At 62.9% G+C, this 55,027-nt stretch carries 53 protein-coding genes and 2 pseudogenes (1 of these 55 running past the window's edge); 28 read left to right on the top strand and 27 right to left on the bottom strand.

What is annotated here, in order from left to right:
- Nucleotides 1–64, bottom strand: the beginning of a protein-coding gene (locus PSV26_RS20820) for an aminotransferase class III-fold pyridoxal phosphate-dependent enzyme (RefSeq protein WP_300517086.1). Its footprint begins 1,277 nt before the window's first position; the window shows 64 of its 1,341 coding nt (coding positions 1–64); it begins with the start codon at nt 62–64; its stop codon lies off the left edge, out of view.
- A 292-nt stretch (nt 65–356) separates the two neighbouring features.
- Here PSV26_RS20820 and purU point away from each other — a divergent pair, with 292 nt between their 5' ends.
- The 5 genes from purU to PSV26_RS20845 all read left to right on the top strand — a co-directional run bounded on the left by purU (nt 357) and on the right by PSV26_RS20845 (nt 5,099).
- Nucleotides 357–1,229: a formyltetrahydrofolate deformylase gene (purU, locus tag PSV26_RS20825; RefSeq protein WP_300517083.1), complete on the top strand. Its 873-nt coding sequence runs from the start codon at nt 357–359 to the stop codon at nt 1,227–1,229.
- Between the two features lie 145 nt (nt 1,230–1,374).
- A complete protein-coding gene (locus PSV26_RS20830) occupies nt 1,375–2,259 on the top strand; it encodes a LysR substrate-binding domain-containing protein (RefSeq protein ID WP_300517080.1) in 885 nt (294 codons plus the stop codon).
- Between the two features lie 189 nt (nt 2,260–2,448).
- On the top strand, nt 2,449–3,951 hold the full coding sequence (locus tag PSV26_RS20835) for an FAD-linked oxidase C-terminal domain-containing protein (protein ID WP_300573718.1): 1,503 nt from the start codon (nt 2,449–2,451) through the stop codon (nt 3,949–3,951).
- Between the two features lie 85 nt (nt 3,952–4,036).
- A complete protein-coding gene (locus PSV26_RS20840; RefSeq protein ID WP_300517076.1) occupies nt 4,037–4,381 on the top strand; it encodes a CidA/LrgA family protein in 345 nt (114 codons plus the stop codon).
- Nucleotides 4,374–5,099, top strand: a complete 726-nt coding sequence (locus PSV26_RS20845; protein ID WP_300573721.1) for an LrgB family protein — start codon at nt 4,374–4,376, stop codon at nt 5,097–5,099. The genes PSV26_RS20840 and PSV26_RS20845 overlap by 8 nt, the downstream gene beginning before the upstream one ends.
- A gap of 4 nt (nt 5,100–5,103) precedes the next feature.
- Here the strand turns inward: PSV26_RS20845 and PSV26_RS20850 are convergent.
- Both PSV26_RS20850 and PSV26_RS20855 read right to left on the bottom strand, forming a co-directional pair.
- A pseudogene (locus PSV26_RS20850) lies at nt 5,104–6,921 on the bottom strand (carboxyl transferase domain-containing protein); the annotation flags it as partial.
- A 334-nt stretch (nt 6,922–7,255) separates the two neighbouring features.
- Nucleotides 7,256–7,801, bottom strand: a complete 546-nt coding sequence (locus PSV26_RS20855) for a polymer-forming cytoskeletal protein (protein ID WP_300517072.1) — start codon at nt 7,799–7,801, stop codon at nt 7,256–7,258.
- 142 nt (nt 7,802–7,943) lie between these two features.
- Here PSV26_RS20855 and PSV26_RS20860 point away from each other — a divergent pair, with 142 nt between their 5' ends.
- Both PSV26_RS20860 and PSV26_RS20865 read left to right on the top strand, forming a co-directional pair.
- On the top strand, nt 7,944–8,255 hold the full coding sequence (locus tag PSV26_RS20860; RefSeq protein WP_300517069.1) for a hypothetical protein: 312 nt from the start codon (nt 7,944–7,946) through the stop codon (nt 8,253–8,255).
- 63 nt (nt 8,256–8,318) lie between these two features.
- Complete coding sequence (locus PSV26_RS20865) at nt 8,319–8,777, top strand: hypothetical protein (protein ID WP_300573724.1); 459 nt, start codon at nt 8,319–8,321, stop codon at nt 8,775–8,777.
- A 27-nt stretch (nt 8,778–8,804) separates the two neighbouring features.
- Here the strand turns inward: PSV26_RS20865 and PSV26_RS20870 are convergent, their stop codons facing one another.
- From PSV26_RS20870 to PSV26_RS20900, 7 genes are all read right to left on the bottom strand, one after another.
- Nucleotides 8,805–9,644, bottom strand: a complete 840-nt coding sequence (locus PSV26_RS20870) for a hypothetical protein (protein ID WP_300573727.1) — start codon at nt 9,642–9,644, stop codon at nt 8,805–8,807.
- Nucleotides 9,645–9,653: 9 nt separating this feature from the next.
- Nucleotides 9,654–10,499: a YaiO family outer membrane beta-barrel protein gene (locus PSV26_RS20875; RefSeq protein ID WP_300573730.1), complete on the bottom strand. Its 846-nt coding sequence runs from the start codon at nt 10,497–10,499 to the stop codon at nt 9,654–9,656.
- Between the two features lie 63 nt (nt 10,500–10,562).
- Nucleotides 10,563–11,549: a hypothetical protein gene (locus PSV26_RS20880; RefSeq protein ID WP_300573733.1), complete on the bottom strand. Its 987-nt coding sequence runs from the start codon at nt 11,547–11,549 to the stop codon at nt 10,563–10,565.
- Nucleotides 11,546–12,598: a polymer-forming cytoskeletal protein gene (locus PSV26_RS20885; RefSeq protein ID WP_300573736.1), complete on the bottom strand. Its 1,053-nt coding sequence runs from the start codon at nt 12,596–12,598 to the stop codon at nt 11,546–11,548. Before PSV26_RS20885 ends, PSV26_RS20880 begins: the two co-directional genes overlap by 4 nt.
- Nucleotides 12,595–14,031 carry a glycosyltransferase family 2 protein gene (locus tag PSV26_RS20890; RefSeq protein WP_300573739.1) on the bottom strand — a complete coding sequence of 479 codons (1,437 nt, stop codon included), beginning with the start codon at nt 14,029–14,031 and terminating at the stop codon, nt 12,595–12,597. The genes PSV26_RS20885 and PSV26_RS20890 overlap by 4 nt, the downstream gene beginning before the upstream one ends.
- 26 nt (nt 14,032–14,057) lie before the next feature.
- Complete coding sequence (gene wecB, locus PSV26_RS20895) at nt 14,058–15,173, bottom strand: non-hydrolyzing UDP-N-acetylglucosamine 2-epimerase (RefSeq protein ID WP_300573742.1); 1,116 nt, start codon at nt 15,171–15,173, stop codon at nt 14,058–14,060.
- Between the two features lie 65 nt (nt 15,174–15,238).
- Nucleotides 15,239–15,532 (bottom strand): hypothetical protein, encoded by a 294-nt coding sequence (locus PSV26_RS20900; protein ID WP_300573744.1) that lies wholly within the window; start codon nt 15,530–15,532, stop codon nt 15,239–15,241.
- A gap of 332 nt (nt 15,533–15,864) precedes the next feature.
- Here PSV26_RS20900 and PSV26_RS20905 point away from each other — a divergent pair, with 332 nt between their 5' ends.
- The 5 genes from PSV26_RS20905 (at nt 15,865) to PSV26_RS20925 (ending at nt 21,225) form a co-directional block, all read left to right on the top strand.
- Nucleotides 15,865–16,308 (top strand): response regulator, encoded by a 444-nt coding sequence (locus PSV26_RS20905; protein WP_300517063.1) that lies wholly within the window; start codon nt 15,865–15,867, stop codon nt 16,306–16,308.
- A gap of 154 nt (nt 16,309–16,462) precedes the next feature.
- Entirely contained in the window at nt 16,463–17,179 is a 717-nt protein-coding gene (locus tag PSV26_RS20910) for a Crp/Fnr family transcriptional regulator (protein ID WP_300517060.1), read from the top strand.
- 145 nt (nt 17,180–17,324) lie between these two features.
- On the top strand, nt 17,325–18,017 hold the full coding sequence (locus tag PSV26_RS20915) for a Crp/Fnr family transcriptional regulator (protein WP_300517058.1): 693 nt from the start codon (nt 17,325–17,327) through the stop codon (nt 18,015–18,017).
- 268 nt (nt 18,018–18,285) lie between these two features.
- Nucleotides 18,286–18,672: a hypothetical protein gene (locus PSV26_RS20920; protein WP_300573747.1), complete on the top strand. Its 387-nt coding sequence runs from the start codon at nt 18,286–18,288 to the stop codon at nt 18,670–18,672.
- Between the two features lie 51 nt (nt 18,673–18,723).
- Complete coding sequence (locus tag PSV26_RS20925) at nt 18,724–21,225, top strand: EAL domain-containing protein (protein WP_300573750.1); 2,502 nt, start codon at nt 18,724–18,726, stop codon at nt 21,223–21,225.
- 231 nt (nt 21,226–21,456) lie between these two features.
- Here PSV26_RS20925 and PSV26_RS20930 read toward each other — a convergent pair whose 3' ends face one another.
- Genes PSV26_RS20930 through PSV26_RS20955 form a run of 6 tightly spaced genes read right to left on the bottom strand, consistent with a single transcriptional unit; the run spans nt 21,457 to nt 26,193 of the window.
- On the bottom strand, nt 21,457–21,768 hold the full coding sequence (locus PSV26_RS20930; protein ID WP_300573753.1) for an addiction module antidote protein: 312 nt from the start codon (nt 21,766–21,768) through the stop codon (nt 21,457–21,459).
- 3 nt (nt 21,769–21,771) lie between these two features.
- Nucleotides 21,772–22,068, bottom strand: coding sequence for a type II toxin-antitoxin system RelE/ParE family toxin (locus tag PSV26_RS20935; protein ID WP_300573756.1), 297 nt, complete (start codon nt 22,066–22,068; stop codon nt 21,772–21,774).
- A gap of 50 nt (nt 22,069–22,118) precedes the next feature.
- A complete protein-coding gene (locus PSV26_RS20940) occupies nt 22,119–25,136 on the bottom strand; it encodes a DNA methyltransferase (protein WP_300573758.1) in 3,018 nt (1,005 codons plus the stop codon).
- A 3-nt stretch (nt 25,137–25,139) separates the two neighbouring features.
- Nucleotides 25,140–25,448 carry a CcdB family protein gene (locus PSV26_RS20945; protein WP_300573761.1) on the bottom strand — a complete coding sequence of 103 codons (309 nt, stop codon included), beginning with the start codon at nt 25,446–25,448 and terminating at the stop codon, nt 25,140–25,142.
- 1 nt (nt 25,449) lies between these two features.
- The gene (locus tag PSV26_RS20950) at nt 25,450–25,773 is read right to left on the bottom strand and encodes a hypothetical protein (RefSeq protein WP_300573764.1); all 324 of its coding nucleotides are present in this window, start codon (nt 25,771–25,773) and stop codon (nt 25,450–25,452) included.
- A 9-nt stretch (nt 25,774–25,782) separates the two neighbouring features.
- On the bottom strand, nt 25,783–26,193 hold the full coding sequence (locus tag PSV26_RS20955) for a hypothetical protein (protein WP_300573767.1): 411 nt from the start codon (nt 26,191–26,193) through the stop codon (nt 25,783–25,785).
- Between the two features lie 293 nt (nt 26,194–26,486).
- On the opposite strand from PSV26_RS20955, the gene PSV26_RS20960 reads away from it, so the two are divergent.
- On the top strand, nt 26,487–26,780 hold the full coding sequence (locus tag PSV26_RS20960; RefSeq protein WP_300568774.1) for a DUF4148 domain-containing protein: 294 nt from the start codon (nt 26,487–26,489) through the stop codon (nt 26,778–26,780).
- A 133-nt stretch (nt 26,781–26,913) separates the two neighbouring features.
- Here PSV26_RS20960 and PSV26_RS20965 read toward each other — a convergent pair whose 3' ends face one another.
- Entirely contained in the window at nt 26,914–30,000 is a 3,087-nt protein-coding gene (locus PSV26_RS20965; protein ID WP_300573770.1) for an L-glutamate gamma-semialdehyde dehydrogenase, read from the bottom strand.
- Between the two features lie 97 nt (nt 30,001–30,097).
- Between PSV26_RS20965 and PSV26_RS20970 the strand changes: the two genes are divergently transcribed.
- The 3 genes from PSV26_RS20970 (at nt 30,098) to PSV26_RS20980 (ending at nt 32,497) form a co-directional block, all read left to right on the top strand.
- The gene (locus PSV26_RS20970) at nt 30,098–30,577 is read left to right on the top strand and encodes an Lrp/AsnC ligand binding domain-containing protein (RefSeq protein WP_300517035.1); all 480 of its coding nucleotides are present in this window, start codon (nt 30,098–30,100) and stop codon (nt 30,575–30,577) included.
- A gap of 176 nt (nt 30,578–30,753) precedes the next feature.
- Nucleotides 30,754–31,893 (top strand): ABC transporter substrate-binding protein, encoded by a 1,140-nt coding sequence (locus PSV26_RS20975; RefSeq protein WP_300573772.1) that lies wholly within the window; start codon nt 30,754–30,756, stop codon nt 31,891–31,893.
- 22 nt (nt 31,894–31,915) lie between these two features.
- Complete coding sequence (locus tag PSV26_RS20980; protein WP_300573775.1) at nt 31,916–32,497, top strand: DUF3617 domain-containing protein; 582 nt, start codon at nt 31,916–31,918, stop codon at nt 32,495–32,497.
- Between the two features lie 136 nt (nt 32,498–32,633).
- Here PSV26_RS20980 and PSV26_RS20985 read toward each other — a convergent pair whose 3' ends face one another.
- Nucleotides 32,634–33,356 carry a YggS family pyridoxal phosphate-dependent enzyme gene (locus PSV26_RS20985; protein ID WP_300517026.1) on the bottom strand — a complete coding sequence of 241 codons (723 nt, stop codon included), beginning with the start codon at nt 33,354–33,356 and terminating at the stop codon, nt 32,634–32,636.
- Between the two features lie 34 nt (nt 33,357–33,390).
- Here PSV26_RS20985 and PSV26_RS20990 point away from each other — a divergent pair, with 34 nt between their 5' ends.
- The 3 genes from PSV26_RS20990 to PSV26_RS21000 all read left to right on the top strand — a co-directional run bounded on the left by PSV26_RS20990 (nt 33,391) and on the right by PSV26_RS21000 (nt 36,751).
- Nucleotides 33,391–34,434, top strand: a complete 1,044-nt coding sequence (locus PSV26_RS20990; protein ID WP_077592542.1) for a type IV pilus twitching motility protein PilT — start codon at nt 33,391–33,393, stop codon at nt 34,432–34,434.
- 125 nt (nt 34,435–34,559) lie between these two features.
- Nucleotides 34,560–35,696: a PilT/PilU family type 4a pilus ATPase gene (locus PSV26_RS20995; protein ID WP_300517023.1), complete on the top strand. Its 1,137-nt coding sequence runs from the start codon at nt 34,560–34,562 to the stop codon at nt 35,694–35,696.
- 140 nt (nt 35,697–35,836) lie between these two features.
- Nucleotides 35,837–36,751, top strand: coding sequence for an NAD(P)-dependent oxidoreductase (locus tag PSV26_RS21000; RefSeq protein ID WP_300573778.1), 915 nt, complete (start codon nt 35,837–35,839; stop codon nt 36,749–36,751).
- A gap of 79 nt (nt 36,752–36,830) precedes the next feature.
- On the opposite strand, the gene PSV26_RS21005 is transcribed toward PSV26_RS21000, so the two are convergent.
- The 3 genes from PSV26_RS21005 to PSV26_RS21015 all read right to left on the bottom strand — a co-directional run bounded on the left by PSV26_RS21005 (nt 36,831) and on the right by PSV26_RS21015 (nt 38,671).
- Entirely contained in the window at nt 36,831–37,481 is a 651-nt protein-coding gene (locus tag PSV26_RS21005) for a BON domain-containing protein (protein WP_300574305.1), read from the bottom strand.
- 27 nt (nt 37,482–37,508) lie between these two features.
- Nucleotides 37,509–38,105: a phosphoheptose isomerase gene (locus tag PSV26_RS21010; protein WP_300517017.1), complete on the bottom strand. Its 597-nt coding sequence runs from the start codon at nt 38,103–38,105 to the stop codon at nt 37,509–37,511.
- Nucleotides 38,106–38,215: 110 nt separating this feature from the next.
- Nucleotides 38,216–38,671, bottom strand: coding sequence for a YraN family protein (locus PSV26_RS21015; RefSeq protein WP_300517014.1), 456 nt, complete (start codon nt 38,669–38,671; stop codon nt 38,216–38,218).
- A gap of 50 nt (nt 38,672–38,721) precedes the next feature.
- Between PSV26_RS21015 and rsmI the strand changes: the two genes are divergently transcribed.
- Nucleotides 38,722–39,561 (top strand): 16S rRNA (cytidine(1402)-2'-O)-methyltransferase, encoded by an 840-nt coding sequence (gene rsmI / locus PSV26_RS21020; protein ID WP_300574307.1) that lies wholly within the window; start codon nt 38,722–38,724, stop codon nt 39,559–39,561.
- A gap of 22 nt (nt 39,562–39,583) precedes the next feature.
- On the opposite strand, the gene PSV26_RS21025 is transcribed toward rsmI, so the two are convergent.
- Complete coding sequence (locus PSV26_RS21025; RefSeq protein WP_300517011.1) at nt 39,584–40,075, bottom strand: hypothetical protein; 492 nt, start codon at nt 40,073–40,075, stop codon at nt 39,584–39,586.
- 110 nt (nt 40,076–40,185) lie between these two features.
- Between PSV26_RS21025 and PSV26_RS21030 the strand changes: the two genes are divergently transcribed.
- On the top strand, nt 40,186–40,809 hold the full coding sequence (locus PSV26_RS21030) for a DUF938 domain-containing protein (RefSeq protein WP_300517009.1): 624 nt from the start codon (nt 40,186–40,188) through the stop codon (nt 40,807–40,809).
- On the opposite strand, the gene PSV26_RS21035 is transcribed toward PSV26_RS21030, so the two are convergent.
- On the bottom strand, nt 40,795–41,841 hold the full coding sequence (locus PSV26_RS21035; RefSeq protein ID WP_300517006.1) for a 3'-5' exonuclease: 1,047 nt from the start codon (nt 41,839–41,841) through the stop codon (nt 40,795–40,797). The genes PSV26_RS21030 and PSV26_RS21035 overlap by 15 nt on opposite strands.
- Nucleotides 41,842–41,945: 104 nt before the next feature.
- Here PSV26_RS21035 and PSV26_RS21040 point away from each other — a divergent pair, with 104 nt between their 5' ends.
- Nucleotides 41,946–43,367 (top strand): integrase family protein, encoded by a 1,422-nt coding sequence (locus PSV26_RS21040; RefSeq protein ID WP_300573781.1) that lies wholly within the window; start codon nt 41,946–41,948, stop codon nt 43,365–43,367.
- Nucleotides 43,368–43,573: 206 nt separating this feature from the next.
- Here the strand turns inward: PSV26_RS21040 and PSV26_RS21045 are convergent, their stop codons facing one another.
- On the bottom strand, nt 43,574–44,023 hold the full coding sequence (locus PSV26_RS21045; protein WP_300573784.1) for a hypothetical protein: 450 nt from the start codon (nt 44,021–44,023) through the stop codon (nt 43,574–43,576).
- Between the two features lie 33 nt (nt 44,024–44,056).
- On the bottom strand, nt 44,057–45,679 hold the full coding sequence (locus PSV26_RS21050) for an NAD(P)/FAD-dependent oxidoreductase (RefSeq protein WP_300573786.1): 1,623 nt from the start codon (nt 45,677–45,679) through the stop codon (nt 44,057–44,059).
- Between the two features lie 272 nt (nt 45,680–45,951).
- Between PSV26_RS21050 and PSV26_RS21055 the strand changes: the two genes are divergently transcribed.
- The 6 genes and pseudogenes from PSV26_RS21055 to PSV26_RS21080 all read left to right on the top strand — a co-directional run.
- Complete coding sequence (locus PSV26_RS21055) at nt 45,952–47,220, top strand: ABC transporter substrate-binding protein (RefSeq protein WP_300573789.1); 1,269 nt, start codon at nt 45,952–45,954, stop codon at nt 47,218–47,220.
- Between the two features lie 12 nt (nt 47,221–47,232).
- On the top strand, nt 47,233–47,961 hold the full coding sequence (locus PSV26_RS21060; RefSeq protein WP_300573792.1) for an SDR family NAD(P)-dependent oxidoreductase: 729 nt from the start codon (nt 47,233–47,235) through the stop codon (nt 47,959–47,961).
- Nucleotides 47,962–48,044: 83 nt separating this feature from the next.
- Nucleotides 48,045–48,914: a branched-chain amino acid ABC transporter permease gene (locus tag PSV26_RS21065; protein WP_300573794.1), complete on the top strand. Its 870-nt coding sequence runs from the start codon at nt 48,045–48,047 to the stop codon at nt 48,912–48,914.
- On the top strand, nt 48,911–51,442 hold the full coding sequence (locus tag PSV26_RS21070) for a branched-chain amino acid ABC transporter ATP-binding protein/permease (protein ID WP_300573797.1): 2,532 nt from the start codon (nt 48,911–48,913) through the stop codon (nt 51,440–51,442). Before PSV26_RS21065 ends, PSV26_RS21070 begins: the two co-directional genes overlap by 4 nt.
- Before the next feature lie 29 nt (nt 51,443–51,471).
- Entirely contained in the window at nt 51,472–52,404 is a 933-nt protein-coding gene (locus PSV26_RS21075) for an alpha/beta hydrolase (protein WP_300573800.1), read from the top strand.
- 372 nt (nt 52,405–52,776) lie between these two features.
- Nucleotides 52,777–52,954, top strand: a pseudogene (locus tag PSV26_RS21080) (IS5/IS1182 family transposase); the annotation flags it as partial.
- A gap of 15 nt (nt 52,955–52,969) precedes the next feature.
- Here PSV26_RS21080 and PSV26_RS21085 read toward each other — a convergent pair.
- Nucleotides 52,970–53,767 carry a glucose 1-dehydrogenase gene (locus PSV26_RS21085; RefSeq protein WP_300573803.1) on the bottom strand — a complete coding sequence of 266 codons (798 nt, stop codon included), beginning with the start codon at nt 53,765–53,767 and terminating at the stop codon, nt 52,970–52,972.
- A 59-nt stretch (nt 53,768–53,826) separates the two neighbouring features.
- A complete protein-coding gene (locus PSV26_RS21090; RefSeq protein ID WP_300573806.1) occupies nt 53,827–55,017 on the bottom strand; it encodes an ABC transporter substrate-binding protein in 1,191 nt (396 codons plus the stop codon).
- Nucleotides 55,018–55,027 lie beyond the last annotated feature (10 nt).

Here is a 55,027-nt window from a genome sequence, read left to right on the forward strand (position 1 = left end):
TGAAGCTGCGGTTCGGCGTGAACGGCAACCACTGGTGGTCCATGTTGAAGTCCTGATAGGCCATGACGAAATCTCCTGCTAGAAAAAAGGGCTGCCGGGTTTTGGCGCTAGTACTGCAGCACGGAAGTAGCGAAACAAAATGAAAGTGATGGCTTCGTGTCCAGGGCAAGGCGCAAGCCGCAGCGAAGGCTGTACGCCTTCGCAAGGATTGCAACGCCGCCATGGGTACGAAGGCGCGCTTTCATGTTTCGATATTTTCGGGTTGCAGTACTAAGTCATGCATTCTGGCACTCCCGGCGACAATCTGCTTTCCGGCAAACACCTGGCGGCCGGCCACCTGCGACAATTCATCCCCCATGAGTCCTACTTATATCCTCACCCTGTCCTGCCCGGACCGTCCGGGCATTGTTCATGCGGTTTCCGGCTTTCTGTTCGAACGCGGCGGCAACATCCTGGAAGCGGCGCAGTTCAGCGACGACAAGCGCGACGACCCGGCGGCCGACGCCACCGGCCTGTTTTTCATGCGCGTCAGTTTCACCTGTGACCAGCTCTCCTTTGAAGAGCTCAAGGAACAGGTCGGCGTGCTGGGCGTGCTGTTCGACATGCGCTGGGGCCTGCACCAGACCACCGAACCCATGCGCACGGTGCTCATGGTCAGCAAGGAAGGGCATTGCCTGAACGACCTGCTGTTTCGCTGGAAGTCGGGGCTGCTGCCGCTGGACATTCGCGCCATCGTCTCCAACCACCGGGATTTTTACCAGCTGGCGGCCAGCTACAACGTGCCCTTTCACCACATTCCGGTCACGGCTGCGACCAAGGAGAAGGCCGAAAAGAAACAATACGACATCATCGAGGCCGAAGGCGCCGAACTGGTGGTGCTGGCGCGTTACATGCAGATCCTGAGCAACGACCTGTGCAAAAAGCTCGCCGGCCGTGCCATCAACATTCACCACTCCTTTCTGCCCAGCTTCAAGGGCGCCAAACCCTACTACCAGGCCCATGCCCGCGGCGTGAAGCTGATAGGTGCCACGGCGCATTACGTGACGGCCGACCTCGACGAGGGGCCCATCATCGAGCAGGACGTGGCCCGGGCCGACCACAGCAAGACCGTGCAGGCCCTGACCGCCATGGGCCGGGACACCGAAAGCCAGGTGCTGGCGCGCGCCGTGCTCTGGCACAGCGAACACCGGGTGCTGCTGAACGGCCACAAGACGGTGATATTCAAGTGACTGCCTCCATAAATCCGATCGCCGGGCGCGGGGCTGCGTTGCGCGGTGCTCGGAATCCTCATGCACCCAAGTGCATTCCGGTGTCCTGCGCTCCGTGCGCCTTGCCCTGCATCCCGGTGCTCGAATTTCTGGAAGCAGTCTAGGAATGGGGACAGCCAGCCGTATTCCGCCCATCCAGTGCCTGCTGACCTTCGAGACGCTGGCGCGGCTGCGCAGCGTCACGCAGGCGGCGGAAGAGCTCAATGTCACGCCCAGCGCGGTGAGCCACCGCGTCAAGCAGCTTGAGCAGATCATCGGCACCAAGCTGTTCGGCCGGGCCGATTTTTCACTGACCACCGAAGGCAGCGAATACCTGGCCCATGTGCGCGAGGGTCTGGCGACGCTGCAGAAGTTTCCCGGCACCGCCGGCCAGAGCGGCAGCCCCGGCAAACGCAAGCTGCGGCTGGCGGTCACGCCGACCTTTGCCCGCTCCATCCTGATCCCGCGCCTGCGCCAGTTCACCGATGCCTACCCCGAGATCGACCTGACGCTGCAGGTGTCGATTCCCCTGCTGGACGTGGTCGCCGAAGACGCCGACCTGATCGTGCGTTTCGGCACCGGGCGTTATGCCGACCTCGAACACGTCTGCCTGATGAAGGACGAAGTCACGCCGCTGGCCTCACCCGCCTACGTGCGCGAGCACGGGCCGTTCGACGCGGCGGAAGACCTCGAGGGGGAAGCGCTGCTGCGCTCGCCGCTGGAGCCCTGGCGCACCTGGTTTGCCGCGCATGGCCTGGACTGGGCCGAACCGGTCGATGGCTCGCAGTTCAACGATATCGGCCTGATGTGCGACGCCGCCGCCGCCGGCATGGGGGTGGCGCTGGTCCGTCTCAAGCTGGGCGCGCCGTGGCTGGAACACGGCTCCCTGGTGCGTCTGTACGAACGCAATGTAGCCAGCCCGCACGCCCACTACCTGTGCTGGCGCACCGGCATGATGGACCGCTGGGAATGTGCCGCCTTTGCCGAATGGCTGAAAAAGTCGGTTACATAGGCCCTGCCACCCTGTACCTTCAAGTCTTTTATGCCTCCAGCCCTTGTCGGCTTTGCGCAAGCAGCTATCAAATAAATAGCGTTCCGGTTTTCACAAAAGCCCGCCATTTTCTTCACGCCGCGCGCAGGCACTTTGCATTAAAGTGCATTCATCCCGGCGCCAAGCCGTGTTTCACCCTGAAGGCCGCCCATGAACGCTCCTCTCGCCCCCCGGCAGCAGCACCTGCTGGAACGCTCCGAACGCCAGGCCCAGGTCGTCGCCGCGTTGCAGGCAGTGCTGCCGGCGCACGCGCTGCTCTGGAACAACGAAGACACCACGCCTTACGAATGCGACGGCCTGACCGCCTACCGCCAGCGACCGCTGGTGGTCGCCCTGCCCGAAACCTATGAGCAGGTGCAGGCCGTGCTGAAAACCTGCCATGCGCTGGAAGTCCCGGTGGTGGCACGCGGCGCCGGCACCGGCCTGTCCGGCGGCGCCATGCCGCACAAGCTGGGCGTCACCCTGTCGCTGGCCAAGTTCAACAAAATTTTGAAGCTCGACGCGGCCAGCCGCACGGCCCTGGTCCAGGGCGGTGTGCGCAACCTCGCCATCAGCGAAGCCGCCGCACCGCTGGGCCTGTATTACGCGCCCGATCCGTCCAGCCAGATCGCCTGCACCATAGGCGGCAACGTGGCTGAAAACTCGGGCGGCGTGCATTGCCTCAAGTACGGCCTGACCCTGCACAACGTGCTCAAGGTCCGGGGCTTCACGATTGAAGGCGAGGAAGTCGAGTTCGGCAGCGACGCGCTGGACTGCGCCGGCTACGACCTGCTGTCGGTGGTCATCGGCAGTGAGGGCATGCTGGCCGTCACCACCGAAGTCACCGTGAAACTGGTGCCCAGGCCGGTGCTGGCGCGCTGCATCATGGCCAGCTTTGACGACCTGCGCAAGGCGGGCGATGCGGTGGCGGCCGTGATTGCCGCCGGCATCATTCCGGCCGGTCTCGAGATGATGGACAAGCCCATGACTGCGGCGGTCGAGGACTTCGTGCACGCCGGTTACGACCTGACGGCCGAGGCGATTCTGCTGTGCGAAAGCGACGGTACGCCGGAAGAAGTCGAGGAAGAAATCGGCCGCATGAGCGCCGTGTTGCGCAACCACGGCGCCACGGCGATTGCGGTCAGCCAGAACGAGGCCGAACGCCTGCGCTTCTGGAGCGGCCGCAAGAATGCCTTCCCCGCCTCCGGCCGCATCAGCCCCGACTACATGTGCATGGACTCGACCATTCCGCGCAAACGCCTGGCCGACATCCTGCTGGCCATCCAGCAGATGGAACTCAAGTACGGCCTGCGCTGCGCCAATGTGTTCCATGCCGGAGACGGCAACCTGCACCCCTTGATCCTGTTCGATGCCAACGACGCCGACCAGCTGCACCGCTGCGAGCTGTTCGGCGCCGAGATCCTGGAAACCAGCGTGGCCATGGGCGGCACGGTCACCGGCGAACACGGCGTGGGCGTGGAAAAACTCAACTCCATGTGTGTGCAGTTCTCGGCCAGCGAGAACGAGCAGATGTTCGGCGTCAAGCGCGCCTTTGACCCGCAAGGCCTGCTCAATCCCGGCAAGGTGATCCCGACGCTGCAGCGCTGCGCCGAGTACGGGAAGATGCTGGTGCGCGGTGGGAAAATCGCGCATCCTGACCTGCCGCGATACTGATGCCCCCACGCTTTTCACTGCGTGTAATACGCTGCCCCCCAGAGGGGGATGACCTTGCTTGGGGCGGCCCGGCGCTGCGGTCGCCATGATGGGTCTGCGCGGCCTCGCCTGGCTGCTGCTGTTGCAGTCCATCGGCGAACTGCTCTCGCGCGGCCTCTCGCTTCCGTTTCCCGGTCCGGTCATCGGCATGATGCTGCTGCTCGTCGCGCTGCGCTGGCCGCTGGTGCGCGAACCCGTGGCGGCCTGCGCCGACTTCCTGCTGGCGCACCTCTCGCTGCTGTTTGTACCAGTGGGTGTCGGCGTCATGACCCACCTGAGCCTGGTCAGCCAGTACGGCGGCCGCATGTTGCTGGTGATTGTTCTGTCCACCCTGATCGGACTGGTCGTGACGGTGCTGACCTTGCACCTGTTGTGGCGCAAACATGCCTAAATTTGTCGAGCTTTGGGTTTACCTGTCCGCCACGCCGCTGTTCGGCCTGACGGCGACGCTGGTGGTTTACGTCGTGGCCCAGGCCATCTACGCGCGCCTGCAGCAGGCGCCCTGGGCCAACCCCGTGCTCTGGACCGTGCTGGTGATTGCCGCGGTGTTGCTGGCCACCGGTGTCTCCTACCCGACCTATTTCGCCGGCGCACAGTTCATCCATTTTCTGCTCGGCCCGGCGGTGGTGGCGCTGGCCTGGCCGCTGTGGCAACGCCGCGCCGAGTTGCGCCAGCGTTGGGGCAGCCTGCTGCTGGCAGCCCTGGCCGGTGGCATCGCCGCCAGCGGCTCGGCACTCGCGCTGGGCTGGGCCGTCGGCTTGCCTCTGGAGGTGGTGCTGTCCCTGGCGCCCAAATCCGTCACCGCGCCGGTGGCCATGGGCATTGCCGAAAAAATAGGCGGCATCCCGGCACTGGCCGCCGTGTTTGCGGTCATCACTGGTCTGGTCGGTGCGCTCAGCGGCAAATACCTGTTTGATGCCTTAGCGATTCCGCTGGATGCAGCCGGCTGGACGGCGCGCGGCTTCGCGCTCGGCACCGCCTCGCACGGCATAGGCGCCGCGCGTGCGCTGCAGGTCAACGCCGACGCGGGGGCTTACGCCGGCCTGGCGCTGGGGCTGCAGGTGGTGCTGGCCTCGCTGCTGCTGCCCCTGCTGTTCCGGCTTTTTTAGGCATTCACCAGGTGTCGATGGCCAGTGCGCCGTCTGCGGGCCGGATAAGTGCCGACTGCAGGCCGCGCACCAGCCAGTCGCGCGTCTGCGCCGGGTCGATCACCGCATCGATTTCCAGCGTGGTCGCCATGTTGAGCGCGCCGCCCTTGTCATACTGCTGCGCCACCAGGGTGTCGTACAGGGCCTCACGCTGCGGGCCTTCGGGCAGCGCCTCCAGTTCCTTGCGGTAGCCGAGTTTCACCGCCCCCTCCAGCCCCATGGCGCCGAATTCGCCAGTGGGCCAGGCCACATTGAACGCCGGCGCATGAAAACTGCCGGCCGTCATGGCCATGGCGCCCAGGCCGTATCCCTTGCGCAGCACCACGCTGAAAAACGGCACGCGCAAGTGCGCGGCGGCGATGAACATCCGGCTCACATGGCGCACCTGCGCCTGCGTCTCGGTCTGCGGGCCGACCATGAAACCCGGGGTGTCCACCAGACTGACCAGCGGCAGGCCATGCGCATTGCACAGCTGCATGAAACGCGCGGCCTTGTCGGCCGCATCGGCGTCGATGGCCCCGCCCAGATGGTGCGGGTTGTTGGCCAGAATGCCTACCGGCCGCCCCTCGATACGCGCCAGCGCGGTGTGAATGCCTTGCCCAAAGCCGGTGCGCAGCGCCAGCACGCTGCCCGCGTCGGCGATACCGTCGATCGCCGCCCGCGTGTCGTACACGCGCAAGCGGTTCTCGGGCACCAGCTCGCGCAGGGCCAGAGCATCGGGCGCAGTGAACGCCTGCAGGGCACCCTGAAAAAAAGACAGATAGTGCCGTGCCGCCGCCACCGCGTGGGCTTCGTCGTCCACCAGCACATCGATCACGCCATTGCCGTGCTGCACGCCAGCCGGCCCGATCTGTTCAGGTTTGAACACACCGAGGCTCCCGCCCTCGACCATCGCCGGGCCGCCCATGCCGATGTTGCTGCCCTGGGTGGCAATGATCACGTCGCAGCAGCCCAGCAATGCGGCATTGCCGGCAAAACAGCGGCCCGCCACAATGCCCACCACCGGTACCCGGCCATTGAGTCGGGCAAAACTTGCAAACGTGCCGACATGCAGGCCGGCAACAATGGGCATGTCGGTGTCCCCGGGCCGGCCGCCGCCGCCTTCGGCAAACAGCACCACCGGCAGCTTGTTCTGCAGCGCGATGCCCAGCATGCGGTCAGTTTTCTGGTGGTTGCGCATGCCCTGTGTGCCGGCCAGCACGGTGGCGTCGTAGGCCATCACCACGGCCCGGCTTGCCTGCGGGTCGAACAGGGCGCCGTTGATGCTGCCGATGCCGGTGGCCATGCCATCGGCCGGGGTGTTCCTGACCAGGTCTTCTTCACTGCGGCGGCTGCGCTGCGCCGCGAGGGCCAGCGCGCCGTACTCCATGAAAGAGCCCGCATCACACAGGTCGGTGATGTTCTCGCGCGCAGTGCGCAGGCCCAGGGCGTGGCGCCGCGCCACCGCTTCGGGCCGGCTGGCGTCCTGCGTGGGCGCATGGCGATCCAGGGCACGCTGCAGGTCAGCGCGCAAACCATCGGACGTGGGGGATGACACTTTGGCCTGCACAGGCTGCGCCACCGCCTGTGCGGATTCGATGCGCGCGAGCAGCGCGCCCGCTTCCACGAGCTCGCCGTCGGCAAAAAAAACTTCGCCGACGCGGCCAGCCACAGCCGCCCGCACTTCGTGCTCCATCTTCATGGCTTCGAGAATCACCAGCAGGTCGCCGGCCTGCACGGCTGCGCCGGGCTCGACCTGCCATTGAACAACCTGGGCTTGAAGGGGGGAGTGAACCGCGGACATCGGCGCATTGTGCGCCCGCACGGCGCGCCGCTGTCGTCAACTCGGTGACAGCGGGCGTCTAGGGCCTGTTCACCCTATTTATGCAAGATGCGTTGCGAGTCAAAAAGGCCATGCGCGAGGCGCAAAATGCAGCCGGGCTCGCGCCCGGCAAGGCTTTGCAACGCTGCGCATGGCCTTTTTGGCCGCAACCCGGAGGGAACGTGGTTAAAACAACGCCACTCGTCGTTGCACTCCTAGCCCAGCCGCCCAGGCTGAGCGTCGTCGCGCGCCTAGATTGGCGCTGTTTTAACCACGTTCGCACTTGTATAAATAGGGTGAACAGGCCCTAAAAAACTCAGGCGACCTGAAGGCCCGGTTTTCCGGTCAGTGCGGTTTTCGTGTTGGCCACGGCGCCAAAGAGGATTTCGCCGGCGAGTTGGCCACCCTCTTCGATCACCAGCTTGCCATAACGGATCTTGCCGGTGACCTTGCCGGTGGCATAAATCACGAGCTTCTGGCGCACCGTCAGGTTGCCGTCAAACGCACCATGGATTTCGGCGATGTCGATCTCGGCCGAACCCTTGAACTCCCCGTGCTCGGAGATCTGCATCACGCGCGAATCCATGGTGGCCTCCACCAGTCCTTCCACCACCAGGGTGTCGCAGTCGGTGATCTCGACGCCCTTGAGCTTGATGTTGGGGCCGACCGTCAGCTTGCTGCCGCCACTCTCCCGCGGGGCGGCAGTCGGCGCGCTGGGTGCGACCGCCGCAGCAGCAGGCGCGCTGTTCGAGACGTTGGTTGCCGCAGGGCTGTTGGCGTAGGGATTGGGGTTGGGGCTGCCATGACGCAGACCGGAAGACTCATTGTCGCGTTTGCCGAAGAACGGTGATTGCAGTGCCATCTGGATTTCCTTCAAAAGGACCCGATGGTACGGAGACCACTTTGAAAAGTCTCCACCGCGAATGCAAGATGAGTAACGAAATAACCGGGTGCCTCGCGCCCGGGCGCACCGCGTGCGGGTTGCGAGCTTGTAGACTGGGGCCATGCATTACACGGTCAGGATTTTCCACAGCGAAGATGTCAGCGACACCGAACGCGCCAGCGCAGCGCAGCGGTTTCGAGCCGCGCTTGAGGCCTCGCTCGGTGATGCCAGCCTGGTGGCGCCGGTCTACCGCGCCTACCTGCGCTTGCTGCAGATTCACGGGGAGCAGACCCGTCCCTGGGACCTGGCGCCGGCGGAGCAGTTGCTGGCCGAGCAGTGGGAAGCCGCCGAACTGGCGGCCACGCAAGCGGCCTTTGGCGCCGAACGCTACATGGGCGATGCCCATTTTGAACTGGAGCTTCAGGACCGCTGAGCACACCCGCCCGAGCGGGCGCTTCGTACGGATAATTACACCAGTTGCCAGAAAGGGAAGTTTGTGGAGTTTGTTGTCTTGCTCGTGGGGGTGATGCTGCTGGGGCTTCTGGGGCTGCTTGGCTGGGCCATCTACCGCGCCATGAAGCGTCGGGACACCGGTTCGCCGGCAGCCGGTGGGCAGGCGGAGCCGCAAAGCAGTACCCTGGACGACAGCACCTACCGGGTCAGTTATGCGCCGCCCGAGTTTGAGTGGAGCGGCACCACCACCGGCGCCCTGCCGGTGAAAATACTCACCTACAAGCAGTATGAGTGCCTGGAAGATGCGCGCTATGGCTTCCGGATCGTCGGCTTGCCGCCCACCGAGCGCAAGCAGCCGCAACCCCACAAAACGCGTGCCCACGGGCTCAAAACCGTCGCCTCACTGACAAAACACGGCTTCCTGGCCGATGACGGCGAAGGCGGCCACCTCATCACCGACCGCGGGCTCCATGCCCTGGAAGTCTGCAGCGTACGTTATTGAACTGCGCGCAGATCCGCCCGGGTCAGATCAGACCGTGGCGTCTGGCGGTGCGCTGCTAACCGCCCAGGAGTACAGGGCGACAAACACCAGCGCGTCAAAGACGGCGCCCATGCAGATATACAGCACCGGCATGAACAACACCGACAGGTGCTGCATGATGAAGGCCTGCGCCAGCACCTGATGGGGAATCATGATGGCGAAAAAGCCCAGGATCAACGCGGTGTGGAACAGCTTGATCGACAGGCTCTGGTTCAGGATGTAATACCCCATGGCCAGCATCACCGGCGTGGCCAGCATGACCACGTAACCAATGGTCATGAGCTCTTCGCTATGACGTGCGATGCTGTACGGAAAGGCCTGCGGCGACAGCCAGAAATAGACCACCGTCACAAGCTGGATCACGCCCACGATGCGCACCGGGTACTTGAGCGGCAGTTGCGCATTTTTCATGCGTACCGACAGGGCCAGCGCCAGCAGCGTCACGACCGCCGTCACCAGCAGGATGGTGCGGCTCGGCAGCGGCCTGTCGTCCGGCCCGCTCGACAGCTGCATCGCGTATTGCCCCGCATCGTTGAGCTGGTTGGTCAGCGTGAATGGCATGTCCAGCCCGCTGGACCAGAACAGAATGCAATCGCGCCAGAAATCAAACAGCCACGGTTTTCCGTAGTAGACGAGCGCGCACAGGATCAAGGGCAGGACGACTGCCTGCGCCAGCAGCCAGGGCGTGACCTTCAGAGGGGTGATGGACCGGTGCGGGCGCACGAGGACCTGCCGGGCGCGGGCTTCCCGGGCCGCGGAAAAGGAGGCGTTGAAAAGTCGCTCCTGCTCACGCGCAGGTTCAGTCAGGGTGTTGGTTCTGGAGCTCATGGGGCGTGATCAGAAATCGTGGAAAACGCCGACATTCACACCACTGCGGCGGTACAGCGGGTTGGTGTAGCGGTTGGCGCCCACCAGCACGCCGGTACGCGCATTGAACCAGTGGCGCCAGGTCAGACTGGCCTCACGGCTGTCAAAATTGACCAGTTGCCGGTTGGCCGCAATCGCCAGATAACCTTCGCTGCCCCAGCCATAACGCGCAGTCACCAGGTCCTGCTTGTTGCGCCCCCACGTCAGCGCCACAAATTGTTGCTGCGTATCCACCGAGCCCGGGTTGCTGCGATTCACGCGGACGCCACCCTCGACAATCCAGGGGGCCTCGAAGTAGTAGGCAGCACCGATGGACAGGCTGCGGTCGGTGTGCCCGTCAGGGGCCTTGTAGTGGCCCACGCCCACAGAGCCGACGAGATTGCGGTCCGGAAGGAATTTGCGGTAAATCGTCGCGTCCACCCGGTAACGCGGCAGGTAAAAAGCCCCGTCGCCCACACCCAGTGCCAGTGAGCCAAACCAGTCTTCGTTGAAGGTGTAGGTGTCGCTCACGCCCAGAAATGTGCCGCTTTCGCCAAACCGCTTGTGCGCGGACAACTCGCCCTGCAGCACATGTTTGTCCACACCATAGGCGCCCTTCAGCGTCAGGTCGTGCCAGTTCCCGTAACCATTGGTCAGGTGCTGGACGCCTGTGCTCAGCTCCAGATTACGCACCGGTTCTGCACCAGACGGCTCGGGCGGCGGGGCCAGCACGTTGCCGGGCTGACCCGAGCCGCTGCCCGTGCCTCCCGTCTGTGCCGCGACAGGCGCCGCAGCACCAAGGATCACCAGCAAGGCTGGAAAAATGACTTTCAACATAAAACATCCTCAAAAAAATTGTTGCAGCTTGCAGCCAGGGCCCACGACCCGGCGCACTTCACCCTATTTGCAGCTGGTCTGCTTGTCCACCGCCTTCACACCCCGGCTGAGCAGGATCTGATAGGACGCCTCATCGCTCACCGCCCAGCGTGTCGAATGCCGCAGCGGCGTGGCCTCGCGCAGCCAGCACCCCGCGCTGACCTTGTCGTTCTGCCGTAGCGCCAGCACCGCCAGCAGACCCCATGGGTAGTCGGCCTGGCCCTGAATCAGCCACTCGGCGCGGTGAGCCGCCATCCAGTCGCGGTAGTAGGGCCGGGCATTGGCGGGCAGCAGCGGAAAGTCGAACATCAGCGGAAAAATCTGCGCCACATGGTCGGGGTAAAAAGCCGGCTTCTGGGAGCGCTGCTCGAGTTGGGTAGACACCAGAAACCGCTTGTTCACCGGGTCCCAGAACGTGTCATGAATGGCGCGCGCCAGCTTGTCAGAAGCCGCCCTTTGCTGCGGCTGCTTCAGGTGCACCTTGAGCGACCAGACTTCCAGGTTGTCCATGAACAGGCCATGGAGCACCACCGGCGAAACCATGTAAATGCCGCGCGACGGCTGGTACAGGTGTTCCAGTGCGACTTTGCTGACCTCATGGCTCTTGCGCCAGACCGGGTTGCCGGCCAGCTTGGCCGGCATGGTTTCCAGCAGCTTCATCCAGATCGCCAGCAGGGAGTCGTCGGCATCGGCCGTCTTGCAGGACACCCATTTTTTATCGGCGCCCCGGCAGAACCGGTCAAAGGTGCCGTCCGGTTTTTGCCGCGGTACCAGCCAGTTGGCAAACTTTTCAGCCGGCACCGAGATGTCCATGCCGTTTTCGTGCGCCAGCAGCAGGGCCTGCATGGCGAAATAGGGGTCCGCCGAATCACCGCCGTGCAGCACGGTGATGGCGCCGCTGTCGTCCGTGTAGCCGCCCAGCTCCAGAGGTGCGGCCGCACCGGCACACGCCGCCTGGGTCAGCAGCAACGCGCCCGTCACGCAAACCGTCCACAGTTGTTTGCACTTCATGCCTGCTTCACCATGCCGATCTCTCTGGCCCACAGGGTGCCATGCACAACCACGCCGTCTTCGACGATGATGTTGCGGGCCGTCACGGTAGTGGGCGCTTCAGGCAGTCCCACCAGCGCGCTGGCCCCGATCAGGATGTCGCTCTCGGACACCACCGGACCCCAGGCGCTGGCTTCCTTGTAAACATAAACGCGCTTTTCGCAGGTCACCGCGCCCTGCACACTGGCGCGGTGGCCGATGCTCACCCCTTCGCGCGCCTTGATGTCGCCAACGATGGTGGTCGCTGCGCCAATGGTCAGAAAGCCGGTCACGACCAGCGATCCCTGATAAATGCTGCCGGCCGGCAGCGCGCAATCACCCCGTATCAGGTACAGCAGGGGCGTCTGCTGGACGGCGCCTGGCAAATCTGCATAACTGGCAGGCGTCTGCACTGCATCAGCGGTCGGCTGCACAGGGCTGGGCTGGGCGCCAAACCTCAGGGTGGGCGCATTCAGGCGCTCGAACCAGGCCTCGTTGCCAAGCTCGATGGCGCTGCCGGCGGACACACGCCGAAGCGCCACACTGCGCGGCCCCATGCGCAGCACGCCATCGGCATGGGCCCAGTCCCTGACGGTGCTGTGTTCACCCAGATCAATGTCACCGGTGGCGTACAGCGCCGGAAAGACCGATTCAGCGCCAGCGCGCAGGCTTCCCTGCACGTACACCGGCTGCGCACTGTGGATGGGCAAGGGGCTGGTGATGCTGCTGCGTGCAATCAGCCGCTTCTCGGCCTTGCCCCAGTCCAGCTCGGTACCGGCCGCCCAATCCGGATCATCGACAAATTCGAAATCCTCGTAACCGGTGGGCTCGCCCAGCCCGAGCTTGGCCGAGACATCGGCATGCAGGCGACGGGCAAAGTGGTCAATGTCGGTGGTGTAGTTGGCCGAGATCGGCAAGGCCGCAAAATCCGTGGGGCGCAGCCACTCGCGAAACGCCGGTACAAAGGGAAGCGTCAGAAGCAACAGGCAGACCAGTGCAAACGCGGTGTAGGTGATGTAGTTGGGGTTCATTGTTCAGCGGCCTTGGAGCGGTAGCGGATGGTTTTGTCCCAGACCATCTCGCGCTTGAAAATCCTGTCGAGCAGCAGGCTCCAGACCGCGCCCGAGATGGCGAACAGGCTGACCAGGAAACCCAGCATGTTGAACGGCAACAACCTGAGGCGCCGCCGGTTGCCGTCAATCAGCACGGCGATCACGATTTCAAAAAACGCGGCAAAGTTGCCCAGCGTTCCATAAATCATCAGCGCAAAAACGGGAATCAGGGACGACAGCAGGGAACCCGCATTGAGGAAGTACAAACCCAGCGCCAGGCACCAACCGGCCAGCATGACCAGCGGAATGACGAACACAAACAGCAGCAGCAGCCCGTCAATGCGCTGTGCCGGCGTCAGGTAGGAACTGGTGGCGAACTTCCACCAATAACGTGTCATCACCTGGTTGTGGCCCTTGGCCCAGCGTGTCACCTGCTTGATGCGCACGGCCCACTCCTCCGGCACCTCCTCATAACATTCCGAGCGGTTGGTGTAGACCGTCTTCCAGCCGTTGAGCATGAGCCGGAATGTGATGTCGGTGTCTTCGGCCAACGTGTCGTCGTGCCAACCGCCCACCGCCTCAACCGCAGACAGGCGCACACCACCGACCGTGCCGCCGTACTGCGGCAGCAGGTTCATGTTCATTCGCGCCTGCTGGTCCACCTGGTAGCCGCCCGAGCGCTCCAGGTCCAGCATGCGGGTCAGCAGGTTGGCGCCGCTGTTGACAGGCACCACGCGGCCCATCACAGCGCCGACTTCCGGGTCGAAAAACGGGGCCACCAGCTGCTTGAGCAAGCCGCGGCCGGGCACGTAGTCGGCGTCAAAAATGATGGCAATGTCGCCCTCGGCAAAATTCAGGGCATCCTTCAGCGCGGCCGACTTGCCGGCCTTGCCACTGGTGCGGTGGAACGGCGAAATGCGCGAAGGGAAGCGCGCCACATAAGCGTCGATGATCTCGCCGGTGCCGTCCTTGGACCGGTCATTGACAGGAATGATCTTGAGACGGTCCACCGGGTAGTCGGTATTGAGAAGCGCCTCGATGCAGCCGGCAATGACCTTTTCCTCGTTGTGCGCGGCAATGAAGACGGTGATCATGGGCCAGCGCGCCACGGCGATGTCGATGTAGGGGTGGCGCTGCACACCGGTCAGCCGGTTCATCGTGAACATGAAGTGGCGCACGCCGTAAATCATCATGCCCACCACGATCACGAACAGCAGGGTCGTCATCACGGCGGCGGCCGGGTAGTCCTTGAACGAAGGAATCAGCGCACCCGTTGCCGGGGCCTGCGCCAGTGCCGGCCCCGCCCCCATGAGGGCGGCGGATGCGAGGAACAGTCCCACACGGAGCCGGCCCGGCCGCCGCAGGGCGGGAACGGGGCTTTCGGCGAGAAGCTTGCAAGAGGAAGGCAACATGAACATGCTCCAGTGGAAGGGTTCGGTCAGGCCAGCGCGGGGACGGCCTTGGGCACCGCGACCAGGCTGTTCTTGAGCAATGCCACGATCTGCGCGGAGGCCGTGCCGTCACCAAACGGGTTGCCGGCCTGCGCCATCCGGGTGTACGCCCCGGTGTCCTTCGACAGCCGGGTGACTTCGGAAACGATGGCGCTGCGCGTCGCGCCGATCAGCAGGGCGCAGCCCGCTTCAATGGCTTCAGGCCGCTCGGTTTCATCGCGCAGCACCAGCACCGGCACGCCAAAGGTCGGGGCTTCTTCCTGCAGGCCGCCGGAGTCGGTCAGCACCAGCCACGCATCGGCCAGCGCCTGCTGCATGCCGGTGTAGTCCAGCGGCGGGGTCAGGGTCACGTTGCTTATGTCGCCCAGCAAGGCATTGACAGGTCCCTGGATCACGGGATTGAGGTGCACCGGAAACAGAACCTGCAGCTCCGGCTGCTGGCGCGCAATGTCGGCGATGGCGTGGCAGATTTCTTCCACGTCATTGCCCCAGTTTTCACGCCGGTGCACGGTGACCAGCAAGTGGCCGCGGCCCGCACTGGAGCGCTTGACGCCGCGGTGGGCGCAGGTCCATTGCTGGGCATCAATCACGGTGTTGCCCGTGAGGTGAATGAACTCATCGGCAATGCCCTCCGTCTGCAGGGCCACCATGGCGCGCTGCGTGGGCGCAAAGTGGAACCGCGTCAGGCGGCTGATCATCTGGCGCAAGCCCTCTTCGGGAAACGGCCGGGCCAGGTTGTAAGTGCGCAGCCCGGCCTCCACATGCGCCAGCGGAACGCGGTTGTAGAAGGCCGCCAGCGCGCCCTGAAAGGCACTTTCGGTGTCGCCCTGCACAATGACAAGCGACCAGTCCTGCGCTGTCATCACGGTGTCAAGCTGCTGCCGGCAGCCCATGCTGAATGCCAGCAGGCTGCTGCCGGCGCGCTCCAGCGTGATGTCCGGGGTCACGTCGAAACATTCGAAGATCTGGCTCGCCATGTCCCCATGCTGGCCCGTGTGCAGCCACTGGACGCGCGCCCAGTCGGTTGCACGCAGCGCGTGATAGAGGGGCGCCAGCTTGATGATTTCAGGGCGTGTGCCCGAGACGATAAGAATGTTTTGCATGGGAGCTTTTCAGGAAAGGGGAAAGGACTGGCCGGGGACCCGCGCGCGGGCGCCTCAGCGCCGGGTCAAACCGGTTGTGCGCTCGCGCCCGGGCCTGTCATGGCGCCGGGGGTCAACAAGTCAACAATGACGACCAGGTCGCCGCCGAAACGGCCCACACCGAGTTCACTCATGAACTGCTGCTCCTGCGCGGCAGAATCCAGGCGCAGAAAACACAGGGCTTGCCGCTTGCCCGCCTGGCTGGCCGCCAGGATGTCCAGCCGCGCCACGGACCCATAACGCGAGCACAGCGAATGAAGTGCCGGCCGCAGCGTGCTGATGTCGGGAAAGTTTTTCAACTGGTCAAATTCGTTGTGCATAGATGCTGAGGTCCGGGTGTCTTCTGGGATGGGTGACAACTTAAGTTCTCATTGACTATAAAAAGCGCCAAGACCCGGGTGCCTGAGGCAAAGCCGCCCCTGCCTGTAGGACTCGGCCCCCGCGCCTCTGTGCGCTAGCGCACAAAGGCGCGGCCAAACACCCCCCACGCTCCCCACCCGGCAGCGGGTAACCGGCACGCACACGCTGGACGCCCCGTCCTACAAGCCCGCGCGCGGGTGGACGGCATTTTTTTCAATTTCCCGGCGCCTCATGGAATGGGCCGCTTCATTTGCCGTCCGGCAAGCGAACCCCTCATCACAGGACAACCACCATGGCACTCATCACCTACCTCGCCGAAGACAACAAGATCATTCGGGACAACCTGATCGACACCCTGGAGGAGATCGCCCATGTCAAGGTCGTGGGGCACGCGGTCACCCAGGCCGAAGCCAGCCGATGGCTCACGCTGCATGACGGCACCTGGCACCTGGCCATCGTGGATCTTTTTCTCAAGGAAGGCAGCGGTCTGGGCGTGCTGGCCGGCTGCCGCCACCGCGAGCCCTACCAGAAGGTGGTGGTGCTGACCAACTACGCCACGCCCGAAATCCGCCGGCGTGCGGCCGAACTCGGCGCCGACGCGGTGTTTGACAAGACCACTGAAATCGACGCGCTGTTGGCCTACTGCGCCGAACAAACGGCCAACGCCCACACCGAAGATGTGCAGGAGGCGCAGCGTGAAGCCGTCGCGCAGCACGGCCAGGCCACACCCACCTGAGAAAAACGGCGTTCGCTCCGCCGGGCAGGCCGTTCATCGGTTTGTTCGCTAGCGTACATACAACGCGGTTCAGACAGCCTAGACTGAGGGACTGTCTCGAAACCTCTGCCAGAGGCGCCACTCGAAGCCAGATACCGCTTCGGAGCTTTTGTTGATGGCCGTTTCACCTGATCCCCTCAAAAACGAGTTGCTCGCCGCCCTGCCTGACGCTGAATTCCAGCGCTGGTTGCCGCAACTCGAATGGGTCGATATGCCGCTGGGCCAGGTGGTTTACGAGTCGGGCAGCACCCTGAGCCATGTGTACTTTCCCACCACCTCCATCGTCTCCCTGCTGTATGTGATGGAAAACGGCGCCTCGGCCGAAATCGCCGTGGTCGGCCACGAAGGGGTGGTTGGTATCTCGCTGTTCATGGGCGGCGAATCGACGCCCAGCCGGGGCGTGGTGCAAAGCGCCGGCCAGGGTTTTCGACTCTCGGCTCAAGTCATCAAGGAAGAGTTCAAGCGTGCACCCGTGTTGCACCTGCTGCTGCGCTACACCCAGGCGCTGATCACGCAGATGGCGCAAACCGCCGTCTGCAACCGCCACCATTCGCTGGACCAGCAGCTGTGCCGCTGGCTTCTGCTGAGCCTGGACCGGCTGCAGGGCAACGAGCTGGTGATGACGCAGGAGCTGATTGCCAACATGCTCGGTGTGCGCCGCGAAGGGGTGACCGAGGGCGCGCTCAAGCTGCAAAACCTCGGCCTGATCCGTTATTCGCGCGGACGCATCACCGTGCTGGACCGGCCCGGGCTGGAACAGCGCACCTGCGAATGTTATGCCGTGGTCAAGAGGGAATACGACCGCCTGCTCCCCGACAAGCTGGCGGTCTGACACCGTTTCTTCTGCTTGCGCTGACCCCGTTCTGAGGTAGATAGATTTTCTAGCGCATACTGGGACACCGACTGGAACTGCATCTGACAGTGGCGCGGCTTTGTAAATGCCCCCGAGCAGGGGCCGCAACCCACCGGAGAGCGACTTGTCCCCTGTCGAAAATCACCTCGTCGAACGCCTTCCCCGCAGGGACCGCGAACGCCTGCTGGCCGTTTGCGAGCCCGTCGAGCTGACGCTGTCTGAAGTCCTCTGCCTGCCCGGCCAGCCGGTCCGCCACGTGTATTTTCCGACCCGGGGTTTTATCTCGCTGGTCACGCCGGTTGACGGCAGCCCGGGCGTGGAGGTGGGCATGGTAGGCCGCGAAGGCATGCTCGGCGCGCATCTTGCGCTGGGTGTCGCCACAGCGCCCTGGCGCGCGCTGGTGCAGGGCGCCGGCAGTGCCTGGCGCATCGGCACCGTCGCCTTCAAGCGCGAGCTGGCGCGCAGCCCGGCGCTGCAGCGCGGCCTGAACCGCTACCTGTATGTGCTGATGGCGCAGCACGCCGCGTCTGCCGGCTGCCTGCGTTTTCACCTCACCGGGCAGCGCCTGGCACGCTGGCTGCTGATGAGCCAGGACCGCGCCCACGCCGACAGCTTTCATGTCACACACGAGTTTCTGGCCTACATGCTGGGCATGCGCCGCGTTGGCATCACGGCCGCCGCCAGCGCCCTGCAAAAGGGCGGCCTGATCGAGTACCACCGCGGCGAACTCACCGTGCTGGACCGCCAGGGCCTGGAAGCCGCCGCCTGCAGCTGTTACGCCGCCGACCGCCGGACCTACGCCGACTTGCTGGGATAGACATCAGGCCGTTCGCCGGCCGTTCGGCTGGACCGCGCGTCCTGAGCACCGTCGAAGGGGTCGAAGCCTTGCAACCCCTGGCCCATTTGGGGGAGCGGAAATACCCGTGCTGACAAACAGCATGAGGGTCAGCCAGACCGTACGTACGCTGGCGCACAGACGATAGGAAAGAAATCCTTTACAACCAACAGCATCGGACCAAACAGCCTGCAACTTCACACCTGCATGCGATGGCATGCAATCGCCCCAGGGCACAGAGAGGCTCCCCATGACCTCATCCTCCTTTTTTCCGTGCACGCCAGGGCAGGCCGCCGGCGCACTCTGCGTGCGCCCGGCCTCTCTGCCCGATGCGGCGGCCGCCGTGGCGCCGCGCGATAACGGGCTCGCGCCCCACCCTGAGGCAGCCGCCCCCGATGCACCGTATGACGCGCACCTGGCCATCGAGCTCGCGGACTGGGATGTCCTGTTTGCGGCGGTGACAACCACGCTGCGGCGCATTGTCGGAGAACGGTTGGGGGAACTGCCCGAGGTACCCGCCCATTCGGCCGAACTGTCGGCCAGCCTGGTGCAAGCCGTTGTGCTCGACTGTGTCAGTTCGCTGGATCGCCTGCACCACGCGCTGAAGCAGGAACGCAGTCAACGTCCGACAACCTGACGCGCACTTTGCGTAGCCCGGGCCCGGGCGGCCTCTGTTAGCGTGGTGACCATGCCGGTCCCCCCTCTCCCGCCCCAGAACCTTCCCCCCGCCCCGCCCCTGCAGCCCTCGAGCCCGTTCGCGGTACTTGAGCGGGCCACCGGTGCGGGCGCGTGGATGCTGGCGCTGCCGTCGCATCAGATGACATGGACGGCGCACCTGGCCGCCATGCTGGAAATCACGCCGGAGCAGGCGCCGACCTGGGCCCACGCGCTCGATGTGTATGCGCCCGAGTCGCGCGCCCGCATGGCTGAGGCGCTGGAACGCTGCCTTGCCGACGGCACGGCGTTTGACCAGGAGGTGCAGGTCCTCACCGGGCGCGGCCAGCGCCTGTGGATGCGCTCGCTGGGCGAGGCCTTGCGCGATGCATCGGGCACCATCGTGCAGCTGTCCGGGGTGTTGAAAGACCTCACGGCCCAAAAACGCGCCGAGCAGGAAACCCAAAGCCTGACCATGCGGCTGGCCACGACGCTGGCAAGCATCACCGACGCTTTTGCCACCCTGGACCGCGAGGGCCGGCTGACCTACGTCAACAGCGAGAGCGAACGCCTGCTACGCGCCCCGGGCAAGGCACTGCTGGGCCGCAAACTCTGGGACGTGCTGGAGGGCAATGCCACGGGCCGGGTGCACCGGGAAATCGTGGACATGCTCGGCGGCGGCGCCGGCCGCGAGTTCGAGGTCTTCTGTGCCGTTGCCGAACGGTGGCTGGAGCTGCGCGCCTACCTTTTTGAAGACGGCGTGGCCATCTACCTGCGCGATGTCAGCGACAGGCGCCAGTCGCAGGAGCAGTTGCTGCTGCTGCAAACCAGCATCTCGCGCCTGAACGACATTGTGCTGATCACCGAAGCCGGCCCGCTGCACGACTCCGGCCCGCGCATCGTGTTTGTGAACGACGCCTTCGAGCGGCAGACCGGCTACAGCCCGGCCGAAGTGCTGGGCAAGACGCCGCGCATTCTGCAGGGCCAGCGCACGCAGCGCGTCGAGCTGGATCGCATCCGCCAGGCGCTGCAGCGGTCACAGCCGGTGCGCGCGGAACTCATCAACTACAAGAAAAACGGCGAGCAGTTCTGGCTGGAGCTGGACATCGTGCCGGTGGACTATTTCAGCCGGGGGCTGACACACTGGGTGGCGGTGGCGCGCGACATCACCCAGCGCAAGGCCGCCGAGGAAGAAATCGAGCACCTTGCGTTTTACGACACGCTGACCCAGCTGCCCAACCGCCAGCTGCTGATGGAAAGCCTGCGCACAGCACTGACCCACACGGAGAACCCCGACAAAACCGGCGCGCTGATGTTCATTGACCTTGACAACTTCAAGATGCTCAACGACACGCGGGGCCATGCCACTGGCGACCTGCTGCTGCAAAAGGTGGCGGCGCGCCTGAACAGCTGCGTGCGGCTGCGCGACACCGTGGCCCGCCTGGGCGGCGATGAATTTGTGGTCCTGCTCGAAGACCTGGGTGACGACCTGCCGCTGGCCCGCAGGAAGGCCGATGTCGTGGCAAAGAAGATTCTGGCCACCCTGTGCGAGCCCTGCGACCTGTCCGGCCACGACTATGACGGCACCTGCAGCATCGGTATCACGCTGATCACGCAGCACGAGAAAAGCGTGGGCGACCTGCTCAAGCAGGCCGACCTGGCGATGTACCAGGCCAAGGCCGCGGGGCGCAACACCATCTGCTTTTTTGACCCCGGCATGCAGGCGGTGGCGACAGCCAACGCGGCGCTGACCTACGAGCTGCGCCAGGGCCTGCGCAGCGAGGAATTCGTGCTGCACTACCAGCCGCAGGTCGGCCCCAAGGGTTTCATGGTGGGCGTCGAAGCCCTGGTCCGCTGGCAGCACCCGCAACACGGCCTCGTGTTTCCCGACAGCTTCATCCCCCAGGCCGAGGAAAGCGGGCTGATCCTGCCGCTGGGCAAGTGGGTGCTGGAAACCGCCTGCGCCCAGCTGGCGCGCTGGGCCGCCTGCCCGGAAACGGACAGCTTCAGCATCGCGGTCAACGTCAGCGTGCGCCAGTTCCGTCACCCCGAGTTTGTCGAGCAGGTCATGAAGGCCATCGCCAACGCCGGCATCAGCGCGCACCGGCTCAAGCTCGAGCTGACCGAAAGCCTGCTGGCCAACGACATGGACGTGACGATTGCCAAGATGGGCATTCTCAAGGACGCCGGCGTGACGCTGTCCATTGACGACTTCGGCATCGGCTACTCGGCGCTGTCTTACCTGAAACACCTGCCGCTGGACCAGCTCAAGATCGACCGCGCGTTTGTGAAGGACGTGCTGACCGATCCCAACGACGCGGCGATTGCCCGCACCATCATCGGCCTGGCGCAAAGCCTGGGGTTGGGCGTCATGGCCGAGGGTGTGGAGACCGAAGCCCAACGCGACTTCCTGGCCCGTCACGGCTGTCATTGCTTCCAGGGTTACCTGTTCTGCAAGCCGTTGCCGATCGAAGAGCTTGAAGTGTTCATGCAAGGCATGGCCAAGCCGCCGGAGGGGGCGCCGGCCTCCTGTTGATGTTTTCGCCAGTCATACATTCCACCGTTCGGGCTGCGCTGCCTGTCCTGAGCACCGTCGAAGGGGTCGAAGCCTTCCAGCCCTTCGACAGGCTCAGGGTGAACCGAGCCGGCTGAACGGCGTTGCGGCCAGATCGCTACCAAATTTATAGCTGCTTGCGCAGTACCCACCTTGGCTGGCGGCACTTTTTGCTTGAGAAAATGAAGGGGGGGGCTGGTTCCGGTGCCCGCCTCACACCTGCGCCGGCTGCGCGCCCAGTTTGAGCCCCAGCGCCTTGATGACTTTCATCACCGTCGCGAACTCCGGGTTGCCCTCGGGCGACAAGGCCTTGTACAGCCCTTCCCGCGCCAGGCCGGTGTCGCGCGCCAGCTGGCTCATGCCGCGCGCACGGGCGATGGAGCCCAGCGCCCTGCGAATCAGGCTGCCGTCACCCGGGTCTTCCTGAAGGCAAAGCTCGAAATAAAGCGCAATGTCCTCTTCCGTCTTGAGGTAGTCGGCGCTGTCCCAGCGGGAGAACTTTTCAGCAAGAAGTTTTTCAGCCATGACTCAATCCTTCCAGTCCTTAGCCATTGCAATGGCGCATTCAATGTCGGCGTCCTGCGAGCGTTTGTCGCCGCCCACCAGCAGCACGATGACCAGCGGGCCGCGTCGCGTGAAATAAACCCTGTACCCGGGGCCGTGGTCAATACGCAGCTCTGAAATACCTTCCCGCACAGGCTTGGAATCACCTGGATTGCCATCGGCCAACCGGTCAATCCGTACCAGAACACGAATCCGCGCCGACCGGTCTTTCAGGCCCAGCAGCCAGCGATCGAAGACTTCGGTTTTGATGATTTCAAACATGGCGATTGTAATCCATGGTTCACAAAAAGTCAGCCAACCCGCAACTCAGGTCAAGCGGCGCCGGACCGTTCCAGATTCAGCGCCAGCAGCCGCTGGAGGATTTCCTCGTCCGCCATGTCAGGCGAGTAGTCGGCCCAGCCGTAGGCCGTTGCCACAGCCATATCGAGTTCCTTGTGCGCCGCGTCCAGCCAGGCCGGGCGCTGGTTGTAGAGCTTGGTCAGCGTGCGCTCGGCCAGCTCTTTTTCAAAACCGTCTTTGGGCAGGATGCGGTCGGGGTAGGGGCTGACCGTCATGCCCAGCGGCACCACCTCGGGCACCCGCTGCGTCCACTCGGGCGGGTTCAGCCAGGCTTCGCGCAGGTCGTTCAGGCGTTTGGCGGCGCGGGCGATGGCGTCGGCGGCTGCACGGACCGCTCCTGAATTCATAGCTGCTGGCGCAAGCCCCTTCTGGGCTGGAGGCACATTTGACGCTAAAAGTCCGGCGGGAATCAGCGCGCCGCCTTCCAGCACTTCGGTGGTCTGGTGCGCGGTGTCGGCGGGGGTCAGGCCTTCGGGGAAGGGGAAGGTTTCGAAGCACGTGGTGGGGGTGTAGCGCGGATCGTTGCCCACACCCAGCCAGGTGCACATGCGCAGCGACCAGAGTTCGTGGAAGCGGCTGTGCAGGATGCCGAAGGTGGTGTCGTCGGCGCGGGCGGTGACATCCAGCAGGTTCATGACCAGCGTGGGAGAACTGCGCCACGCAAATATTCGGTGCTTGGCGACAACTGGAGTCACAACAAACCGGGGCACAGTTTTGAGGGCACCGCGCAACTCAAGGCGAGGACGCTCGTACAACCACCATTGCTCCCGGGTTTTCTTGTTGCGATCTTTTGCGCGCTCAGGCAACACGTGAACGCGAGCGTGCTCGAAAGGCTTTTCATACAACGCAGCGGCTTGCTCAGACAGTCCGGTCAGATCAATGACCCACGTGTCCGAGTCATGTCGCACAACGTCAGTCGCATTAATCCAGGGACGCAGCACATCGGAATTCGGGCGCTGGTTGGGATTGCCAGCCTGCCTGAGCCATTGCCTTGCAGTCGCCCCAGGCACATCAAACGCTCCGTACTTCTTGACGCCTTCAAAACAGGTAGAGACGTTTTCGACAAGCCGCTGAGCAGTCGTCAAGTCAACAAGGCTGCCATCAGCACTACCGGGTTGCAAGTCCGCGAAGATCGTTTCTACAGACTGTCCATCCAGTACCGCCATCTGAGTTGCATTCCCAAACGCCACCAGCGATACCCGCACCGCCGCCCCCTCGTTGACCCAACCCTCATCACTCCACGCTTCGTAAATCCGCGTGGTCTGGGCAATCGCATCGAGCACCGCGCGGTTCTTGCCGCCGCGAATGCTGTTGGTCGCCACCAGCCCCGCCGCACCCAGGCCGTTGGTTTCAATCGCCTTGCGTGCTTTTTCAAACCAGTAACAAACGAGGTCGGCACCGCCGGGCACGCGGCCCTTGTAAATGGCGCGCAGCGTTTCGGTGTAGTCACCGCCCAGCTCGGCGCGCATCTTCTTGTCACCCAGAAACGGCGGGTTGCCAATCACCACACTGGCCTTGGGCCACGCGGCTTCGACAGGCTCAGCCCGAACGGGGTCAGTGGTGATGAGCGCATCGCGGCACTCGATGTGGTCCAGCGGCTCCAGCACCGGGTTGGTCTTGAACTCGTAGCCGTGTTGCAGGCGCCACTGCAGCTCGCCTATCCACACCGTCACGCGCGCGAGTTCGGCGGCGTATTCGTTCAATTCAATGCCCAGCATGTTGTGCGGGCCGGTCACGAGATCGGCCTCGCGGTCCAGGCCCAGCATGGCGGCGTCGATGTGGCTCTGGTGCTCAATGTCTTTCAGCGTCTTCAGGCCCAGGAACAGGAAGTTGCCGCTGCCGCAGGCGGGGTCGAGCACGCGGTAGCTGCTCAGTTGGTCCAGCCAGCCGATGAACCTGGCCTTGGCGGCCTTGTAGTGTTTGTCACCTTTACGGGTGTTTTTGGCCATCAGCCCCCGTATTTCCTGCGCCGTCTGCTCCCAGATCTGTAGCAGCGGGCGCTTGAGCACGGGCTCAACGATGCGCATGATGGTGGCCGGGTCGGTGTAGTGGGCGCCCAACTGGCTGCGTTTGCCCGGGTCCAACCCGCGTTCAAACAAGGTGCCGAAGATGGACACGTCAATCGCGCTCCAGTTCAGCGCGGCGGCGTTGCGCAGCTCGGTCATGTCGAGCACGGTGAGCGCGGGCACCTTGATCTTCTTGAACAGGCCGCCGTTGAACCACGGAATGTCGTCGTTGCCGTACAGGCCGCCGTCACGCATGACGGTGAACAGGTTGCGCAGCCCGGTGGTGAGCTTGTCGCTGGTGAGCTGGCGGTTGTTGACCAGCCCTTCGAACATGCGGCCGGGCAGCAGGCCCACGTCTTCGGCAAAAAAGCAGAACAGGCACTGCGTGAGGAAGTGCGCCACCTCGTCGGCGTGGGCTTGTGCCTCCAACGGCTGTGTGGCCTTGTCGGGGCCGCGCTTGCGCAGGCCGTCGGCCAGGGTGGCAAAGCTGCGGGCCGCGGTTTCGGTGATGTCGCGGCTGGTTTTCTTGGGCCGGAAGCTCTCAGGGTCGGTCCAGATGCGACGCAGCAGGGCCAGTTTGTCGGGCTGGTCCAGCTCGGCCAGCGCCACATTGAAAGTCTCGGTCGGGTGGCCGGTGAACTGGGTGTGGATGCGGATGGTCAGGCGGTCGCACACCACCAGAATCGGCGGGTTGCTCAGCGCCAGGCTGTAGGTGAGCAGCTGCTTGAGCGCGGCGTCCAGGTTTTTGCCGGGCGCCTTGTTCTCCCACGCAAAGGCGCCGCTTTTGAAAACGTCGGCATAACCGGTGCGCCCGCCGATGATGGCGTTTTTTTCCTCAAACAGGTAGCCGGCCTCGCTGCCGGGTTTGGGCACGGCCAGCAGCTCACACAAGTCAATGAAGTGGCTTTGTGCGCCCTGCTCTTCGTTGAGCGCAAAGGCCGGGCCGCCGGGGCCCCACTTGGTGATGAAGGTTTGGGGGGTCATGGGTCAGTAGCCCCGCAACATGAATTCGATGGACGCTTCGGCCATGGCCTGCTCTTGCGGCCGGAGGCGACCGACGGGATGGCGCAGCAATGCCGCCGGGACAGACAGCAGGTTGGGAGTGTCCATCACATAGCTGTCATCCAGGAGGTTCAGCATGCCCTGTGCACGGCTGGCGACCGGATACCCGGGTTTGGCCGCCAGCAGGGGAATGCACCAGCGGGTGGCGGTACTGACCAGATCGCTCTGCACATCCAGGTAGAGCTGATGGCTGGCGTGCGGGTTGGGATTGCGAAAAACGTCGAAGCGCGCCATGTCAGCCTTGCAGCGCGTCTGGATGGCCGGCCAGATATTGCTGCAACTGCTCAGCGGCTGTGCCGTCTTCGGCGATGCGCTGCGCATAGGCCTCAAGCGCCGCCCTGTTTTCCAGCGCCCACTGGGAGCACTGCTCGTAGCCGCCCGGTGGCAACCAGCCATCGGCCACGACCACAGGCCGTGGTTCCGACGCCCGGTTGGCGGGCACGGCTTTCATTGGAATGAGTTCAAACCGTTCGTCGGGGTGAACGATCACGTCAAACAGGCGACCTGCAAATTTTTTACCCAGCGATATCTGGCCGCTGGCGCCGACTTCTTTAAGCATCGTGTGTCCTTAATGACTGGAGGTATGGTTGGCCGCAGCCTGCTTTTTGCGCCATTCGTACATGCGCCGGCCCATGCTGCCGACCGCCTCGTAGTGCTGGTTCATGCTGTCGATGACGCCCTGGTTTTCAGACGCCCATTGGCGGGCCAGGCGTTCTGTCTCTTGCGGGCTGCGCTCCTGCGCCGCCTTGCGCGCCGCCAGCCGCTCGGGCGTGAGCCAGCCGTCGCCGACGCGGTAGGCGCCGGGCTCTTCCTGCACACGGGCAGGCGCAGCGGCGGCCGTGGTGTCCTGAATTGCAGGCACGGCCTTCATGGGCACCAGTTCCACCCGGCCGTCGGGGTAGAAGACGACATCAAACAACTGGCCCGCGTATTTTTTACCCAGCGAGATCTGGCCGCTGGCGCCGACTTCCTTAAGCATGGCGCATCCTTTCAAACCTTCATGCCATCATGCCGCATGAAATTGTGGGCGTCAAATTCCGCCATGCCGGGGGGGGCCGTTGGAGGGGCAGGGAAAATTCAAGCCCTTATTGTTTCCAATACAGCAATATTAAATTGTATTGAATGCTATTTTTCTTTGCTATCGGCAACAGTACAGTTCATACATCGATGAGCCGCAACCAATAAACGACTCACCGAGGCTGGACAGACGGGGATCAACAAGCCCGCCATGCCCGGAAATGTTTATTCACTCTCTCTCAAGGAAATTTCATCATGAACGCATCCAAATTCTTCGCTGTTGCCGCTCTTGCCACTGTTGCCTCTTTTGGCGCCCACGCCGATGAGGCCGACGGTTCGCAATTTGCCGTCCAGTTCAACTCGACCCGCTCCGTGGCCGAAGTGCGCGCCGAAGCCGCCGCCAAAGTGACCACCCACAGCCAGGAGCCTGCCGGTTCCCGCGTGGCAGCCACGGTGCAGTCTTCAACCGACCGCGCCACGGTGCGTGCACAAGCGGCTGACGCTGTCCGCCTGGGCCAGATCCCGCGCGGCGAAGCCAGCTACATGTAAGGGCTGCCAGCCGACCGGGTTTCCGGCCGGCTGATCCCCCATCACCCGGGCTCCGGCCCTGGCAGGGGGTGAATCTTTTGAAATCGGGCTCCTCGGAGCCCGATTTTCTTTTCGGGGCCGGAAGCGGGGCGAATCACGCCCCCGACAACAGGGCCGCATTGCCCCCCGCCGCCGTGGTGTTCACGGTGACGGTCTGCTCGGCACAGAAGCGGTACAGGTAATGCGGGCCGCCGGCTTTGGGGCCGGTGCCGCTGAGCCCTTCGCCGCCGAAAGGCTGGCTGCCCACCACCGCACCGATCATGTTGCGGTTGATGTAGATGTTGCCGACATGCGCAGCCGCGGCCAGCGCCTGGGCGCGCGAGTCGATGCGGGTCTGGATGCCCAGGGTCAGACCATAGCCAAGCGCGTTGATCTGGGTGATGAGCTTTTGCGGCTCGCCGCTCCAGCGCACGATCTGCAGCACCGGCCCGAAAATTTCGTCTTTCACCTCGGCCAGGCCGGCAACTTCGAAGGCAATGGGCCGGACCAGATTTGCTACTGAATCAGGAGCTGCTTGCGCCCTGCCAGAAAGAGCTGGAAGCATTTTTGACGTGGAACCCAGGCGCTGCAGGTGGCGCTGGATGTTGTCGAACGCCTCGCGGTCGATGACCGGTCCCACGTCGGTGGAAAGCAGGGCCGGGTCGCCCGCGGCCAGCTCCTGCAGCGCGCCCTGGATCATGGCCATTACCTTGTCGGCAATGCCCTCGTGTACACACAGCAGGCGCAGCGCCGAGCAGCGCTGGCCGGCCGAACGGAAGGCGCTTTGAACCACGGCATCGACCACCTGCTCGGGTAGGGCGCTGCTGTCGACCAGCATGGCGTTGATGCCGCCGGTCTCGGCGATCAGCGGCACGATGGGACCGTCTTTGGCTGCGAGCGCGCGGTTGATGATTCTGGCCACCTGGGTGGAGCCGGTGAACACCACGCCCGCAATCCCCGGCGCCGCCACCAGCGCCGCACCGACGGTCTCGCCCGGGCCGTGCAGCAACTGCAGCGCACCTTCGGGCACGCCGGCGGCATGCAGCAGCTTGACCGCCTCCCAGGCCACGCCCGGCGTCTGCTCGGCCGGTTTGGCCAGCACCGTGTTGCCGGTGGCCAGCGCGGCGGCGACCTGGCCGGTGAAAATGGCCAGCGGAAAATTCCAGGGGCTGATGCAGACCCAGACGCCGCGTGCGGTCAGGCGCAGCTCGTTGCTTTCACCGGTCGGCCCGGGCAAGGCGATGGGCGCCATGATGCGCTCGGCTTCATTGGCGTAGTAACGCAGGAAGTCGACCGCCTCGCGCACCTCGGACACGGCATCGCCCCAGGTCTTGAAGGCTTCCCTGACCAGCAGCGCGCAGAAGCGCGGCATCTGCTGCTGCAGCGCATCGGCGGCGCGGCGCAAGATGGCGGCGCGTTCGGCCACAGTCACTTTGCTCCATTTTTGATAGCTGCTTGCGCCCGCTGTTACTGGGCCAGAGACCAATTTGGCATCAAACTCCGGGACCACAGGCACCTGGGTGTTCGCCAGCGCGGCCAGCAGGGGTGCACGCATGCTCTCGACCGTGAGGTCCAGCCCTGCGCTGTTGGGGCGGCCGGGGCCGTACAGGGCCGGCGGCAGCGGCAGGGACGACGCGGGCTCCCTGCGCAGCGGCGACGTGAGCAGCTGGTCCATGCCCACCGACTCGTCGGCGAGCTGGTGCACAAAGGAGGAGTTGGCGCCGTTTTCCAGCAGGCGGCGCACCAGGTAGGCCAGCAGGTCGCGGTGCGCGCCGACCGGCGCGTAAACGCGGCAATGAATCTGCGGGTTTTTCAGCACCTCGCGGAACACACCTTCGCCCATGCCGTGCAGGCGCTGGAGTTCAAACTGGGCTGGCGCCGCAGGCGCAGAGCCCTCACCCCTGCCCTCTCCCAGAGGCAGAGGGAGCCACGCGGGGTCAGGCTTGCCCCCTCTCCCCTCGGGAGAGGGCTGGGGTGAGGGCGCCCCGGCCGGCGAGCCCGCCATCTGCAAAATCGCCGCAATCGTGCCCGCGTTGTGCCCGGCAAACTGCGGGTAAATCGCGTCGGGTGCGGCCAACAGGGCCTGCGCGCAGGCCAGGTAAGACACATCGGTGTGGTGCTTGTGGGTGAACACCGGGTAGTGTGGCAGGCCCAGCTCCTGCGCGCGCTTGATTTCCGAGTCCCAGTAGGCGCCCTTGACCAGGCGACACATGAAGCGCAAGCGGTACTTGCGGGCCAGGGCGATGACGTGGCCGACCAGTTCCAGCGCACGCGTCTGGTAGGCCTGCAGGGCCAGGCCGAAGCCCTGCCACTGCGGCTGCTGCAGCGCCACCTGCGCGGCCAGCGCCTCAAAGACGTCCAGCGAGAGCTCGAGGCGGTCCACCTCTTCGGCGTCGATGGTGAGGTTGATGTTGGCGCGCGCCGCCAGCGCGCACAGGCCCCAGACGCGCGGCACCAGTTCGGCCAGCACACGCGCATGCTGCGCGTCCTCGTAACGCGGGTGCAACGCGCTGAGCTTGATGGAGATACCGTCATTTTGCTCGCAGGCGACCGCCGGATCTGCGCGAGCAGCTATGGATTCAATAGCGTTTGTATAACTGGCCAGGTAATGCAGCGCGTCGGCATCGGTACGCGCACCCTCGCCCAGCATGTCGTAGCTGAACCTCAGATTCGCCGTTTTCCTGCGCGCACTGTCGGCCTCGCCCATGGCGTCACCTATCGTCTGACCCAGCACAAACTGCCGGCCCAACAGTTGCACCGCGCGCAAGGTGGCGGCCACCACGGTGCGCGCGCCGAGCTTGCTCATGAGGCTGCTCTGGCCGTCCTCCGGCAGAAATTTCTTGGACATCGCAATGGCCGAGGCCGACAGGCGCGCCATCATGGCGTCGCTGGCGCCTTCAAAATCGGCGCGGCCGAGCTGGTCGGCGGTCAGGGCAATCGCCGTTTCGGCATCGGGCACGCGCAGCAGGGCTTCGGCCAGGCGCATCAGCGCCAGGCCTTCGGCGCTGGAAATCGGGTATTCCTTGAGCAGGCTTTCCATGGCCCAGAAGGGCGGCGGGTGGTTGCGCACCGCCTGCACCCAGGGCCGGGCCAGGGGCGTGGCGGCCGCCCAGTCCAGCGCCCCGGCCAGCGCCTGCAAATGATTGGTAACGATGTCGGCCTCGGGCCGGTAGGGAAAGGGAAGGCGGGGCTGCTGCAACATGAAAATCTCCGAAACCTGGTGAATAACGCCATGTTGTCTTGATAACAAAAGAATTTCCCGCTAAATTTGACCTGACAATCCGAATAAATCACCACCCATGCTTGACCTATCCCCCGACATTGACCGCATCGACCTGAAAATCCTGAGCGTGCTGCAGCAGGACGGGCGCCTGTCCAACCTCAAGCTGGCCGAAGCGGTGGCGCTGTCGCCCACGGCCGTGCTGGCGCGTGTGCAGCGGCTCACACGCGACGGCTACATCCTGGGCTACGAGGCGCGGCTGAACCCGCTCAAGCTGGGCGCGGGCATGCTGGTGTTTGTCGAGGTGCTGCTGGACCGCACCACGCCGCACGTGTTCGAGGCCTTCAAGGCTGCGGTGCAGGTGTACCCGCAGATCATGGAATGCCACATGGTGGCCGGCGGTTTTGACTACCTGCTCAAGACCCGCATGGCCGACATGGCGGCCTACCGCGACTTTGCCGGCAACGCGCTCTGGCAGTTGCCCGGCGTGCGCGAAACCCGCACTTACGCGGTGATGGAAGAGGTCAAGAACACCACCCAGCTGGCCCTGGGTGTGTGAGGACGGCAACAGCGGCGATGCCTGCGCGCGACAATTTGCGGCGTTTTTCCCGATAGTTCATGCCTTGACGACAAATCGCGTTGTCACCGCCGCCCATTTGGACTAAGTTGGCTTCGGACGGGTTCCGCCTGGCACAGGCGAGCCGTCCGCATCGTGCAACAACGCGGGAGTCCGGCATGAACATTTTTCACCAATGGGGGGCCTGCAGCCTGCTTGCCCTCCTGCTCACCGCGCCCGCGCACGCGGCGGACATCGGCGTCACGGACAGGGAAATCCTGGTGGGGCAGTTCGCGGCGCAGACCGGGCCCGCCGCCGAACTGGGCAAACGCATGCAGCTGGGCATGCTGGCGCATTTCAATGCAGTCAACGCGGCCGGCGGCATCAACGGGCGCGCCATCCGGCTGGTATCGCGCGACGACGGGTATGAACCGGAAAAGGCGGCGGCGGCCGTCAAGGCGCTGATCGAGGAAGACAAGGTGTTTGCGCTGGTGGGCTCGGTCGGCACGCCGACCACGCTGGCGGCGGTGCCCGCCATCAATGCAGCCGGCATTCCGCTGATCGGCCCCTTCACCGGCGCGCAGGCCCTGCGCGAGCCGCTCAACCGAAATGTTTTTCATGTGCGCGCCAGCTACTTTGACGAAACCGAACGTATCGTGCAGCACCTGAGCACGCTGGGCATCAAGAAAATTGCGGTGTTCTACCAGAACGACTCCTACGGCAAGGCCGGCCTGGAAGGCGTGACGCGGGCGCTGGCCAAACGCAGCCTCAAACCCGCCGCAGCGGTGACGGTGGAGCGCAATTCGGTCGACGTCACCGCCGCCTGGGCCGAGCTTGTCAAAGCCGCGCCGGAAGCGGTGGTGCAGATCAGCGCCTACAAATCCTGCGCAGCATTGATCAAGCTCGCGCGCAGCAAGGGCTACGGCGGACAATTTTTCAATGTGAGTTTTGTCGGCTCCACGGCCCTGTCGGCGGAACTGGGCGATGCAGGCGCCGGTGTGACGATTTCGCAGGTGGTGCCTTTTCCCTACACACCATCGTCAGAGATCGTGCGCGAGTACCAGCAGCGCATGACCGACGCCGGCAACAAGGACTTCGACTTCTCCAGCATGGAAGGTTTTCTGGCCGCCAAGGTGTTTGTCGAAGGCGTGCGCCGGGCCGGCAAGGCCCTGACACGCGCAGGCCTGGTCAGCGGGCTGGAGTCCATGCGCGATGTCAACATGGGCGGGTTCATGGTCAACTACAGCCCGACAAACCATGAGGCCTCCCACTACACCGACCTGACCATCATTGGGCGTGGCGGGCGTTTTGTTCGTTAAGTGTTTTTGAGGAGGATCTTTCATGAATCGCTTTTTGTCCCGGGGTCTGTTCACGGCCTGCGCCCCTGCGCTGGGCCTGCTTTTTCTTCTGGCCGCGCCCGTCGCCGCACAGTCCCTCAAGCCCGGCTTGTGGGAGATCAACAACAAAATGCAGTCCAGCTCGGGGCAGGTGGAAAAAGCCATGGCCGAGGCGCAAAAGCAGATGGCCGCCATGCCACCCGAGCAGCGCAAGATGATGCAGGACATGATGGCCAAACAGGGCGTGTCCATGGGCCCGGGCGCCGGAGGCAACAACATGGCCATGAAAATCTGCATGACGAAAGAGATGGCAGAGCGCAATGAGCTGCCGGCCCAGCAGGGCGACTGCAGGACCACGAACTCGCCACGTTCGGGCAACACCATGAAAATGTCGTTTGCCTGCACCCAGCCGCCGTCCAGCGGCGAAGGCACTGTGACCTTCGTCAGCCCCGAGGCCTACACCATGAAGATGACCATGAAAAGCGCGGTGCAGGGCAAGCCGGAAACCATGACCATGGACGGCGGCGGCAAGTGGCTGTCGACGGACTGCGGCGCGATCAAGCCACTGGCTCCGCCGAAGAAATAGCCCCCACGGTCGCTCACTGCGTGTAGCTCCCTGCCCCTCGATGGGGCCGCTGCGCCTGGGGTCTGGCAAAGCCAGTCCCGCGGCCCCTACTGGATAAATCGCCCAGGTATCGTGCGGATCTGGATGAGTGGGGGCTCTATCTGTCACCAAAAATCGCTGTCCCCACCCGCACCATGGTGCTGCCGGCATGAATGGCGGCCTCCAGATCGGCCGTCATGCCCATCGACAGTGTGTCCATGGCCTGCGGCAACACGCCGGCCCGGTTGATCTGGTCAAAAAGGTCTGCAGCCCTTTGGTGGACAGCGCAGGCAGCTACAAAATCAGGAGCAGGTTCGGGAATCGACATGAGGCCGCGCAGCTGCAGCCGCGGCAGCCGCGCGACCTCCGCCGCCAGCGCCTGGGCCTCCTGCGGCGGCACGCCGGACTTGGTGGCGCCGCCGTCGATGTTGACCTGCAGGCACACCTGCAGCGGCGGCAGATGCGGCGGGCGCTGCTCGCTCAGGCGCTGTGCAATCTTCAGGCGGTCCACCGACTGCACCCAGTCGAAATGCTCCGCGACCAGCCGTGTCTTGTTGCTCTGAAGAGGGCCAATGCAATGCCACTCCGAGGGGCGGGAGGGCTGCAAGCCAGGATGATCGGCCTCCCATCCGCGCACTGCCAATATCTTGTCCACGCCCTCCTGGATGTAGTTCTCGCCGAAAGCGTATTGCCCGTCGGACATGGCATCGATCACCGCATTGGCACCGAAGGTCTTGGACACAGCCAGCAGGCGCACACTGGCCGGGTTGCGTCCAGCGGCAACGCAGGCCGTGGTGATACGGTCACGGACTAGTTGGAGCTTGCGCACAATCATGGTCATAATCCAACTGTAAAACTTTTCAGGGATCCCCGGGATGGACATTACCCAACTGCTGGCTTTTAGCGTCAAGAACAAGGCATCTGACTTGCATCTATCGGCCGGCTTGCCGCCCATGATCCGGGTGCATGGGGATGTCAGGCGCATCAATGTCGACCCGCTGGACCACAAGCAGGTTCACGCCATGGTGTACGACATCATGAACGACACCCAGCGCAAGAACTACGAAGAATTCCTGGAGATCGACTTCTCCTTCGAGATCGACGGGCTGGCGCGCTTTCGCGTCAATGCCTTCAACCAGAACCGCGGCGCGGGCGCCGTCTTCCGGACCATTCCTTCCAAAATCCTGACGCTGGAGCAGCTCAACGCGCCCAAGATTTTTGGCGACCTGGCCATGAAGCCGCGCGGCATGGTGCTGGTCACCGGACCGACCGGCTCGGGCAAGTCCACCACGCTGGCGGCCATGGTCAACTACCTCAACGAAACCGAGTACGGCCACATCCTGACGGTGGAAGACCCGATCGAGTTTGTGCACGAATCGAAAAAATGCCTGATCAACCAGCGCGAGGTTGGCCCGCACACGCTGAGCTTCAGCGCAGCGCTCAAATCCGCCCTGCGGGAAGACCCGGACGCCATCCTGGTCGGCGAGATGCGCGACCTCGAGACCATCCGCCTGGCGATGACGGCCGCGGAAACCGGCCACCTGGTGTTCGGCACGCTGCACACCTCGAGCGCTGCCAAGACCATCGACCGGATCATCGACGTGTTTCCGGCCGAGGAAAAGGACATGATCCGCGCGATGCTGTCGGAATCGCTGCAGGCGGTGATCTCGCAGACCCTGTGCAAGACCAAGGACGGGCAAGGCCGTGTGGCCGCGCACGAGATCATGCTCGGCACCAGCGCCATCCGCAACCTGATCCGCGAGGCCAAGGTCGCGCAGATGTACTCGTCCATCCAGACCGGCAACAGCGTGGGCATGCAGACGCTGGACCAGAACCTGACCGACCTCGTCAAACGCAACGTCATTTCGGCCGCCGAAGCGCGCGGCAAGGCCAAGATCCCCGAAAACTTCCCCGGCTGAACATGCCCCCACGGTCGCTCACTGCGTGTAGCTCCCTGCCCCCCGAGGGGGCCGCTGCGCCTGCGGTCTGGCGAAGCCAGTCCCGCGGCCCCGGCTTGATTGAAGAATTTTGAAAAGGAGCGCTCATGGAACGCGACCAGGCCAGTAGATTCATCAACGACCTTCTCAAGCTGATGGTCAGCCGCAACGGCAGTGACCTGTTCATCACCGGTGACTTTCCGCCCGCGATGAAGGTCGATGGCAAGGTCACCAAGGTCTCGCCGCAGCCGCTGAACGCCGGCCACACGCTGGCGCTTGCGCGCGCCATCATGAACGACAAGCAGGCTGCCGAATTCGAACGCACCAAGGAGTGCAACTTCGCGATCTCGCCGCCCGGCGTCGGACGCTTCCGCGTCAACGCCTTCATCCAGCAGGGCAAGGTCGGCATGGTGATGCGGGTGATTCCGGCCGTCCTGCCCACCATCGACGGCTTGGGCGTGCCGCAGGTGCTCAAGGATGTGGTGATGTCCAAGCGCGGCCTGTGCATCCTGGTCGGGGCCACCGGCTCGGGCAAATCCACCACCCTGGCGGCCATGGTGGACTGGCGCAACGAGAACTCCTTCGGCCACATCATCACCATCGAGGACCCGGTGGAGTTTGTGCACCCGCACAAGAACTGCGTGATCACCCAGCGCGAAGTGGGCCTGGACACCGACAGCTGGGAGGCGGCCCTGAAGAACACCTTGCGGCAGGCCCCCGACGTGATCCTGATGGGCGAGATCCGCGACCGCGAAACCATGGAACACGCCGTGGCCTTTGCCGAAACCGGCCACCTTTGCCTGGCCACGCTGCACGCCAACAGCGCCAACCAGGCACTGGACCGCATCATCAACTTCTTCCCCGAGGAACGCCGCGCGCAGTTGCTGATGGACCTGTCGCTCAACATGAAGGCCATGATCTCGCAGCGCCTGGTGCCCAAGCAGGACAGCAAAGGCCGCATCGCCGCCGTGGAGGTCATGCTGAACACGCCGCTGATCTCGGACCTGATCTTCAAGGGCGAGGTTTCCGAGATCAAGGAAATCATGAAGAAGAGCCGCAACCTCGGCATGCAGACTTTTGACCAGGCGCTCTTCGATGCCTTCGAAAGCAACATGATCACCTACGAGGACGCGCTGCGCAACGCCGACTCGGTCAACGACCTGCGACTGCAGATCAAGCTCAACTCGCAGCGTGCCAAGACGCAGGATCTGGCCGCCGGCACCGAACACATGTCCATTGTCTAGGGATGCGCTGAATTCATGCGTTGTGGGTCGGCGCCCGCAATCCTCACGTACCCAAAGGACGTTCCGGTTGCTGCGCGCCGCCCGCCTGGCCTGAAGCCCGCTCGCTACGCCCTCCCACCTCTTTTCCCTTCTCCCATACCATGAGCAATACCAACCCCAAAACCTACGAACCCGCCCCGTCCCGCAACGTCGCCTTTCTGGGCCTGGGCGTCATGGGCTACCCGATGGCCGGCCACCTCGCGCTGGCCGGCCACCAGGTCACCGTCTATAACCGGACTGCCAGCAAATCAGTAGCGTGGTGCGCAGAATACGCGGGCACCAAAGGCCCGAAACATGCTGCAACGCCGCGTGAGGCGGCACACGGTGCCGAGATCGTTTTCTGCTGCGTCGGCAACGACGATGACCTGCGCGGTGTGACGCTGGGCCCCGATGGTGCTTTTGCCGGCATGCAGCCGGGCGCCATTTTTGTGGACCACACCACCGCATCGGCCGACGTGGCACGCGAGCTGTATGCGGCGGCGCAGGCCCTGAAGCTGCAGTTTGTCGACGCTCCGGTCTCGGGCGGCCAGGCCGGCGCGCAAAATGGCCTGCTGACCGTGATGTGCGGCGGCGACGCGGCCGCTTTTGACGCCGTCAAGCCAGCCGGCATGGCGTTTTCCAAAGCCTTCACGCTGATGGGTGCCAGCGGCGCCGGCCAGCTGACCAAAATGGTCAACCAGATCTGCATCGCCGGTCTGGTGCAGGGCCTGAGTGAAGCCATTGCCTTTGGCCAGAAGGCCGGCCTGGACATGAACCAGGTGCTGGACGTGATCGGCAAGGGCGCGGCGCAGAGCTGGCAACTCGACAACCGCGGCAAGACCATGGTGGAGGGCAAGTTCGACTTCGGCTTTGCCGTGGACTGGATGCGCAAGGACCTGGGGCTGGTGCTCGACGAAGCCAAGACCAATGGCGCGCGGCTGCCGGTCACGGCGCTGGTGGACCAGTTTTACGGCGATGTGCAGGCCATGGGCGGGCGGCGCTGGGACACGTCCAGCCTGATCAAACGATTGAAGTAGCCCCCACAGTCGCTCGCTGCGCCTGCGACACCACAAAAAAAGCCGGTGCATGCACCGGCTTTTTTGCGAAGCGGAGGAATCAGCCGCCCGGAGCCCGTGCCGGTGTGGCCGGCTTGGCCGCCCCCGGTGTCAAGCTGCGCAGCTCGTCTTCGGTGATGATTTCAAGAATACGCACCACCTTCTGCACCCCCCGGGCGCCGCGGACGATGTCCGTGGCCCGGTCGGCTTCGCGCTGTGTCACACGGCCCATCAGGTAGACGATGCCGCGCTCCGTGACGACCTTGAAGGCGTTGGCGTAAATGTCCCTGGAGTCGATCAGCAAGGCCTTGACCTGGCCGGTGATCAACACATCGGAGGAGCGCTGTACCAGCGTCGGGCTGTTGATGATGCCCAGTTCATTGACCACCGAGGCCACGTTTTCCACCCGCGACACGACCTGCTCCACCAGCTTCTTGTCCTGCTCGTTGAGCACCTCGCCGGTCAGCAGCACCTGGCGGTTGTAGCTGGTCACACTGACCCGCGCCCGACTGCCGACGTTGTCGCGCAGACGGGCCATGGCGCGCAGCTCGATGCCTTCGTCTTCAAGCTGGGCCCCCGAGGTGCGGCGGTCAATGGCAACCATCGCGCCGGCAGCCGCGCCACCCAGCATCAGCGGGAAGCAGGCGCTCAGGCCACTGCCAACCAGCGCGGCGGTGCAAACAGTCAGCACCAGCCGCTGGTACGGTCGCATGGTTGCAGAGATGGCTTTGGCGGTCATTTAGGTATTCTCCTGGTCACCAAGTAATTGGGCATCCACGCCATCACAAATACAGTGAAGGGCCAGCAGATGAACTTCCTGAATGCGTGCGGTGCGGTCGTGCGGCACGCAGATGTGCACGTCGGTCTCGCGCAGCGCAGCGCTCATTTTTCCGCCGTTTTTGCCGGTCAACGCCACCACGGTCATTTCGCGCTCGTGGGCCGCCTCGATGGCAGCCAGCACGTTGGCCGAGTTGCCGCTGGTGCTCAGCGCCAGCAACACGTCGCCGGCGCCGCCGAGCGCGCGAACCTGCTTGGAAAAAATCACGCTGAAGTCATAGTCGTTGGCGATTGCCGTGAGGATGGAGCTGTCGGTGGTCAGCGCAATCGCGCCCAGCTCGGGCCGCTCGCGCTCAAAACGGCCGACAAATTCGGCCGCAAAATGCTGCGCATCGGCCGCCGAGCCGCCATTGCCGCAGGCCAGCACCTTGCCGCCGCTGGTCACGCTGGCCAGGATGGCCTGCACCGCTGCGGCAATCGGCTTGGATAAAACCTGTGCGGCCTGGTACTTCAGGTCGGCGCTGTCAATAAAGTGCTGTTCAATGCGTTGTTCGAGCATGGGTCAATGATACCGGGTCAGATTTTCAATCAGCGCCTTGCAGCCTCTCCGGCCCGCCAGACGCAATGCATGGTTACAAAATGGGGACGAAACAGCCCTGTGCAAGCCGCTCAATCCGCCTCAAAGGCGCCGCGCAGCCATTCCACGGCCACCGTCTCGGGCGCGTCCAGCCGGCCCTGCACCGTGACGACGTCAAAGCGGCAGGGCGGCAGGCTGGCAAACCGCATCAGGTAATGCCGTGCCGCAAAAACGATGCGCCGCTGCTTGATGACGCTGATGCTGGCCGCCGCACCACCGTGCAACATGCTCCTGCGCTGGCGCACCTCGACAAACACCAGGGTGCCGTCGGGGGCGCGCATGATCAGGTCCACCTCGCCGCCGCCGCGCCCAGGGGTCCGATAATTGGACTCGACCAGCGTCAGCCCGGCGCGCCGCAGATGCGCCAGTGCCAGCGATTCCGCCGCATCTCCCAGGCGCTTGGTGGTAATCTGGCCGGGCTGCTCTGCCGCATCAGCGGCGGTGCCACTCAGTGGCCCTTTTGCAACCTGTTTTCTGGAAAACCACATTGAACGCTTCCTTTGACCTGGCCCTGCCCGCTGCGCGTGCTGCGGCAGGCATGCAGCATTATCCCGAAGCTGCGCTGTATGTGGTGGCCACACCCATCGGCAACCTGTCGGACATCAGCCTGCGCGCGCTGCATGTGCTGCAGCTGGTGCATGCCATCGCCTGCGAAGACACACGGCATACCCAGACACTGCTGCGCCAGTATGGCATCGACAAGCCGCTGCTGGCCGTGCATGAACACAACGAAGCCCAGGCGGCACAACTCGTGATCGAACGCCTGCAGCGCGGCGAACGCGTCGCCTATGTCAGCGACGCCGGAACCCCGGCCGTCAGCGACCCGGGCGCGCGCCTGGTGGCAGCCGTGCGCGCCGCCGGGCTGACGATTTTGCCGCTGCCCGGTGCCAGCAGCGTGACCACCGCGCTGAGCGTAGCCGGCATCAGCGGGGGCTCGGGGTTTGTGTTTGCCGGCTTCCTGCCGTCCAAGGCGATGGAGCGGGAGCAGGCCGTGCAGGCGCTGCAAACCGACGCGCGTGCCGTCGTCATTCTCGAAGCGCCGCACCGCATGGAAGCGCTGGCACGCGCCATGGCGCCGCTGGGTCACCGGCTGGTCACGGTCGGCCGTGAGCTGACCAAGCAGTTTGAGGAAATCGCCACGGTCCCAGCGCAGGACCTCAGCGCCTGGCTGGCCGCCGGCAGCCAGCGCACGCGGGGCGAATTTGCGCTGGTGCTGCACCCCGGTGAAGAGGCCCGGGCCCAGGACGACGGCCACCGCGTCCTGCAGTTGCTGCTGGCCGAGCTGCCGCTTAAAACCGCGGTCAAGCTGGCCGCCGACATCACCGGCGCGCCGCGCAATGAGTTGTATGAAGCCGCCCTGCAGCTGAAAAAAGCCTGAGAGGCTGCGGAGGCCCTGCGGTTCAGTCCCGGTCGTTGGGCGCGTTCACGAATTCCATGCCCGGATGGGCTTTCTGCACCACCTGGTTGTTGTCCAGATAAACCCAGTAGAAAAGGTCCTGCAGGTCGTACCAGCGGTAGGTCAGGATGTCGCCCGGCCAGGAGGCCACCCGGTCGACAAGGGTGGGGCGCCCGAACTCGCGCAATACATCATCACGCGTCCACTTGCCGGGCTCGATGCGTGCAAAATCCCTGGCGTTGAGAACCTGCCGGACGCTGGACACGCGGCCCGAGGCATCCAGGTCCACCATGAAGGCAAACTGACCGGTGGGCTGGCCGGAATACTGCAAGCGGGTGCCCTGGGGGAGGGCCACCACGGCGCCTGGCGGGCCCACGCGCGCCACCACATCCCCCTGCGACATGCCCGGCTGGATGGCACTGAACGGATGGAGCGCGCAGCCACTGAGCCACAGCAGGCTGGCGACGAGAACAAAAAGAATCTTGGGCAATGGCATGGCAGGTCCTGGGGTTGAATGGCCGCTGAGCTGGTTATACACCGCCCCGTTTTACGAATTCGACCTGCGCCGGCTCCGGCGGTTCCCCACGCAGCGACAATCAGCCACCTATGGACAAGCCCCACGCGCCCGCCACCGACCGCAACCGCGAACCCATCCTGAGCGCCCTGCGCGAACTTTTTGCCGACCGGCGCTCGGTGCTCGAGATTGGCAGTGGGACCGGCCAGCACGCGGTGTATTTCGCGGGCGCCCTGCCCTGGCTTCGCTGGCAAACCTCGGATGTAGCCGGCAATCTGCCAGGCATTGAGCTCTGGCTGGATGAGGCCGGGCTGCCCAACACCCCAGCCCCGGTGACGCTGGACCTGCGCCAGGACTGGCCCGATGTGTCGTTTGACGCGGTGTACAGCGCCAACACCCTGCATATCATGGGCTGGCCTGAAGTGCAGCGGCTGTTCCTGGCGCTGGACCGGCAGATGCCGCCGGGCGGGTTGCTCACGGTGTACGGCCCCTTCAACTATGGCGGCCGCTTCACCAGCGACAGCAATGCCGCCTTCGATGCCTCCCTGCGTGCCGGCAACCCCGCCAGCGGACTGAGGGACTTTGACGCAGTGGACGCCCTGGCAGCCCTGGCCGGCCTGTATCTGATGGAAGACCGCGCCATGCCGGCCAACAACCGCTGCATCACCTGGCAGCGCAGCCCGGACACGGCCGGACAAGTTCTAAAGAGACCTTGACTCGAGCTTGCCCGGCCGCAGGGAATATCGGTTGCCCGCGTCCAGTTGTTCCACCTGCACACGCGCGGCGCGGTTGCCGTACACCGAGGCCTTGAGCCATTCACACTCCGACTGCAGCTGCGCCTCGTCACCAAGACGGGTATGCCACACGCGGTGCTCACCGTCCCAGCGGTAGCCCCTGGCCTTGAGCAGATCCTTGGCCTCGAAAGGAGCGGCGGTCGCCTGCAACCGGTAGCTGGGCCTGGCCGCGACAGACAGCAGCTGTGCCAGCCCCGTCTGACCGGACACCGGCAGCGGACTGGCCAGCACCGCCAGCAAGGCGTGGCAGTCCATCTCGGCGCGGTGCGCGTCGTAGAACCAGCCGAGCTCCAGCGCCAGTTGCGTGAGTTTGGCAGAGCCTCGGCCTTCTTTTTTCCAGTCCAGGTCGGCGAAAGAACAGGCCCAGCGCCATTGCGCAAACTGCGCCAGCCTGGCCTCGACAAACGGACGGTCAAAACCGGCGTTGTGGGCGATCACCAGGTCCGCATCGGCCAGCATGGCCGCCACACGCGCCTCGTCGAGCCTGTGGCCGCGAACCATGTCGTCGCTGATGCCGGTGAGTTCCTGGATCTCCGGCGGAATCGGCATGCCCGGGTCTTCCAGGCCGTCATAAACATCGACGGTGCCAACCGGCAGTCCGGTGGCCAGATCCACATCGACCCGCAGCAGCGCGAGCTCCATGATGCGGTCCCGCGAGGCGTCCAGACCGGTGGTTTCGGTATCCAGAATCAGCAGGCGCGTGACCGGCCCCCGGGGCGGGTGCGCAAACTGCTGCGGTACAGGCAGGCGCCGCAGGACACGGTAATCGGCATGCCGCTCCAGTGCCAGCGCCATGGCTTCCGGTGTGAGTGGCTCCGATGCGGGGGCCAGGGCGACGATGCGGGCTTTGCGGATTCGGTTAGGAACGGCCGCCGGCGCGTTGGCCGCGACGTCGTCAAAACCGAAGCCCAGTTGATCTGAAAAAAGAACCTGACCGTCTGACTCGGCGTTCATGTTTCACTCCAGGTCATGGGGCACGGGATCATGCATGGCCGCAGGCGGGCATAACCGGCTGAAAACAGAGGTGGTGCGGCTGGCGGGGATCGAACCCACGACCCTTGGCTTCGGAGGCCAATATTCTCGGGGTAGATTGCGATGTAATGGTGTTGATTTATCAATTAAATCAAAGGTTTACGAAAATTCGCGCGGCAATCGACGTAGACTTACATTGCATTAAATACCCCAAATCAGCTTACACAGGCACTTACATGGCGCGAGTCAATCTTACCCCCTCCCGAATAGCAGACTATCGCTGTGAGTCAGGAAAAACGCAGTCATTTTTGTGGGACTCAAAGTCTCGATGCCTTGCCCTTAGGGTGACGCCAAGCGGTACGAAGGCCTTTGTCTGCCAAGCAAAACTTCATGGCAAAGACATTCGCATGACGTTGGGCTCTTCAGCCGACTGGACGATCCTTGACGCCCGAGAGGCGGCGAACCGCTTCAAAGTTACGGTTGACCAAGGCGTTGATCCTCGCGGGGTGGCGGCAGATGCCAAAGTGGCATCTCAAACGGCGGATGCTGAGAAAGAAGCACGAAGGGTCATCGCCGGTACTGCGTGGAATGAATATCTGCAGGCCCCGCATCCCAAATGGGGGGCCACACATCGACGGGATCACTATATTGCCTCTCAAACCGGAGGCGAAGTCCCCAAACGAGGAAAGGCGCTGACTAAGGCCGGCCCCCTGTCCAGCCTTTTAACTTACCCCCTCCACGAGATAACAGCCGACGTCGTGGCGGCGTGGCTCAAAAAGGAAAGCGCGTCCCGGCCAACTACAGCAGGCAACTCCCTTCGCAAGTTCCGAGCGTTTGTAAATTGGTGCGCGATACATCCAACCTACAAAAGGGTTACCCAAACGGATTGCGCTACTGCCAAGTCGGTCACCGATGGCGCACCCTCAAAACGAACAAAAGACGAAGATTCCCTGCAGAAAGAACAGCTAAGGCCCTGGTTCAAAAGCATTGTTGGACTGGAAAATTCTGTTTTCAGCGTGTACTTCCAAGGCCTGCTCCTCACCGGGGCTCGCCGCACTGAATGGCAAATTCTGAAGTGGAGTGACGTCGACTTTGCAAGCAAAAAGATGACGATTCGAGACAAAGTTGCTGGTCAGCGCTCTATTCCTCTGACGCCGTATCTGGCGTCACAACTGCAGGCCCTTCCACGAAGGAACTCGTACGTTTTCAGCAGCCCCTCCTCAGAGGGTGGATACGTAATAGGGGTGAGTAAGCCCCATAAGGAGGCCTTGGCCAAAGTTGGGCTGCCGCACGTGTCATTGCACGGACTAAGGCGATCATTTTCGACCTTGAGCGAGTGGCTAGAGATGCCGGTGGGCGTCGTGGCGCAAATCCAAGGACACAAACCCAGCGCAATAGCTGAAAAACACTACAAGCGCCGTCCGATCGACTTGCTAAGGATGCATCATGAAAAACTTGAGTCATGGATACTTGCCCAAGCGGCTGTTGCGCACGAATGCGGAGAGTAGCGGATTAAGTCGCCTCGCGCTCGACCAGCCAGACGATGTCGCTGGTCAGTTGCTCCATCTGAGCGCGCTACCTATTGAATTCATAGCTGCTTGCGCTCGACAGCACGGGGCTGAAGCCCGATTTCACCTGAATAGGTACTTGTCTCAGATAAACGAAGCATCTTCAAGGCAGTGGCTTGGTGATGCGCCCGAAACGACTGAACGCCTCAGTCGTCCCAGCCGACGCGCTCCACAGCATCAAGATTACTCAACATTTTGTGAAAGAGTCGTACTAAAGTGGCGCGCTCTTCGTCGGTAAATCCTGTTAACAGTGCCTGCTCCCGAGCAATGGCAATGGCATGAACCTGGTCATGAAATTTCTTGCCAGCAGAAGTGGTCGAATACTCGATTTTACGAAGCCCGGATGGCCGGGATTTTAGCCATGCGTTCTCAACCAACATCGCCACGCTTCGGCTGACAGCGGCCTTATCCAGACCCATGAGCTCGCAAGCGTTCGCCGCAGTTGTCCACGGGTAAACCTCGAAATAAGCTAGCACCCGCCAGTCGGTTACTCCAATACCAAACCGCGCGCGGTATATCTGGCCCGCGCTGCTTGCGACCTTGTTGGAAACCCAGAGCAGCAAGCCCGGAATGTATCGGTTGAGATCAAGCTTCATCGTTCGTTCGGCATCGTGGAAGTGCCTGCAATATTACTCGCAGACGAATCCTTCATAGTCTTTCGACGCGACGTCCTCGATTTTCTTGCGATACGCCGGAACACCCGCTACGTATGGCATGAAGACGCGCGGCTTGCCTTCCATGTTCCCCCCCAAGTACCAGGAGTTGCCTACCGGGTAGAGCGTTTGGTTCGCAATGTCATTTACATGCCTGACCCATTGTTCTTCCGAGGCCTGCGTGGCTTCAATTCGTCGCGCGCCTTTTTTATGAGCGTGCCGAAGGAATTCTCCCAGCCAATCCACGTGCGTCTCAATGGAATGAACCATGTTACTCAGCACCGACGGGCTACCTGGTCCGGCGATAACGAAGAGATTCGGGAACCCTGAGATCGCGATGCCCAGATAGGTTACAGGGCCCGCCGCCCACTTGTCGCGCAGCGAGACCCCGCTCGTGCCCCGAATGTCGATGGCCATCAGTGCGCCAGTCATTGCGTCGAAGCCGGTGGCGAACACCAACACGTCCAGCTCATAGTCCTTGCCCTGCGTACGTACGCCGTTCGCTATCACTTCCGTGATAGGCGATGCCTTGATATCCACCAGTGCCACATTCTCCCGGTTGAAGGTCTCGTAATAGTCGGTGTCTACACACAATCGCTTGGTGCCAAACGGGAGATCATCCTTCGGGCATAGCAGCTCCGCTGTCAATGGATCCTTGACAATTCCCCGGATCTTGGTGCGTACGAACTCAGCAGCGTAAAGGTTCGCCTGTGGATTGCGCATCAAGTCGGAGAATGCCCGAAGCATCCGAAAGCCACCGCCCGCGCCGCGCCAGCGGTATTCGAACTCGGCTATACGCTCTTCAGGCGTCACCTCCAACGCCGACTTGTCGTTGGCGCTGAGATACTGCCCCGTGACGGCTTCACGCCCGAGTGCGCGGCGCTTGCCATAGCTGGCCTTGACTTCGTCCAGCGTCGCCCTGTCCAACGGCTCGTTCTGAGCCGGAACACTAAAGTTTGCCGTGCGCTGGAATACCGTTAAGTGCGCGGCCTGCGCGGCGATCAGGGGCGTCATCTGTACGCCGCTCGAGCCGGTACCAATAAGGCCGACGCGCTTGCCACCGAAATCAACTCCCTCTTTGGGCCAATCGGCGCTCATGTACCACTTGCCCTTGAAGTCATCAAGACCCTTGAAGCGCGGAATTTGGGGAATCGACAGGCAGCCGGTCGCCATCACGAGGTACTCGCAGTCGAGCATTTCGCCGCCTTTGGTCATAACGCTCCATCGACCGCGCTCATTGTCGAACGTCGCTGCAGTGACCCTCGTGTTGAGTTGGATATCTTCGCGCAGACCGAATTTGTCGGCAACGTGGTTGATGTAGCTGAGGATTTCAGCCTGGGGCGCATAGCGCTGCGACCAGTCCCACTCCTGCTGCAGTTCATTGCTGAACGAATAGGAATAATCGAGACTTTCCACATCGCAGCGGGCGCCCGGATAACGGTTCCAGAACCAGGTGCCGCCGACGCCATCGCCCGCTTCAAGTACGCGTGCTTTGAAGCCCATCTGTCGCGCCTTGTAAAGCTGATAGAGGCCAGCGAAGCCTGCGCCAACGATCAGCATATCGAAGAATTCAGGGTTGGGGGTGGTCTTGTCTGTCATAGATCGTGGCTCCTTTGTCTCTGGTTTCGGGTGCAGCACCGAACAGCGATGGGTACGTGACCGCGCACTAGTACCTGCAATGCACATGGCCGCTAAAAAGGCAAAATCTACACCCGTTACGTTGATATGTCAACATCATAATTAAATCACAAAAGGGTTTTGGAGGTTGACACGTCAACACAATAACAGGTAAATTTTGCCTTAGTGCAAAGTTTTTGCATGAGGCAAAGAAACCTTGCCCCCCCCCCATTCACTAAATGAAGGAGACATCCATGAAGGCCGGAAAAAAGCAACCTGAATTGGTCATACCCACATCGTCCGCGCAGTGGCGCGCTCAACGCCGCAGCATCCTCGTCGCGTCGGCTGGAATCGCAGCCGTTTCCCCCTTCTTTATTTCCCGCGCGCTTGCCCAGCAGGCGGTCAAGATCGGCATTGTGCTTGCCAAGCAGGGACCATTTGCGCAACAGGGAGGCGACTTGTCGAGGGGAGTCCAGATTGCATTCGATGAAGCATCCCGCAGGGTATTGGGTAGGCCGGCCGAACTGGTGTGGCTTGATGAACCAAATCCGCAGGTGGCCGTACAGAGCATCACCAAGGCAATTGACGAACAGAAGGTGATTGCCGTACTCGGCGGGACAAGTAGTGCCAACTCACTGGCAATGGGCGCCGCCGCTTTGCAGCGTCGCGTTCCGTTCATATCGGTCAACGGCTCGGCACGCGAGATCACGGGCAAGGACTGCAACCCATTCATGTTTCGAATGCCCGCTTCCATCCCTGTATACGCCCGTGCTATGGCGCCGCACATGCTTGCAATGGGCAAGAAGTGGTATTTCATTGCGGGATCTTTCGCGTTCGGCGAAGACGTTATCTCGACCTTCAGCGAGATACTAACTGCCGCTGGCGGCACGGTAGTTGGTATCGATCGCGCGCCCGTGGCCACCACCGACTACAGCTCCTTCGTGTTAAAGGCTCGTGCAGCCAAGCCAGACATCATCGTTAGCGGTGCTGCCAACGTTGAGCCAATCCTCAAGCAAGTGCGTGAACTCGGCATGAGCGGTTCAGTACAAGTCGCGGGGCCGGCTGTGAGCGACACCGATCTCTGGTCGGCTACTCCCGAAGCGTTGACCGGCATCTACGGAAAGAGCTGGTACTTCAACGATCCGGCTAACTCGCCCGAGGAAAAGGCCTTTGTTGCAAAGTTTCGCGCAACCGAAGGAAGGCCGCCATCGGATCGTGCATTCTTCGGCTGGCAGAGCATGCGACTTCTCCTCGCTGCGGTGGAGCAAGCGAAGTCCGTCGATCCAGTTGCTGTCACGCGGGGGCTTACTGGCTTCCGGCTGAACGACGGCAGTCTCCCGATGTCGTTCCGCGAATGGGATCACCAGCTCATGCGCCGCGTTGTCGTCGGCACCGCGAAAGCCAATCCCGCGGACAAGTGGGACGTAGTTCAAGTCAAATCCCAGCGTCCGGCCAACGCGGCCGAAATCGATCGGCTGTATGGTGACAAGGCCGAGGTTGGCTGCCGCATGGCTGCAATCTGAAGCGGCCTTCTAATGAGTGATTTAGAGAGCCGCCGCATAGTCGTGACTGGCGGCGCTGGAGGCATCGGCATGGCTAGTGCAAAGCTTTTCCTGTGCGCCGGCGCGAGGGTGCATCTCGTGGACGTAGACGAAGCGCGGCTTCGCGCCGCGCGCGATGCGCTCTCAGTTGATGGCGCGGTCAGCTTCACGGTATCGGACATGGCGACACCCGCAGCATGCCGCGACTCGTTCGCGCAAGCCGGCGGCCCATTGCATGCGCTGGTCCACATGGCTGGCATCTTCGAGGAAGACCCCTTGCATGACGATCACGCCGTATGGAATCGAGCCATTGCGAGCAATCTCACAAACGCATATGACGCCTGCATCGCTTTCCGCCAGTTGCGCGACACATCGACACAGACCGCTATCGTGCTGGCCAGCTCCCGCGCATTTCAGCGAGGTGCCGTGGGGCGGGCTGCGTACTCGGCGGCCAAAGGCGGCATCGTTGGCCTCACGCGAACGTTTTCACGCGAGTTCGCGCCGCAGGTGCGAGTGAACTGCGTCGCGCCGGGACTGATCCAAACACGGATGAGCGAAGAGCTGGTTGCGCGCGCAGGCGAGCAACGAATGGCCGAAATTCCACTTGGCCGCTTTGGAGAACCCCTCGATGTCGCTGGTCCCGTTTTCTTCCTTTGCAGCGACGCAGCCTCCTACGTGACGGGACAGACTCTGACAGTTGATGGCGGCGTGATCAACGCGTGACAAGGCCATGATGCCATTCGCGACGGTAGGTGCTGTTCAGCACTTAGCGCTTTCAAAGTACAGGAATATCAGAAGGAAACCCGATGATCGATATCGTCATCACTCAGATGGCCAACGGGCTGACTCTGGGATTCATCTACGTGTTGGTGGCCATAGGGCTTTCCATCATTTTCGGCCAGCTCGGGCTGGTCAATTTCGCGCATGGGGCATTTCTGGCTCTTACGGCCTATATCGGTCTCACATTCTTTAACCGGTTTGGCTGGATCGGCGTTCCGTTCGCGCCATTGGTGGTCGCCTGCATTGGTATGGCCGTCGAGCGCCTGCTACTAAGTCGAGCCTATGGGAAAGAGCCCCTTTTCGGTCTCATCCTCACATTCGCAATAGCGCTTCTTGTGGAGGCTGTGATCCGGACGGTATGGGGTTCTGCAAGCCGCCCATTTCCTTCGCCTGAAATTTTAAGCGGCGTCGTTGAATACGGCCCGGTGCTGCTTACCCGGTACAGAATTGCCGTGATCGCTGCGACGGTACTGGTGCTCTTCGCGCTGTGGGGCTTTTTGCGTTTCACGCGTTACGGCCGAATTTTGCGCGCCGGTGCTCGTGATCCCGAGATGATTGGTCTGCTCGGCATCAACTCGCGACGCGTCTTTACCGGAGTCTTCGGTCTGGGTACTTTTCTTGCTGGGGTGGCGGGCATCTTCGCCGCACCGCTGTGGAGCGTGACCCCAAACATGTCCGAAGGAGCGCTGATGCCCGCCTTTGTAACCGTCACTATTGGCGGTCTTGGTTCATATGCTGGTGCCGTCGTCGCGGGCCTTCTGGTGGGCGTAGTCACTGCGCTCACAGTGCAATTCTGGCCCGAGGCTTCCGCTGCCTCGATGTACGTGCTGATGATCGTAGTCCTGCTGGCAAGGCCACGCGGCCTGTTTGGCGAGCGCTGGGAGCGCTTCGAATGAAAACCTCAAACTTTGTACAAAACCACCCGATCCTGGTTGCAGCTTTTGCGCTCCTCCTGATGTCCGGTGTTGCGCTCATCGTCGGCGTGCCGATGAGCCGCATCACCGAAGTAGCCATCTATGCCCTCTACGGCGCTGGCGTCAATCTGCTGGTCGGTTACACCGGACTCGTTCCTTTCGGTGCCTCAATATTTTTTGGTACCGCAAGCTATGTCGCTGCACTGTTCGCTATGCGTATCTGGGGCGTGGAGATCGCAGGGCTCGCAATGGCTGTCGTCTTCTCGATGGTGGTGGGACTGGTGATTGGTTCAATTATTTTGCGCCGCCGCGGGCTCTATTTTTCTTTGCTCACGCTGGCATGCTCTCAACTCGCATTCGAAGTCGCGTTCAATTGGACTGATGTTACCGGCGGGGAAAATGGACTGCAGAATTTGCAGCGGCCTTGGTTCACCAGCTCGACGTCGTTTCACGTCTTTGTTCTGGGGACCGTTGTGGCTGCGCTCTACATGTTGTGGCGTATCGCGCATTCACCGTTTGGCCGTACGCTGCAGGCCATACGCGACAACGAACAGCGCACGAGCGCGCTCGGCTACGATACTTACAGACTTAAGCTTGCCGCGTTCACGCTAAGCGGTGGTTTTATCGGCTACGCTGGCGGCTTACTTGCGTTCTTGCTGCAGGGCGTCTACGCAAACAATCTCAACTGGCAGCATGCGGCCGACGCGCTCCTCATGACTGTATTAGGTGGCGTGCATCATTTCCTGGGCCCACTTTGGGGGGCGGCCGCATTTATTGTTTTATCTGACCAATTGAGCGCCTGGATCGAGCAGTGGTGGCTGGCCTTCGCGCCGATACTGATCGTTTTCGTGCTACTTTCTCCCGAAGGCATCCACGGATTTATTCAGCGGATCAGAAAGCATGAATTTCGCACGCTGGTTCGCTCTGGCATTCCGGTGCGACCTGCGATTATCACGCCGTGGAGTGCCGCCAGTCCTCAGGCGAAAGCTCAAGGAGAGCCGCTCCTTTCGGTACGAGGTCTCGGCAAACGTTTTGGCCAGGTTATCACCGCGCGCGACATCGATCTGGACATTATGCCGAGGCAACTGCACAGCTTCATTGGACCGAACGGCGCCGGCAAGACCACTTTTTTCAACATTCTGACCGGCCTGCTTCAGGCCGACATGGGGAGCATCGTCTTCCGCGGAAAGGACATCACGCACCTGGCGCCCCACCTGCGCGTGCGAGCCGGCATTGGCCGTTCGTTTCAAATCATCAGCCTCTTCAAGCACCTCAGTGCTTTCGAGAATGTACGGTTGGCGGTGCAGTCGCATAGCCCGTTAAAAAACCGACTGTGGCTTGATGCTTACGGTATGGAGCAGGTAAATGACCGGACTTGGTCGTTGCTTGCGGCAGTTGGCCTTGAAGACAGGGCCGAGATCGTTTGCCTAAATCTATCGCATGGCGAGCAGCGGCTGCTTGACATTGCGGTAGCGTTGGCATCCGATGGCGAGTTATTGCTGCTCGATGAGCCGCTTGCCGGGCTCGCCGACGCTGATCGCGAAGTCGTCGGGCGACTGATCCGCTCGCTCGCGTCCACGCATGCGGTTCTGCTGATCGAACACGATATCGACCGTGTGCTGGCGTTGTCCGATCGCATCACCGTGCTGCATCAGGGCCGCCTAATAGCGGATGGCGCCCCGGCGCACGTGGCCGCCCATGAGGCTGTGATCTCAGCCTATATGGGAAAGCGCGCGGACCGAAATTCCTCTGCGGCGCAGCCTGCAGTTGCAGCACGTCCCAGCAACCGAGCTGGTCGGCCAGCCGGCCCGCCACTGCTCGATGCGCGCAACCTCGTCACAGGCTACGACGGCAGTCAGATCCTACACGGCTTGGACCTCGCAGTACGCCCCGGCGAAGTCGTAGCGTTGCTGGGCCGAAACGGCGTTGGAAAAACTACGTTGCTGCGCGCGCTAACGGGTACGCTGCCGCTCAGTTCTGGCACTGTCCATTTCGCCGGGGAACCGATCCACGGTCTTCAGTCGTACGAAATAAACCACCGCGGCATCGCCTTGGTGCCGGAAGGCCGGCGCCTATTCCCCAATCTGAGCGTCCAGGAGAATCTTGAGCTGGCGATGCGTCCCGGGGGCGCGAGCCTGCAGGAAGCCTTCGCGCTTTTTCCAAAGATCGGGACGATGCGTCACTCACGAGCTGAGAACCTGTCGGGTGGTGAACGCCAGATGGTCGCGATTGCCCGGGCGCTCATGGCACCAGCAAGGCTGATTCTTCTGGACGAACCTTTCGAGGGCTTGGCACCCGCAGTGGTCGATGAGGTAATGGCGGCGGTGCTTCGCGTGCGGGAGCGTGCGGCCGTGCTCATCGTCGAACATAAGGCTGAGCTTATCCTGCCGATCTGTGACTACGCCTTCGTGCTAGTCAACGGTGCCGTGGCTTGGCAGGGCAATGCCGCCGATCTTGATGCCAATGCCGACCTTCAGCAACGGCTGCTCGGCGTTGCCACGTCGGCCTGAAAAAAACCACCAAAACGAGGAGCCATCGCATGGACAAGGAAATCGAGGCGCTGCTGCAGCGCGTCAAAGAGGCCAAACGTGCGCCGTTCTGGCAGGGTTCTCCCCAGACTGCGCGCAGCACGCCAACTCTCATGCGGTTGCTGTTCGGGGAAGCCCCTGCGGTAGAACGCATTGAAGATCTCAGCTTCGCATCTGCCGACGGAGTTCAAGTGCCGGCGCGCCTTTATATCCCTTCGGTCTCGCCCAAGGGACTGATCGTCTTCTTCCACGGCGGGGGCTGGGTCATCGGCTCGGTTACCGATTACCACCCATTCACCGCTGCACTTGCGCTTCGGACGGGGTGCGCCGTGCTGTCCGTCGACTATCGCCTCGCACCGGAACATCCCTTTCCCAAGCCGGTCGAAGATGCCGTCGCCGCCCTGGCCTTCGCCGCTGGGGAGAGCGTTGGCTGGCTGGGTGGAAAACCTGACAAACTGGTGGCGATGGGCGACAGCGCTGGCGCCACCCTGGCAACCGTGGCCTCTCGTCTGCATAACCAGCGCGGCAATGCGAAAACGGTGGACTTGCAAGTGCTGCTGTACCCTGTGACCGACGCCGAGTTCAACTCCGGCAGCTACCGCGAGTTTGAGCGCGGCTATCTTCTCACCCGCCGCGACATGGAATGGTTCTGGGAACAGTACTGCCCCGATCTCGCGAAGCGCAGGCATCCCGACGCGTCGCCAATGAAAGCGGGCAACCTCGCCGGATCCCCGCCTGCACTGCTAATGAGTGGCGGCCTGGATCCGCTACGCGACGAAGGCGAAGCGTATGGGAGCAAGCTGAAGGCCGCTGGCATCGACACTGAGGTCATTCGTTGCGAAGGCCTAGTGCACGGCTTCCTTGCGATGGTCAACTATGCCCCTAGCGCAGGCCGTGCGCTTGATCGGATTGTGGCTCGTATCAAAGAAGCGAGCGCAAAATGAGCGATGCTAGGAAATTCCAGCCGATCAGCCATCTGTGACCTCCTGGTTATTGGCTGGGGAGCGGCGGCGTTGCGGCCGCAACTGCTGCCGATAGACACGAACGCGAGGTCTTTTGGTCGAAAGCCAGGAGGTTTCGGCGGCGCTACAGCATTCTCGGGTGGCACGTTGTGGGCACCTGAAAATTCGGTATCTCAGCGCGCGGGCATCGATGATTCGCACGATGCGGTGACGGACCGCAAAAATGCATTACAGGCGATGCGCCGTTGCAAAAGGGAATCTGGAAAAGATTCAAAGTGTGCTGCCCGACGAGGCTGCGTGAGCCAGCCCTTTGAGCGGGACATAGGACATATTGGGGGATGCCATCACAGTGCAGTTGCCAAACGGAATGAGTTGCACAAGTTTGCGGTAATCCCAGAACGGGGGGTGTGCGAGCGCAGATTCGCTTGGCTGGAGAAGAACCGACGGTTGCAGAACAATTGCGAGCGGCATTTCAACACCAACCTAGTTCAACCATCTAGCATTTCTAGCTCCATTGCTCAGGAGATTGTGAACACGCTCTCAGGGATCACGAGTTACTTACTACTTTGCGTAGCTTGGCCGGCGGCCCCCCAAAGGCCATCCAGCCACCATCGACCGCAAGCGTGACGCCAGTTATATAGCTCGCACGGTCAGATGCCAGAAACGCGATAACCTCAGCTATTTCCTGAGGCTGCGCCGTGCGCCCCATGGGCGTGTTCTGCTCGATGTCGTTCAAGTTAAGCGCACCTTTGGCGACCAGTTCCTTCACCAATTCGGTCAACACATAGCCCGGCGCGACTGCGTTGACGCGGATGCCGTCGCGCGCCCACTCGCTGGCCATTGCTTCGGTCAAGCTCGAGATGCCCGCCTTGGCCGCGCCGTAGGCGTTGCGCCCAGGGTGCCCTTGGTGGCCGGCAATGGAGCTGAGGTTGACGATGACGCCCGACTGCTGCTCCACGAAGATGCGCCCGGCTTCGCGGCTTGCCAGGAAAGTGCCTCGCACATGCACGGCCAAAATCCGGTCGAAGGCCGCCACGGTCTGCTCTAGCGTCATTTCGGCTTGCTCGCCGATACCGGCGTTGTTAACCAGTGCATCAATGCGGCCGAAGCGCTCCTTCACTTGGCGAATGAGGGCGACCACGTCGGATTCAGATGTGACATCACAACCCTGACCCCAATGTTCAGCGCCGAGTTCCGCAGCGCGCTTCCTGGCAGCTTCGGCACGCACGTCGGCAATCACGATGTGGGTGAAGTCCTGAGCCAGTCGCTGGGCCACGGACCAGCCGATACCGTCGCCGGCACCTGTAATCACGGCCACGCTTTCGCGCGCAGTTGAAGTATTCATTTACTATGTCCATGTCGGAAAGGGTTGGAAATGGTCCGCAATGATGCGCGGGCCTGCGATCAGAGCTTGCAGTCTGCGGATGCTGGCACCGTAACCGTCTTCGTATCAAATGTCTGAGTCACTGAACTCCGCAGCTGACCGTTGACCAGCTTGGCGATACCAAAATAGTTCGGAATTTGTAACTGATTGTCCTGCGCGCGCATCGTGACCGTACCGAACACCGTTTCCAGCGACGCGCCCCGCAGGGCCTTGGCGACGTCTGCAGGTTTCACGCTGCCGGCCTTCTGCACGCCTTGGAAGATGGTGGTGGCGCCGGTGTAAGCCCCGCCCTCCATTTCCGACGGGTCGCGGTTGTACTTCTTGCGCCATGCATCCACAAATTGTTGGTTGCGCGCGGTCTGGATGCTGGCGTTGTAGTTGATGTTGCCCCAGGCCCCTTCCATCGAGGTACCCGTGGCCTTCAGGGCGAATTCCAGCAGGTAGTTCAGGCCGATGATGCGCACCGACTTGGACAGTCCGAACTCCTCTGCCTGCTTGACGAAGGCGATCTGGTCGCGTCCGGTGAGCGCAACGAACACGCCTTCGGTACCCGCGGTCTTGAGCTGCGAGATGTAAGGTGCAAAATCTTTCGTTCCAAGTGGAGGATACACCGTGACCTCCACCTTGCGGCCCAGCGAAGTGGCCGCCTTGGTGAAGGCCTCGGCGGCGCCACGCCCCCACACGTAGTCGCCGGCAATGATGCCGAAGCGTTTTTCCTTCTCCTTCTCGAGCCAAGGGCGCACGATAGCCAAGTCCATCGCATCCGACTGAATCGTGCGGAACATGCGCGCCTTGCAGGCATCGCCGTTGATGCGGTCGCTCTTGCTGTTGGTGGCGACATAGATTGCATCCCAGCGCTCGAGGTTCGGTGCAATGGCCAGAGAAACGGCCGATGAGATCGGGCCGATCAAAAGGTTGTGTCCTCCATTTGCCAGGCGTTCGGCTGCGCGGCGGCCGGCATCGGGGGTACCTTCGTCGTCGGCAATTTGTACCTGCACTGGGCGACCCGCCACGCCGCCATTGGCGTTCGCTTCGTCTACCGCGAATTGCACCCCGCGCAGCAGGTCTTCTCCGAAGGCCTGGAACACCCCGGTCTGGGACGTCACCACGCCAAGCTTTAGGGCTTCCTTGCCCTGGGCTGCGGCGCCCATAGGCAGCGTCGCTGCCAGTGTCAATGCCAACGCGGCGGTGATGCGATTCAGTGTTGTCATGGTTGTCCCT

The sequence above is a fragment of the Polaromonas sp. genome (genome assembly GCF_029945685.1).
In the GTDB taxonomy this organism is placed as follows: Bacteria; Pseudomonadota; Gammaproteobacteria; order Burkholderiales; family Burkholderiaceae_C; genus Polaromonas.

What these genes read in the sequence shown, in the direction of transcription:
- purU (WP_300517083.1), top strand. Translation starts at nt 357, where the DNA reads ATGAGTCCTACTTATATCCTCACCCTGTCCTGCCCGGACCGTCCGGGC.
- PSV26_RS20830 (WP_300517080.1), top strand. Translation starts at nt 1,375, where the DNA reads ATGGGGACAGCCAGCCGTATTCCGCCCATCCAGTGCCTGCTGACCTTC.
- PSV26_RS20835 (WP_300573718.1), top strand. Translation starts at nt 2,449, where the DNA reads ATGAACGCTCCTCTCGCCCCCCGGCAGCAGCACCTGCTGGAACGCTCC.
- PSV26_RS20840 (WP_300517076.1), top strand. Translation starts at nt 4,037, where the DNA reads ATGATGGGTCTGCGCGGCCTCGCCTGGCTGCTGCTGTTGCAGTCCATC.
- PSV26_RS20845 (WP_300573721.1), top strand. Translation starts at nt 4,374, where the DNA reads ATGCCTAAATTTGTCGAGCTTTGGGTTTACCTGTCCGCCACGCCGCTG.
- PSV26_RS20855 (WP_300517072.1), bottom strand. Translation starts at nt 7,801, where the DNA reads ATGGCACTGCAATCACCGTTCTTCGGCAAACGCGACAATGAGTCTTCC.
- PSV26_RS20860 (WP_300517069.1), top strand. Translation starts at nt 7,944, where the DNA reads ATGCATTACACGGTCAGGATTTTCCACAGCGAAGATGTCAGCGACACC.
- PSV26_RS20870 (WP_300573727.1), bottom strand. Translation starts at nt 9,644, where the DNA reads ATGAGCTCCAGAACCAACACCCTGACTGAACCTGCGCGTGAGCAGGAG.
- PSV26_RS20875 (WP_300573730.1), bottom strand. Translation starts at nt 10,499, where the DNA reads ATGTTGAAAGTCATTTTTCCAGCCTTGCTGGTGATCCTTGGTGCTGCG.
- PSV26_RS20880 (WP_300573733.1), bottom strand. Translation starts at nt 11,549, where the DNA reads ATGAAGTGCAAACAACTGTGGACGGTTTGCGTGACGGGCGCGTTGCTG.
- PSV26_RS20885 (WP_300573736.1), bottom strand. Translation starts at nt 12,598, where the DNA reads ATGAACCCCAACTACATCACCTACACCGCGTTTGCACTGGTCTGCCTG.
- PSV26_RS20890 (WP_300573739.1), bottom strand. Translation starts at nt 14,031, where the DNA reads ATGTTGCCTTCCTCTTGCAAGCTTCTCGCCGAAAGCCCCGTTCCCGCC.
- wecB (WP_300573742.1), bottom strand. Translation starts at nt 15,173, where the DNA reads ATGCAAAACATTCTTATCGTCTCGGGCACACGCCCTGAAATCATCAAG.
- PSV26_RS20900 (WP_300573744.1), bottom strand. Translation starts at nt 15,532, where the DNA reads ATGCACAACGAATTTGACCAGTTGAAAAACTTTCCCGACATCAGCACG.
- PSV26_RS20905 (WP_300517063.1), top strand. Translation starts at nt 15,865, where the DNA reads ATGGCACTCATCACCTACCTCGCCGAAGACAACAAGATCATTCGGGAC.
- PSV26_RS20910 (WP_300517060.1), top strand. Translation starts at nt 16,463, where the DNA reads ATGGCCGTTTCACCTGATCCCCTCAAAAACGAGTTGCTCGCCGCCCTG.
- PSV26_RS20920 (WP_300573747.1), top strand. Translation starts at nt 18,286, where the DNA reads ATGACCTCATCCTCCTTTTTTCCGTGCACGCCAGGGCAGGCCGCCGGC.
- PSV26_RS20925 (WP_300573750.1), top strand. Translation starts at nt 18,724, where the DNA reads ATGCCGGTCCCCCCTCTCCCGCCCCAGAACCTTCCCCCCGCCCCGCCC.
- PSV26_RS20930 (WP_300573753.1), bottom strand. Translation starts at nt 21,768, where the DNA reads ATGGCTGAAAAACTTCTTGCTGAAAAGTTCTCCCGCTGGGACAGCGCC.
- PSV26_RS20935 (WP_300573756.1), bottom strand. Translation starts at nt 22,068, where the DNA reads ATGTTTGAAATCATCAAAACCGAAGTCTTCGATCGCTGGCTGCTGGGC.
- PSV26_RS20940 (WP_300573758.1), bottom strand. Translation starts at nt 25,136, where the DNA reads ATGACCCCCCAAACCTTCATCACCAAGTGGGGCCCCGGCGGCCCGGCC.
- PSV26_RS20945 (WP_300573761.1), bottom strand. Translation starts at nt 25,448, where the DNA reads ATGGCGCGCTTCGACGTTTTTCGCAATCCCAACCCGCACGCCAGCCAT.
- PSV26_RS20950 (WP_300573764.1), bottom strand. Translation starts at nt 25,773, where the DNA reads ATGCTTAAAGAAGTCGGCGCCAGCGGCCAGATATCGCTGGGTAAAAAA.
- PSV26_RS20955 (WP_300573767.1), bottom strand. Translation starts at nt 26,193, where the DNA reads ATGCTTAAGGAAGTCGGCGCCAGCGGCCAGATCTCGCTGGGTAAAAAA.
- PSV26_RS20960 (WP_300568774.1), top strand. Translation starts at nt 26,487, where the DNA reads ATGAACGCATCCAAATTCTTCGCTGTTGCCGCTCTTGCCACTGTTGCC.
- PSV26_RS20965 (WP_300573770.1), bottom strand. Translation starts at nt 30,000, where the DNA reads ATGTTGCAGCAGCCCCGCCTTCCCTTTCCCTACCGGCCCGAGGCCGAC.
- PSV26_RS20970 (WP_300517035.1), top strand. Translation starts at nt 30,098, where the DNA reads ATGCTTGACCTATCCCCCGACATTGACCGCATCGACCTGAAAATCCTG.
- PSV26_RS20975 (WP_300573772.1), top strand. Translation starts at nt 30,754, where the DNA reads ATGAACATTTTTCACCAATGGGGGGCCTGCAGCCTGCTTGCCCTCCTG.
- PSV26_RS20980 (WP_300573775.1), top strand. Translation starts at nt 31,916, where the DNA reads ATGAATCGCTTTTTGTCCCGGGGTCTGTTCACGGCCTGCGCCCCTGCG.
- PSV26_RS20985 (WP_300517026.1), bottom strand. Translation starts at nt 33,356, where the DNA reads ATGACCATGATTGTGCGCAAGCTCCAACTAGTCCGTGACCGTATCACC.
- PSV26_RS20990 (WP_077592542.1), top strand. Translation starts at nt 33,391, where the DNA reads ATGGACATTACCCAACTGCTGGCTTTTAGCGTCAAGAACAAGGCATCT.
- PSV26_RS20995 (WP_300517023.1), top strand. Translation starts at nt 34,560, where the DNA reads ATGGAACGCGACCAGGCCAGTAGATTCATCAACGACCTTCTCAAGCTG.
- PSV26_RS21000 (WP_300573778.1), top strand. Translation starts at nt 35,837, where the DNA reads ATGAGCAATACCAACCCCAAAACCTACGAACCCGCCCCGTCCCGCAAC.
- PSV26_RS21005 (WP_300574305.1), bottom strand. Translation starts at nt 37,481, where the DNA reads ATGCGACCGTACCAGCGGCTGGTGCTGACTGTTTGCACCGCCGCGCTG.
- PSV26_RS21010 (WP_300517017.1), bottom strand. Translation starts at nt 38,105, where the DNA reads ATGCTCGAACAACGCATTGAACAGCACTTTATTGACAGCGCCGACCTG.
- PSV26_RS21015 (WP_300517014.1), bottom strand. Translation starts at nt 38,671, where the DNA reads ATGTGGTTTTCCAGAAAACAGGTTGCAAAAGGGCCACTGAGTGGCACC.
- rsmI (WP_300574307.1), top strand. Translation starts at nt 38,722, where the DNA reads ATGCAGCATTATCCCGAAGCTGCGCTGTATGTGGTGGCCACACCCATC.
- PSV26_RS21025 (WP_300517011.1), bottom strand. Translation starts at nt 40,075, where the DNA reads ATGCCATTGCCCAAGATTCTTTTTGTTCTCGTCGCCAGCCTGCTGTGG.
- PSV26_RS21030 (WP_300517009.1), top strand. Translation starts at nt 40,186, where the DNA reads ATGGACAAGCCCCACGCGCCCGCCACCGACCGCAACCGCGAACCCATC.
- PSV26_RS21035 (WP_300517006.1), bottom strand. Translation starts at nt 41,841, where the DNA reads ATGAACGCCGAGTCAGACGGTCAGGTTCTTTTTTCAGATCAACTGGGC.
- PSV26_RS21045 (WP_300573784.1), bottom strand. Translation starts at nt 44,023, where the DNA reads ATGAAGCTTGATCTCAACCGATACATTCCGGGCTTGCTGCTCTGGGTT.
- PSV26_RS21050 (WP_300573786.1), bottom strand. Translation starts at nt 45,679, where the DNA reads ATGACAGACAAGACCACCCCCAACCCTGAATTCTTCGATATGCTGATC.
- PSV26_RS21055 (WP_300573789.1), top strand. Translation starts at nt 45,952, where the DNA reads ATGAAGGCCGGAAAAAAGCAACCTGAATTGGTCATACCCACATCGTCC.
- PSV26_RS21060 (WP_300573792.1), top strand. Translation starts at nt 47,233, where the DNA reads ATGAGTGATTTAGAGAGCCGCCGCATAGTCGTGACTGGCGGCGCTGGA.
- PSV26_RS21065 (WP_300573794.1), top strand. Translation starts at nt 48,045, where the DNA reads ATGATCGATATCGTCATCACTCAGATGGCCAACGGGCTGACTCTGGGA.
- PSV26_RS21070 (WP_300573797.1), top strand. Translation starts at nt 48,911, where the DNA reads ATGAAAACCTCAAACTTTGTACAAAACCACCCGATCCTGGTTGCAGCT.
- PSV26_RS21075 (WP_300573800.1), top strand. Translation starts at nt 51,472, where the DNA reads ATGGACAAGGAAATCGAGGCGCTGCTGCAGCGCGTCAAAGAGGCCAAA.
- PSV26_RS21085 (WP_300573803.1), bottom strand. Translation starts at nt 53,767, where the DNA reads ATGAATACTTCAACTGCGCGCGAAAGCGTGGCCGTGATTACAGGTGCC.
- PSV26_RS21090 (WP_300573806.1), bottom strand. Translation starts at nt 55,017, where the DNA reads ATGACAACACTGAATCGCATCACCGCCGCGTTGGCATTGACACTGGCA.